Annotated in this window: 50 protein-coding genes; 36 read left to right on the top strand and 14 right to left on the bottom strand. The window is 43.7% G+C overall.

Going from position 1 to position 54,438, the window contains the following annotated elements; all coding sequences use genetic code 11:
* Positions 1 to 164 precede the first annotated feature (164 nt).
* From H515_RS0105035 to H515_RS0105025, 3 genes are read left to right on the top strand one after another with little or no spacing between them, the layout of a single operon-like run.
* A complete protein-coding gene (locus H515_RS0105035; RefSeq protein WP_036891516.1) occupies positions 165 to 1,457 on the top strand; it encodes an O-acetylhomoserine aminocarboxypropyltransferase/cysteine synthase family protein in 1,293 nt (430 codons plus the stop codon).
* On the top strand, positions 1,454 to 2,467 hold the full coding sequence (locus H515_RS0105030; RefSeq protein ID WP_025876023.1) for a homoserine O-acetyltransferase family protein: 1,014 nt from the start codon (positions 1,454 to 1,456) through the stop codon (positions 2,465 to 2,467). The genes H515_RS0105035 and H515_RS0105030 overlap by 4 nt, the downstream gene beginning before the upstream one ends.
* A 7-nt stretch (positions 2,468 to 2,474) precedes the next feature.
* Positions 2,475 to 3,662 carry a homoserine dehydrogenase gene (locus H515_RS0105025; protein WP_025876025.1) on the top strand — a complete coding sequence of 396 codons (1,188 nt, stop codon included), beginning with the start codon at positions 2,475 to 2,477 and terminating at the stop codon, positions 3,660 to 3,662.
* 560 nt (positions 3,663 to 4,222) lie between these two features.
* On the opposite strand, the gene H515_RS0105020 is transcribed toward H515_RS0105025, so the two are convergent.
* On the bottom strand, positions 4,223 to 5,119 hold the full coding sequence (locus tag H515_RS0105020) for a GYF domain-containing protein (protein ID WP_025876027.1): 897 nt from the start codon (positions 5,117 to 5,119) through the stop codon (positions 4,223 to 4,225).
* 247 nt (positions 5,120 to 5,366) lie between these two features.
* On the opposite strand from H515_RS0105020, the gene ffh reads away from it, so the two are divergent.
* The 9 genes from ffh (at position 5,367) to H515_RS0104975 (ending at position 13,092) form a co-directional block, all read left to right on the top strand.
* The gene (gene ffh / locus H515_RS0105015; protein WP_025876029.1) at positions 5,367 to 6,746 is read left to right on the top strand and encodes a signal recognition particle protein; all 1,380 of its coding nucleotides are present in this window, start codon (positions 5,367 to 5,369) and stop codon (positions 6,744 to 6,746) included.
* Positions 6,747 to 6,782: 36 nt separating this feature from the next.
* The gene (gene folD, locus H515_RS0105010; RefSeq protein WP_025876031.1) at positions 6,783 to 7,667 is read left to right on the top strand and encodes a bifunctional methylenetetrahydrofolate dehydrogenase/methenyltetrahydrofolate cyclohydrolase FolD; all 885 of its coding nucleotides are present in this window, start codon (positions 6,783 to 6,785) and stop codon (positions 7,665 to 7,667) included.
* 83 nt (positions 7,668 to 7,750) lie between these two features.
* Positions 7,751 to 7,930, top strand: a complete 180-nt coding sequence (locus tag H515_RS0105005; RefSeq protein ID WP_025876033.1) for a tetratricopeptide repeat protein — start codon at positions 7,751 to 7,753, stop codon at positions 7,928 to 7,930.
* Between the two features lie 11 nt (positions 7,931 to 7,941).
* On the top strand, positions 7,942 to 8,175 hold the full coding sequence (locus H515_RS0105000) for a 4Fe-4S dicluster domain-containing protein (RefSeq protein ID WP_025876035.1): 234 nt from the start codon (positions 7,942 to 7,944) through the stop codon (positions 8,173 to 8,175).
* 2 nt (positions 8,176 to 8,177) lie between these two features.
* On the top strand, positions 8,178 to 9,269 hold the full coding sequence (locus H515_RS0104995) for a 3-methyl-2-oxobutanoate dehydrogenase subunit VorB (protein WP_025876037.1): 1,092 nt from the start codon (positions 8,178 to 8,180) through the stop codon (positions 9,267 to 9,269).
* A gap of 13 nt (positions 9,270 to 9,282) precedes the next feature.
* On the top strand, positions 9,283 to 10,050 hold the full coding sequence (locus H515_RS0104990) for a thiamine pyrophosphate-dependent enzyme (protein WP_025876039.1): 768 nt from the start codon (positions 9,283 to 9,285) through the stop codon (positions 10,048 to 10,050).
* A gap of 22 nt (positions 10,051 to 10,072) precedes the next feature.
* Complete coding sequence (locus H515_RS0104985) at positions 10,073 to 10,615, top strand: 2-oxoacid:acceptor oxidoreductase family protein (protein WP_025876041.1); 543 nt, start codon at positions 10,073 to 10,075, stop codon at positions 10,613 to 10,615.
* A gap of 297 nt (positions 10,616 to 10,912) precedes the next feature.
* Positions 10,913 to 12,022, top strand: a complete 1,110-nt coding sequence (locus tag H515_RS0104980) for an OmpA family protein (RefSeq protein ID WP_028901663.1) — start codon at positions 10,913 to 10,915, stop codon at positions 12,020 to 12,022.
* A gap of 305 nt (positions 12,023 to 12,327) precedes the next feature.
* Positions 12,328 to 13,092 carry an acyl-[acyl-carrier-protein] thioesterase gene (locus tag H515_RS0104975; RefSeq protein WP_025876044.1) on the top strand — a complete coding sequence of 255 codons (765 nt, stop codon included), beginning with the start codon at positions 12,328 to 12,330 and terminating at the stop codon, positions 13,090 to 13,092.
* A 319-nt stretch (positions 13,093 to 13,411) separates the two neighbouring features.
* Here the strand turns inward: H515_RS0104975 and H515_RS0104970 are convergent, their stop codons facing one another.
* From H515_RS0104970 to H515_RS0104955, 4 genes are all read right to left on the bottom strand, one after another.
* Positions 13,412 to 15,343 (bottom strand): RecQ family ATP-dependent DNA helicase, encoded by a 1,932-nt coding sequence (locus H515_RS0104970; RefSeq protein ID WP_028901662.1) that lies wholly within the window; start codon positions 15,341 to 15,343, stop codon positions 13,412 to 13,414.
* A 29-nt stretch (positions 15,344 to 15,372) separates the two neighbouring features.
* Positions 15,373 to 17,097, bottom strand: coding sequence for a single-stranded-DNA-specific exonuclease RecJ (recJ, locus tag H515_RS0104965; RefSeq protein ID WP_028901661.1), 1,725 nt, complete (start codon positions 17,095 to 17,097; stop codon positions 15,373 to 15,375).
* A 135-nt stretch (positions 17,098 to 17,232) separates the two neighbouring features.
* Positions 17,233 to 18,438, bottom strand: a complete 1,206-nt coding sequence (locus H515_RS0104960; protein WP_025876045.1) for a C1 family peptidase — start codon at positions 18,436 to 18,438, stop codon at positions 17,233 to 17,235.
* Between the two features lie 112 nt (positions 18,439 to 18,550).
* Positions 18,551 to 19,948: an aminopeptidase P family protein gene (locus H515_RS0104955; RefSeq protein ID WP_025876047.1), complete on the bottom strand. Its 1,398-nt coding sequence runs from the start codon at positions 19,946 to 19,948 to the stop codon at positions 18,551 to 18,553.
* A gap of 86 nt (positions 19,949 to 20,034) precedes the next feature.
* On the opposite strand from H515_RS0104955, the gene H515_RS0104950 reads away from it, so the two are divergent.
* Entirely contained in the window at positions 20,035 to 20,892 is an 858-nt protein-coding gene (locus H515_RS0104950) for a patatin-like phospholipase family protein (protein ID WP_025876049.1), read from the top strand.
* A 34-nt stretch (positions 20,893 to 20,926) separates the two neighbouring features.
* Here the strand turns inward: H515_RS0104950 and H515_RS0104945 are convergent, their stop codons facing one another.
* Entirely contained in the window at positions 20,927 to 21,460 is a 534-nt protein-coding gene (locus H515_RS0104945; protein WP_025876051.1) for a DUF805 domain-containing protein, read from the bottom strand.
* Positions 21,461 to 21,497: 37 nt separating this feature from the next.
* Positions 21,498 to 22,172: a tRNA (guanosine(37)-N1)-methyltransferase TrmD gene (gene trmD / locus H515_RS0104940; RefSeq protein ID WP_028901660.1), complete on the bottom strand. Its 675-nt coding sequence runs from the start codon at positions 22,170 to 22,172 to the stop codon at positions 21,498 to 21,500.
* A gap of 99 nt (positions 22,173 to 22,271) precedes the next feature.
* Between trmD and H515_RS0104935 the strand changes: the two genes are divergently transcribed.
* A complete protein-coding gene (locus tag H515_RS0104935) occupies positions 22,272 to 23,021 on the top strand; it encodes a nucleoside-specific channel-forming Tsx family protein (RefSeq protein WP_025876053.1) in 750 nt (249 codons plus the stop codon).
* A 343-nt stretch (positions 23,022 to 23,364) separates the two neighbouring features.
* Here the strand turns inward: H515_RS0104935 and ligA are convergent, their stop codons facing one another.
* From ligA to H515_RS0104920, 3 genes are read right to left on the bottom strand one after another with little or no spacing between them, the layout of a single operon-like run.
* Positions 23,365 to 25,338: an NAD-dependent DNA ligase LigA gene (gene ligA, locus H515_RS0104930; protein ID WP_025876054.1), complete on the bottom strand. Its 1,974-nt coding sequence runs from the start codon at positions 25,336 to 25,338 to the stop codon at positions 23,365 to 23,367.
* 59 nt (positions 25,339 to 25,397) lie between these two features.
* On the bottom strand, positions 25,398 to 26,060 hold the full coding sequence (locus H515_RS0104925) for a B3/B4 domain-containing protein (RefSeq protein WP_025876055.1): 663 nt from the start codon (positions 26,058 to 26,060) through the stop codon (positions 25,398 to 25,400).
* On the bottom strand, positions 26,048 to 26,446 hold the full coding sequence (locus H515_RS0104920; protein WP_025876056.1) for a (deoxy)nucleoside triphosphate pyrophosphohydrolase: 399 nt from the start codon (positions 26,444 to 26,446) through the stop codon (positions 26,048 to 26,050). Before H515_RS0104920 ends, H515_RS0104925 begins: the two co-directional genes overlap by 13 nt.
* A gap of 133 nt (positions 26,447 to 26,579) precedes the next feature.
* Between H515_RS0104920 and nhaD the strand changes: the two genes are divergently transcribed.
* The 4 genes from nhaD (at position 26,580) to H515_RS0104895 (ending at position 31,186) form a co-directional block, all read left to right on the top strand.
* Entirely contained in the window at positions 26,580 to 27,959 is a 1,380-nt protein-coding gene (gene nhaD / locus H515_RS0104915; protein ID WP_025876057.1) for a sodium:proton antiporter NhaD, read from the top strand.
* Between the two features lie 387 nt (positions 27,960 to 28,346).
* Positions 28,347 to 28,901 (top strand): DNA-3-methyladenine glycosylase I, encoded by a 555-nt coding sequence (locus tag H515_RS0104905; protein ID WP_025876059.1) that lies wholly within the window; start codon positions 28,347 to 28,349, stop codon positions 28,899 to 28,901.
* A gap of 73 nt (positions 28,902 to 28,974) precedes the next feature.
* Positions 28,975 to 30,459, top strand: coding sequence for a phosphohexomutase domain-containing protein (locus tag H515_RS0104900; RefSeq protein ID WP_028901659.1), 1,485 nt, complete (start codon positions 28,975 to 28,977; stop codon positions 30,457 to 30,459).
* A gap of 154 nt (positions 30,460 to 30,613) precedes the next feature.
* Positions 30,614 to 31,186 carry a GNAT family N-acetyltransferase gene (locus H515_RS0104895; RefSeq protein ID WP_025876060.1) on the top strand — a complete coding sequence of 191 codons (573 nt, stop codon included), beginning with the start codon at positions 30,614 to 30,616 and terminating at the stop codon, positions 31,184 to 31,186.
* Between the two features lie 343 nt (positions 31,187 to 31,529).
* On the opposite strand, the gene H515_RS0104890 is transcribed toward H515_RS0104895, so the two are convergent.
* Positions 31,530 to 32,996, bottom strand: a complete 1,467-nt coding sequence (locus tag H515_RS0104890; RefSeq protein WP_025876061.1) for an SLC13 family permease — start codon at positions 32,994 to 32,996, stop codon at positions 31,530 to 31,532.
* A 135-nt stretch (positions 32,997 to 33,131) separates the two neighbouring features.
* Here H515_RS0104890 and H515_RS0104885 point away from each other — a divergent pair, with 135 nt between their 5' ends.
* Positions 33,132 to 34,247 carry an ABC transporter substrate-binding protein gene (locus tag H515_RS0104885; RefSeq protein ID WP_028901658.1) on the top strand — a complete coding sequence of 372 codons (1,116 nt, stop codon included), beginning with the start codon at positions 33,132 to 33,134 and terminating at the stop codon, positions 34,245 to 34,247.
* Between the two features lie 16 nt (positions 34,248 to 34,263).
* The gene (locus H515_RS0104880; protein ID WP_025876063.1) at positions 34,264 to 35,274 is read left to right on the top strand and encodes an iron ABC transporter permease; all 1,011 of its coding nucleotides are present in this window, start codon (positions 34,264 to 34,266) and stop codon (positions 35,272 to 35,274) included.
* A gap of 435 nt (positions 35,275 to 35,709) precedes the next feature.
* On the opposite strand, the gene H515_RS14465 is transcribed toward H515_RS0104880, so the two are convergent.
* Positions 35,710 to 35,892 carry an L-lactate permease gene (locus tag H515_RS14465; protein ID WP_161625398.1) on the bottom strand — a complete coding sequence of 61 codons (183 nt, stop codon included), beginning with the start codon at positions 35,890 to 35,892 and terminating at the stop codon, positions 35,710 to 35,712.
* 373 nt (positions 35,893 to 36,265) lie between these two features.
* Here H515_RS14465 and H515_RS0104865 point away from each other — a divergent pair, with 373 nt between their 5' ends.
* On the top strand, positions 36,266 to 37,492 hold the full coding sequence (locus tag H515_RS0104865; RefSeq protein WP_025876067.1) for a uracil-xanthine permease family protein: 1,227 nt from the start codon (positions 36,266 to 36,268) through the stop codon (positions 37,490 to 37,492).
* Between the two features lie 211 nt (positions 37,493 to 37,703).
* Here H515_RS0104865 and H515_RS0104860 read toward each other — a convergent pair whose 3' ends face one another.
* Both H515_RS0104860 and hemW read right to left on the bottom strand, forming a co-directional pair.
* Positions 37,704 to 38,027, bottom strand: coding sequence for a hypothetical protein (locus tag H515_RS0104860; RefSeq protein ID WP_025876070.1), 324 nt, complete (start codon positions 38,025 to 38,027; stop codon positions 37,704 to 37,706).
* Positions 38,028 to 38,109: 82 nt separating this feature from the next.
* A complete protein-coding gene (gene hemW / locus H515_RS0104855; protein WP_028901657.1) occupies positions 38,110 to 39,324 on the bottom strand; it encodes a radical SAM family heme chaperone HemW in 1,215 nt (404 codons plus the stop codon).
* Positions 39,325 to 39,522: 198 nt separating this feature from the next.
* On the opposite strand from hemW, the gene H515_RS0104850 reads away from it, so the two are divergent.
* The 15 genes from H515_RS0104850 (at position 39,523) to H515_RS13010 (ending at position 54,421) form a co-directional block, all read left to right on the top strand.
* Complete coding sequence (locus H515_RS0104850) at positions 39,523 to 41,685, top strand: elongation factor G (RefSeq protein ID WP_025876072.1); 2,163 nt, start codon at positions 39,523 to 39,525, stop codon at positions 41,683 to 41,685.
* Between the two features lie 290 nt (positions 41,686 to 41,975).
* Complete coding sequence (locus H515_RS0104845; RefSeq protein WP_028901656.1) at positions 41,976 to 43,520, top strand: sensor histidine kinase; 1,545 nt, start codon at positions 41,976 to 41,978, stop codon at positions 43,518 to 43,520.
* A 42-nt stretch (positions 43,521 to 43,562) separates the two neighbouring features.
* Positions 43,563 to 44,270 (top strand): response regulator transcription factor RprY, encoded by a 708-nt coding sequence (gene rprY / locus H515_RS0104840; RefSeq protein ID WP_025876074.1) that lies wholly within the window; start codon positions 43,563 to 43,565, stop codon positions 44,268 to 44,270.
* Positions 44,271 to 44,954: 684 nt separating this feature from the next.
* Positions 44,955 to 45,299 carry a 30S ribosomal protein S6 gene (rpsF, locus tag H515_RS0104830; RefSeq protein WP_025876076.1) on the top strand — a complete coding sequence of 115 codons (345 nt, stop codon included), beginning with the start codon at positions 44,955 to 44,957 and terminating at the stop codon, positions 45,297 to 45,299.
* Between the two features lie 2 nt (positions 45,300 to 45,301).
* On the top strand, positions 45,302 to 45,574 hold the full coding sequence (rpsR, locus tag H515_RS0104825) for a 30S ribosomal protein S18 (protein WP_004355224.1): 273 nt from the start codon (positions 45,302 to 45,304) through the stop codon (positions 45,572 to 45,574).
* Between the two features lie 19 nt (positions 45,575 to 45,593).
* Complete coding sequence (gene rplI / locus H515_RS0104820) at positions 45,594 to 46,142, top strand: 50S ribosomal protein L9 (RefSeq protein ID WP_028901655.1); 549 nt, start codon at positions 45,594 to 45,596, stop codon at positions 46,140 to 46,142.
* Positions 46,143 to 46,265: 123 nt separating this feature from the next.
* Complete coding sequence (locus H515_RS0104815) at positions 46,266 to 47,339, top strand: AAA family ATPase (RefSeq protein WP_025876079.1); 1,074 nt, start codon at positions 46,266 to 46,268, stop codon at positions 47,337 to 47,339.
* A 155-nt stretch (positions 47,340 to 47,494) separates the two neighbouring features.
* Positions 47,495 to 48,382 carry an ACP S-malonyltransferase gene (gene fabD / locus H515_RS0104810; RefSeq protein WP_028901654.1) on the top strand — a complete coding sequence of 296 codons (888 nt, stop codon included), beginning with the start codon at positions 47,495 to 47,497 and terminating at the stop codon, positions 48,380 to 48,382.
* A gap of 189 nt (positions 48,383 to 48,571) precedes the next feature.
* Positions 48,572 to 50,254, top strand: a complete 1,683-nt coding sequence (locus tag H515_RS0104805) for an alpha-amylase family glycosyl hydrolase (RefSeq protein WP_028901653.1) — start codon at positions 48,572 to 48,574, stop codon at positions 50,252 to 50,254.
* A gap of 3 nt (positions 50,255 to 50,257) precedes the next feature.
* Positions 50,258 to 50,731, top strand: a complete 474-nt coding sequence (locus H515_RS15025; RefSeq protein ID WP_028901652.1) for an alanyl-tRNA editing protein — start codon at positions 50,258 to 50,260, stop codon at positions 50,729 to 50,731.
* Between the two features lie 46 nt (positions 50,732 to 50,777).
* Positions 50,778 to 51,326, top strand: coding sequence for an NUDIX hydrolase (locus H515_RS0104795; RefSeq protein ID WP_306302514.1), 549 nt, complete (start codon positions 50,778 to 50,780; stop codon positions 51,324 to 51,326).
* Positions 51,323 to 51,580 (top strand): hypothetical protein, encoded by a 258-nt coding sequence (locus tag H515_RS0104790; protein WP_025876083.1) that lies wholly within the window; start codon positions 51,323 to 51,325, stop codon positions 51,578 to 51,580. The genes H515_RS0104795 and H515_RS0104790 overlap by 4 nt, the downstream gene beginning before the upstream one ends.
* Positions 51,570 to 51,707: a hypothetical protein gene (locus H515_RS14800; protein WP_169719585.1), complete on the top strand. Its 138-nt coding sequence runs from the start codon at positions 51,570 to 51,572 to the stop codon at positions 51,705 to 51,707. Before H515_RS0104790 ends, H515_RS14800 begins: the two co-directional genes overlap by 11 nt.
* A 305-nt stretch (positions 51,708 to 52,012) precedes the next feature.
* Positions 52,013 to 53,359, top strand: a complete 1,347-nt coding sequence (locus tag H515_RS0104780; protein ID WP_025876085.1) for an MATE family efflux transporter — start codon at positions 52,013 to 52,015, stop codon at positions 53,357 to 53,359.
* A gap of 15 nt (positions 53,360 to 53,374) precedes the next feature.
* Positions 53,375 to 54,421: a metallophosphoesterase gene (locus H515_RS13010; RefSeq protein WP_051274669.1), complete on the top strand. Its 1,047-nt coding sequence runs from the start codon at positions 53,375 to 53,377 to the stop codon at positions 54,419 to 54,421.
* Positions 54,422 to 54,438 lie beyond the last annotated feature (17 nt).

Below are 54,438 nucleotides of genomic sequence, written 5' to 3'. Positions count from 1 at the left end.
CCGAGCCAATCTAAGAGGAGTGGCAGACAAGAAGTTCTTTTTATTCAGAATTGCAAAACTATATGCCTATCCCCATTGATTTTCTACTGAGCCCATTTTAGAAGAAATCCAAACAATAAACTATATGCGACGCAGTCATGCGCCACATCCAATAACGAACCATTATGACAAATAATACAAACAAACTTCATTTTGCCACAAGACAAATCCATGGTGGCTATCACATTGATGAAACTTGCGCAAGGGGTATCGCTATCCACCCTACGGCAGCTTTCCATTTCAAGTCGTGCGACACCGCTGCCAACCTTTTCAGCCTGAGTGAGGCTGGGAACATCTATACCCGATTGAACAATCCCACGAATACCGATTTTGAAAACCGCGTAGCATCCCTTTATGGAGGGGTGGGGGCATTGGCTGTGTCGTCGGGGATGGCTGCCATTACGGTGATTGTCACATCCTTGGCAAGCAGGGGCGACAACATCGTGGCTTCGCCCTATCTTTATGGCGGAACATACAACTCGTTTAGAATCACATTGCGAAACCTCGGCATTGAGTGCAGAATAGCTGAAGACGACAGCAACGAATCTATAGAAAAACTGATCGACCAGAACACCAAGTTGATTTATCTTGAGAGCATGGGAAACCCAACGTGCGACGTTGTGGATATAGAAGGAATCAGTAAGATTGCCAAGCATTATGACTTACCACTCGTCGTTGACAATACCTTTGGCGGATGCGGATATTTGTGCAACCCGTTTGATTGGGGAGCGAATATCGTATTGGAATCGGCAACCAAATGGATAAACGGTCATGGCACGGCCATTGGTGGAGTGATAGTAGATGGTGGAAACTACAACTGGGGCAACGGCAAGTACCCACAGATAGACGGTCCGTCGGAAGGTTACCACGGATTAAACCTTTGGGAAGCTTTTGGCCCTTCGGCATTTATTGTCAAGGCGAGGGTAGATGGCTTGCGCGACTTGGGATGTAGTCCCTCCCCCTTCGACACGTATCTTCATCTCATTGGTTTGGAAACTCTCTCGCTCCGCATTGAGCATCAGGTGGCCGCTACGCGCCGTTTGGCGGAATACTGTCGCACAAGCCCGTTTATAAAGAAGGTGAGTTATGTGGGATTTGAAAATCACCGAAGCTATGCCAATGCCCGTAAATATTTCAAGCATGGGGCTTCAGGAGTGCTCAATATTGAGCTGAAGGGCGATGTGGAGAGTACGGTGAGGTTTGTTGAGGCTCTACAGCTTTGCGCCAACATGGTGATGATAGGCGACTCCATCACCGTGGTCACTCATCCGGCATCCACTACCCACAAGCAGTTGAGCGATGTGGACTTGAAAGCGGCAGGAGTTACTCCGACCTTGCTGAGAATTTCGCTCGGACTAGAGGATGTGGAAGATATTATAAACGATTTTGAGCAGGCGTTTAAAAGGACAGAGAAATGAAGGAATATCATTACGAACATCCATTTGAGCTGGAAAGCGGAGCATCGCTGCCCAGCCTGACAATTGCCTACGACACCTATGGCACGCTGAATGCCAATGCTGACAATGTGGTGTGGGTGTGCCATGCTCTCACCGCCAATTCAGATGTGGCGGACTGGTGGCCACACACGGTGGAGAGGGGACGCTTCCTTGATCCGGAGAAGTATTTCATCGTCTGTGCCAACTTCCTCGGATCGCATTACGGAACTACGGGACCGCTCCACATTAACCCACAGACGGGAAACCCTTGGTACAACGATTTCCCACCATTCACCATTCGTGATATGGTACAGGCACACCGCTTGTTGGCGGCGCATCTCGGCATCAGCCAAGTGGAACTGCTTGTCGGTAGCAGCATCGGGGGATTTCAGTGTATCGAATGGTGCGTCATTGACCCCACCTTTGCACGCCATGCCTCCCTCATCGCCACTGCCGAGTGCGTTTCACCGTGGGTATCGGCCTTCAATGAGTCGCAGCGTATGGCTATCAAGGCAGACAAGACGTTTGGAATGCCCTCGCCCACAGCAGGTGCAGAAGGATTGGCAGTGGCAAGAAGTATTGCCATGCTCAGCTATAGGGGCGAGGCTGCCTACAACCTCACCCAGACCGATAGCTTTTCCGACGGCGAGCTTTTCCGACGACGCGTACATTCTTACCAACAACACCAGGGAGAGAAGTTGAAAAACCGGTTCAATGCCTACTCATATTTCAGAATAACGCAGGCAATGGAATCACATCACGTGGGACGAGGTCGGGGTGGAATAGAGAAGGCTCTGGCAACCATTCGGGCAAAATGCCTCGTCGTGGCTATATCGTCCGACATTCTTTTTCCGCCAGAAAGCCATTTGGTGATGGTGGAAAATATTCCTAATGTTGAGTACAAGGTGATTGACTCTTCTTTCGGACATGATGGCTTCTTGGTGGAGAGTGACAAGTTAGACCGTATTATCCAATCTTTCCTTAATAAATAGAACAATTATGAAACAGAAAAAAATCAATATCGGACTTTTCGGCTTTGGTACAGTGGGCAAAGGACTTTATGATGTGCTGCAGCGCATACAGCCGCAGAACGTGAAAATCGTCAGCGTTTGCGTGGAGGACATCACCAAAAAGCGCGATGCCGACATTCCGTTCACCAACCGTGCCGACGATATTTTTAACAATAAGGACATCAATTTCATCGTGGAGCTCATCAACGATGCTGAAGCTGCTTACAAAATTGTCAAGCGTGCGCTTGTTGCAGGCCTACCAGTGGTAAGTGGCAACAAACGGATGCTGGCATACCACATCATGGAGCTGATAAAGCTGCAAGAGCAATACAACACACCTTTATTGTACGATGCATCGGCTTGCGGTAGTATTCCCGTCATTAGAAACTTAGAGGAATACTATGACAACGACCTGCTCATCTCCATCAAGGGAATTCTTAACGGCTCATCCAACTTCATCTTATCCAAGATTTTCAACGAGGGAATGAACTACGACGACTCTCTGCGGCTGGCACAGGAACTGGGCTTTGCCGAAAGCAATCCCACTTTTGATATTGAGGGATGGGACTCGCTTTTCAAGCTCATCATTATCACCGTTCATGCATTCGGAGTGTATGTTCCACCGAAGGATGTACTGAACGTGGGTATCGGCCACATGAACAGCTACGACATCCAGTTTGCTAACGAGAAAGGCAGGAGAATCAAATTAGTGGGGAGTGCGGAGAAAATGGACGACAAACTCGTACTCTCAGTAATGCCGCAGCTGATCTCCCGACAGAAATACATTTATAGTGTAGAGGACGAATTTAACGGTGTCGTGATAAAAGGCCTGTTCTATTACAAGCAGTTCATGTTCGGACAAGGGGCCGGAGGGCATCCAACGGGATCAGCGGTGCTGAGCGATATCACCGCCCAATTGTATGATTACAAGTACGAATATAAAAAGCTGAACAGCCGCCAACACCCGCACTATACCACCGACATAACTTTTCGCATTTATTTCCGTTTTACCAACGAAGAGGATCAGTCGCTGTTGGATTTCGAGAGCACCAGCGAGCGTTATCTCTCGGCGAATTATAAATATGTGGTGGGAGACATATCACTCGCCCAACTCATAGAAAAAGTAGATGTGTTAAGAGAAAAAGATGTGTTCATCGCTGCTTATCCCCATGACTGATACGGTTTGGAACTATCCAGCCCGCCACTTGCGGGCGGTCTCACTTCTAAATCCTGGAAGTAAGGTTTCGGGAGGTGAAAGCTCACCTTTAGCCATGCGAACGCTTAGCTTTTGAGAGGTCATAGCTCACCTATCTCGAAAGGAAGGTTTTTGCACTGATTATCAGAATGTTGCGGATGCAAATTCTAAGAACTATTTTTACTTTCAAACCCGCAGTTACGGAATATTCCGAACACTTAAGCCACTTGCACATTTCTCTTATCAGCTGCAACTGATAATTCATCCATTTAAAGTGTAGTGTGGATAGGGGCTTTTCGTTGCCTTTGCAACCTAAAGATTAAAATAAAATTGATCAGTAAAGCTTTTCTTATGCAAAAAGAAAGTAAAGAATGGCTTATGGCTGTCATTGTGGTATTTAATTGGTAACACAATATGCGGTTTTCGTTCTGTCAATGATAGGATGAAAGAAGCCCTACACTCCTTTTTTCAAGAGTACCCTTATAGTAGGAGTAAACTCTTATGAAATATTGATGAGGACGAAAACTTCCTTCTGATACCATTTAGATGGAGTCTGCGGGCATGGCATCCTCCACGCCAGAACCATTATTGTCAGGCGAGATACCAAGCTCGTCAAGCAGTCCACCAAAAGCAGTGCCAATCATATCCGTGATAGCTTTAGCCGCAGGGTCAATCACATTGTTCCTCAATGCCTGTTCTACCTTTTTCTGCAAGTCTTGTTCCACTTTTACTTCAGCATCCTTGTAATACATCTCAGCTGCGGTCTTTAGCTCATCCTTGTCAACTGTGAAGATATGCTTCAGCAATCCCACTGAAACGATGTGCTCCTTGTTGTCGTAATTCACTTTGCCAATTGAGCAGACAAAGTAGTTGTCAACCGTGATAAGATTGTCAATCGCTTCCTTAACCACTCTGCCGGTGAAAGCCTTGCTGATGGCATTGAAAGCCTTTGCCAGAAAATCGTCCTCCATGCTGGAGCTTGTCTCTTGCACTGCGTCGTTGACGGTGGCTGTCACCACATCCGACAATGCCTCTTTGTGATCCTGTGCGTTGGGACAGGTGAAGATGAGCAAGGCGATGATGGCCGCAAACATCACAAATCCACTTATGAGACATCCTGCATGGCTTTTCCTTTTTGTCGGTTGGACAACGTTATTGGTCTGTGGCATGGGACTTGCCTGAACGTAGGGTATCTCCTCGGCAGGCTGTCCAACCACTGGCTCTTCCTCCTTGTTGTTAGCCTCGGTTGCCGTTGATGAATATACTGATTCTTTCCCATTTATCAGAATCGGGCGAAGCTCATCGATTTGCCATGCTGGTGTCCAGTTGGTGCCATCAGTCGTCATCACCAGTGAAGTGGCTTCAAGCCCCCTCTCTGCAAGTTCCTTCAGGTTATAGGGTCCATGCTTCTCATTGTTAATGCTGATAAAATATTCCATTGCTTTACTTCCCCTTAAGTTAACTCCTTAAATTATTCAATAATACTTATTTATAATGGATGCGAATTTAAATATTATTTCTGAACAAGCAAAGTTTTTTCATATTTTTTAGCCGAGTAGATGTTTTATCAAAGAAACTGTAAGCGTGAAAAAGATTTTTTTTTGCAAAAAAAATCTTTTTCTTTCGTATTTATTTACCTTATTTGTTATCTTTGCATATATTTCAATAAAAGTATATTAATAGATAATGTTTGAAAATTTAAGCGATCGTCTTGACCGGTCCTTTAAGATTCTTAAGGGTGAGGGCAAGATAACTGAAATAAATGTAGCAGAGACATTAAAAGATGTCCGCAGAGCACTGTTAGATGCCGATGTTAATTATAAAGTAGCGAAATCTTTCACTGATACCGTAAAGCAGAAAGCCTTGGGTATGAACGTACTTACGGCTATTAAGCCAGGACAGTTGATGGTGAAGATAGTCCACGATGAGTTGGCCGAGCTCATGGGTGGTGAGTCTGTAGATCTGAAACTTGAGAAAAAGCCTGCCGTCATCTTGATGAGCGGTCTGCAAGGTTCAGGTAAGACTACCTTTTCAGGTAAATTAGCGAATTTTCTAAAGACAAAAGAACATAAGAATCCACTGCTTGTTGCCTGTGATGTTTATCGTCCTGCTGCCATCGAGCAGTTGAGAGTAGTCGGAGAACAGATAGGTGTGCCCGTCTATAGCGAGCCTGAGAGCAAACAGGTGAATGAGATAGCCGACAATGCCATAAAAGAGGCGAAGGCAAAGGGCAATGACGTTGTAATCGTAGATACGGCAGGCCGATTGGCTGTTGACGAGGAGATGATGAACGAAATTGAGAGCCTGAAGAATCACATCAATCCTGATGAGGTCTTGTTCGTCGTCGATTCAATGACTGGTCAGGATGCCGTGAATACGGCAAAGGAATTCAACGACCGTTTGGATTTTGACGGTGTCGTTCTGACAAAATTGGATGGTGATACGCGAGGCGGTGCGGCTCTATCAATCCGCACTGTCGTCACGAAACCAATTAAATTCATTGGTACTGGTGAGAAGATGGAGGCTATTGACGCTTTTCATCCATCACGTATGGCAGATCGTATATTGGGAATGGGCGACGTTGTCTCCCTTGTTGAGCGAGCTCAGGAGCAGTTCGACGAGGAAGAGGCCAGGAAACTTCAAAAGAAGATTCAGAAGAACAAGTTTGACTTCAACGACTTCTACAACCAAATTCAACAAATAAAGAAGATGGGTAATCTGAAAGACCTTGCCTCAATGATTCCTGGAGTGGGCAAGGCCATTCGTGATGTCGATATCGATGATAATGCGTTCAAGGGCATTGAGGCTATCATTCAGAGTATGACACCGAAGGAACGTACCAATCCCGAATTGTTGAACAACTCCCGCCGTCAGCGAATTGCCAAAGGGTCGGGAACAAACATACAGGAAGTGAACCGGCTCATCAAGCAATTCGACCAGACTCGCAAGATGATGAAAATGGTGACGGGTTCGAAAATGGCCGGAATGATGGGCAGAATGAAAAATATGCCTAACATGAAGGATATGGCGGGAATGCCGAATTTACCGAATATACCTAAACTATAAATAGTAAAAGACTAATCTAAAAACATTGGATAAATTATGGAATATCAGCTTATTGACGGAAAAGCAACCGCAACGACTATAAAAAGTGAAATCTCGGAAGAGGTACAGAGAATAGTGGCAGCTGGTGGAAAACAACCACATCTCGCAGCAATTCTTGTTGGTCATGACGGAGGAAGTGAGACTTATATGAAGAACAAGGTGCTGGCTTGCGAAAAGTGTGGATTTAAATCTACATTGATTCGCTTCGATGAGGATGTGACGGAAGAGGAACTCCTGGCCTGTGTCGATAAATTAAATAAGGATGAGGATGTTGACGGCTTCATTGTACAACTCCCACTTCCAAAACATATTGACGAGCAGAAGATCATTATGGCCATAGATTATCGAAAGGATGTTGATGGCTTTCATCCAATCAATGTTGGACGCATGTCTATTGGATTGCCATGCTTCATCTCTGCAACGCCATTGGGTATGCTAACATTGCTGAGGCACTATAATATTCCTACATCGGGAAAGAAATGTGTCATTCTTGGAAGGAGTAATATCGTGGGCAAACCTATGGCTCAGCTGATGATGCAGAAGCACTATGGCGACTCGACGGTGACGGTTTGCCATTCCCACTCAAAAACTTTAAAGGAAGAATGCCTGGAGGCAGACATTATCATAGCAGCCATTGGCAGACCGGAATTCTTGACTGCTGACATGGTGAAAGAGGGGGCTGTTGTCATTGACGTTGGTACGACACGCGTGCCAGACGCATCTCGTAAGAGCGGATTCCGCCTTTGTGGTGACGTTAAGTTCGATGAAGTAGCGCCAAAATGCTCTTACATAACTCCTGTTCCAGGAGGGGTAGGCCCAATGACCATCTGCTCTTTAATGAAGAATACGCTTGCAGCAAGCAAGAAAGAGTATTATAAGTAAAGTGGGTATTGCATTGCATTTTGGTGAATTTCTGTTTCCGAATCGATGCAATCTCACTATAAACCTACACGAACAAAAACATTATGACCGCAGACGAATATTTAAAACTTGGAAACGAGTATCGCAAGAAAGGTGATTTCCCAACTGCAATGAATAATTACATGGAGGCAATAGAACTCGATCCAGATTCACCTGCTGTAGAAGCTAAAAAGATGTTAGAGGACATCCTCAATTTCTATAATAAAGACGCATATAATCCTTAAAAACAAAAACAATGAGCAAGATGAAGGGAGCTATTGTCGTTAATACCGACAGATGCAAAGGATGCCAATTGTGTGTCGTTGCATGTCCAAAGAATGTAATTTCTTTGGCTCAGAAAAAAGTGAATGCCCATGGCTACCCATACGTGGAACCATCCAATGCAGAGCTTTGCATCGGATGTGTTTCATGTGCAATTGTGTGTCCTGACGGCTGTATTACAGTTTATCGTAAAAAAGTGGAGGAATAATCATGGCTGAAAAACAGGAAGTAACATTGATGAAAGGTAACGAGGCGATTGCTCACGCTGCCATCCGCTGTGGAACCGATGGCTATTTCGGCTATCCGATTACTCCACAAAGTGAAATTATCGAAACGCTGGCCCAGCTGAAGCCTTGGGAAACAACTGGTATGGTTGTATTGCAGGCTGAGAGCGAGGTCGCTTCTATCAACATGATATATGGTGGTGCAGGAGCTGGTAAGCGAGTATTGACCTCTTCTTCCTCACCTGGTGTGGCTTTGATGCAGGAGGGTATTAGCTATATGGCTGGTGCAGAACTTCCTGGGGTCTTTATCAACGTTCAGAGAGGCGGTCCTGGTCTTGGAACTATCCAACCAAGTCAAAGTGACTATTTCCAAGCAACACGTGGTGGTGGTAACGGAGACTACTATGTTATTGTATTGGCACCAAACTCCGTTCAGGAGATGGCTGACTTTGTTGATCTGGCTTTTGAACTCGCATTCAAGTACCGAAATCCAACAATGATTCTCTCAGATGGTGTCATCGGGCAGATGATGGAGAAGATTGTTCTTCCGCCTATGAAGCCACGCCGCACAGAAGAGGAGATTAAGAAAGAATGTCCTTGGGCTGCTTTTGGGCGAGCAGGTAAGCGCGCGCCAAACATCATCACATCCCTGGAGTTGAAACCTGAGGTTATGGAGGCTCGTAACATCCATTTACAGGAGAAATACAAAGAAATCTGTGAGAAGGAAGTCCGCTATGAGACGACCAATTGCGAAGATGCTGAATACATTATCGTAAGTTTCGGTAGTGCTGCACGTATCGGTGATAAGGCGGTTGAGCTTGCAAGAGAGCAAGGGATCAAAGCTGGCCTTTTCCGTCCGATTACTCTTTGGCCATTCCCAAGCACACAATTGCGCGAAGAAGCTAGGGGAAAGAAGGGTATTCTTGTAAGTGAGATCAATGCAGGGCAGATGGTTGAGGACGTTCGCTTGGCCATCAACGGTGCATTGCCAGTAGAACACTTTGGACGTTTGGGAGGTATCGTTCCCGATCCAGAGGAGATAGTGGAGGCATTAAAAGAAAAACTGATTAATAAATAAGGAGGAAAGCCTTATGGCTAACAATATAATTTCACCAGAAAATCTGGTGTATTCAAAGCCAAAGTTGATGAATGACACGACAATGCATTATTGTCCCGGTTGTTCACATGGCGTAGTACATAAGCTCGTGGCAGAAGTAATTGCTGACATGGAGATGGAAGAAAAAAGCGTTGGAGTATGTCCTGTGGGATGTGCTGTCTTTGCTTATCGATATCTTGACATCGATTGGGAAGAGGCTGCTCATGGCCGTGCACCAGCGGTTGCAACAGGCATCAAGCGTTTGTGGCCCGATCGCCTTGTATTCACTTATCAGGGTGATGGCGACTTGGCTTGTATTGGTACCGCCGAGACTATCCATGCATTGAACCGAGGTGAGAATATCACCATTATTTTCATCAACAATGCTATTTATGGTATGACTGGTGGACAGATGGCACCCACGACTTTGATAGGTCAGAAGACCGCAACATGTCCTTATGGTCGTGATCCTGAAATCCATGGTTACCCTCTCAATATGACAGACTTGGCAAGCCGTTTGCAAGGAACTTGTTACGTGACTCGCCAAAGTGTGGATAATGTCGCTTCTATAACTAAGGCTAAAAAGGCAATTCGTAAGGCTTTCGAGGCAAGTATGCAGGGTAAGGGTAGCTCATTGGTGGAAATTGTTGCAACTTGCAATAGCGGTTGGAAGCTAACTCCTCCAAAGGCCAATGAGTGGATGCGTGAGAATATGTTCCCTCAGTATGTCAAGGGCGACTTGAAGGATACAACCGGAATTTAGTCATCAAAAATGATTTTGACACATGAAAAAGGAAATTATTATTAGTGGCTTTGGTGGTCAGGGGGTACTCTCTATGGGTAAGATTCTGGCTTATTCAGGCCTCATGGAAAATAAGGAAGTTAGTTGGATGCCAGCTTATGGCCCTGAACAGCGAGGTGGAACAGCCAATGTCACTGTTATTGTGAGCGACGACCGTATATCCTCACCTATTTTAAGTAAGTATGATGTGGCTATTGTGCTCAATCAGCCTTCATTAGACAAGTTTGAACCCAAAGTAAAGCCAGGCGGTATTCTTATCTATGACGGATATGGCGTTATGACTCCACCGCAGCGCAAGGATATCGAAGTTTATCGCATTGATGCCATGGATAAGGCAGCAGAAATGAAAAACGCAAAAGTCTTCAATATGATTGTGTTGGGTGGTCTGCTGAAAGTTTGTTCTGTTGTTAGTACAGATGGCTTGAACAAAGCCTTATACAAAACACTTCCTGAACGTCATCATCACATGATCCCCTTGAACATGGAAGCCGTTGAAGAGGGGCAAAAAATTATTACAAAAGTATGAGAAATGTGTGATATAATTTAATATATTTTTTATAACTCTCTAATTTGTTTTGGAGGATTCAAAGCAGTGAATGCTATGGAGTCCTCCTTTTCTATTTTGGACTAATAAAACCTTCTAAGACTTTATTATATAGGAATTATTCTCGCTATTTTTATCTTAAATTGCTCAAAAAAGCTCTTTTTGTATGATTTGACTGCACTTTTTGTGAAATTTATTTGGTGGTGTGAGTATTTTTTTATTACTTTGCACTCGTAAATAGATTGAAATTCATTTAAATATTAATTAATTCAGAGAGACATGAAAAAGTTAGTTTTATTGTTTGCTGCCGCTACATTGGCAGTTTCTGCCTCAGCACAGACTGTGTCAGAAAGCAAGACCTTTGATAACATCTACATTGGCATTAATGGAGGTGTTGCAACAAAGACAACTGGTCATAAGTGGTTGAGCGATCTCAATCCTAATGCAGGACTTCGTATCGGTCGTTACTTTACTCCAGTTTTCGGTATGGCTATCGAAGGTAATGCATATTTCTCAAACAAGCCTTGGGCTTCTACAGGTACTGTAGTTCGTGCTATCAACACTCAGTTGTTGGGAACAGTTAATTTGAGCAACTGGTTTGGTGGTTACAAGGGCGAGCCACGTGTATTTGAAGTAAGTGCTCTCTACGGTCTCGGATGGGGTCATGTATTCAACAACAAGAAAAACATGGAACCAATCAACCGCATGACATCGAAGGCTGCTCTTGACTTCACATTCAACTTTGGTTCTGCAAAAGAGTGGCAGTTCTACATCGAGCCATCAATCAACTTCGCATTCCTTGGTCAGAGCCGTAACCGCGCAGAGGCTGATGGTAAACCACTTGCTTCAGGTGCTCAGTATGGTTTCAAGACAACTACAAACGGTGATCAGCCTACTTACAACATCAATAACTCAATGGTTCAGTTGAATGCAGGTTTCATTTACAAGTTCGCGAATTCCAACGGTACACATAACTTCACTATCGTTGTTCCACGCGACCAGGCTGAAATCGATGCTTTGAATGCACAGATCAACGAACTTCGCAACCGCAAGCCAGAGGTTATCACTAAGGAAGTCATTAAGGAAGTTCCAGCTGTTAAGGAACTCACTGTATGTGACTTGGTATTCGTAACATTCGCTCAGGCTAAGTACAACTTGACAAACGAGGCTAAGAACGCTCTTGATAAGATCAAGGAAGGCAGCCACGTTCAGATTGTTGGTACTGCATCTCCAGAAGGAAATCCACAGTTCAACCAGACATTGTCTGAGAATCGTGCTAAGGTTGTTGCTGATTACCTTACAAACCGTGGCGTTGTTGTTGACGAGGCTACTGGTAAGGGTGTACAGGGTACAACATCTAACCGCTTGGCTGTTGTTTACGTAAAGTAATACAAGACAAGTTTCCAAAGTTAGTAAATTAAATTACTATACTTCGCCTCTGGTGCAATTAGCATCAGAGGCTTTTTTATAAGAATGGTATTAGTCTCATGTTCTGTTCTATTGAATTACTTGTGGTTGTCCAGTGTAAGGTTAGTTGAATATTATGATGCTTTCTTCAGCTTGTTCTACGTCCATTGTTGGAAAATGCAAACGTCATTATTTCAAAGTCGTGCTATTTCATCGTTCTTTTCTTATAAAATTCGTACCTTTGTAATTGTTAGTTTCCTTACAAATAATATTATATACTATTTATTATGAAAAAATTCCCCAATGTTGGATGTTATTCTTACGTAGCAGAACCGTTTCATTGCGATTTCTCAAAACGTTTGTTTATAGGGCACCTGGGGAACCACATGCTCAATGCCGCCGATTATCACAGTAGTGATCGTGGTTATGGCATGCACTTTCTTAACTCCATCAATAGGACATGGGTGTTGAGTCGTCTTGTCATTGAAATGGACGAATTACCATCCATGTATGATAAATTCAATGTAGAGACCTGGGTTGATGGTGTTATCCGAAGCTTTACCAGTAGAAATTTCAAAGTGGTAGGTACCGACGGACGTGTGTTTGGCTACGGTAAGAGCATCTGGGCGATGATAGATACTGAGTCGAGACAACCTACAGAAGTCCAGAAGGTAAGCAACGGCATAATAATGGATTATATAGAAACTGACTATCCGTGCCCCATAGAAAAATCATCGAGGATAAAAATTGGAGCAACCGCCCCGCTTGTGGCTTCGATTGATACTCATTATTGCGACGTAGATATCAACGGGCACATAAATTCAGTCAAGTATATTGAGCATGTGCTGGATATCTGGGATGTGGAATGGTATCGTAAGCACCACGTCAGACGGTTTGAGATCGCTTATATTGCCGAGGCTCATCAAGGTGACCAATTGAAGTTTTATCGTGAGAAGCTGGCCAACTCTGATCAGAAAGAGTACTGTGTGCGAATTACAAAATGCAATTCCGACGGTGAGTCGGAGGTCTGTAGATCGAAAATCTTTTTTTAGAGATTTTTTCCCTGTGTAAATCTTTGCTCTTATTTTGAGTGTCTCATCTAATCAAATCAGCTTCAAAAGCTTGTTAGCAATAGGTTGATAATCAATGGAATGTGATTCTCATTGCAAAAGGTGAGCTATTACGTCGTAATAGGCCAGCTTTTGTGACTCAAAAGGTCATCTTTCGTAGGACAATAGTTGAGATGCTCTTCTCCAAAGAGGCTCGAGATATTGGAGAGAGGTTATCATGTAATGCTAACCAATGCCTGATTACCTGGAAATAAGGAAATGACTGCAGCGAGAATAAACTCGTTACATGAGAATTTCCTTGTCAGTTGTTAATGTTTCCCTTGCCGTTCAGTTGAATGTAGCTGCCATCCATATAGACCTCCTCTTCATCTAACAGTGTCTTCAGTGTTTTTCCAACAATCTTATCATCGTCAATCGGTTGGTCTGTCCTGATGTTCTTGAGTTCAGTAATCATGTGTCTTTCTCCGTCAGCCAACAAATTCAGTATCTTTTCCCTGATTTCTTGTTGTGTATCGCCTTGTTCTTCTTGTTTATGAGCAAGGCACACATCGCACTGCCCACAATCTTCTGTCCTGCTTTCTCCGAAATATCTGAGTAGTTGCCGGCTTCGGCATACATAATCGTTTTCAGCATATTTGATGACAGATGTGATTCGTTCGGTAAATTTCTTCTTGCGTGCCTCATAAATTTCTTTCCCAAGTACCACATTCTCACCATCTTCCCGGTCTCTTGCATATCTGATGATAGGGATGTTTTTTCTTGGTATGAAGTCGAGTATTCGTTTCTTGCTTAGATTTTGCAATATATGATAGGTTTGGTTGCGGTCGAATCCAGCCTCCTGAGCTACATAGCTCTCGTCGATGTAGCAATAGTCTGAGAACAATCCACCGTAGTTCCGCAATAGGGCAGTGATGACTTCGTTCTCGTCTTTAGAAAGAGAGTCAAGTCTGTAGAGGTCGTCACGGTTTAGAAGGAAATGAATCCTTGCTTTCATGTCTGGATCAGTCTCATATTCAATGTAACCCGCTCTGCTCAGGAGATGGAGTGCGGCGTTTACCTGAATGGGAAAGTGCTTGAAGGCAACGCAGAATTTGTCAATTGGAAACTCATAGGTGACATCTTGCCCGCTACCGACTCCCAGTTGATAGAAGTAGGCCAGGTGGTCATATACTGATCGAATATAATCCTTTGGAGGGAATGTGTCTTCTATTCTTTTCCGGAGGTTGCGCTCATCGTAATTTCTTGTATGGAGAAGTATGGCATACGACTTTCTCCCATCTCGTCCGGCGCGTCCTGCTTCTTGGAAGTAGGCCTCAAGCGAACTTGGGAAGTCTGCATGGATGACAAGTCTGACATCGGGTTTGTCTATACCCATACCGAAAGCATTGGTAGCTACCATCACCCTGATTTTATCGTTCTGCCAGTCGTTTTGTCGCTGCTCTTTTACTGTGGGCTCTAAGCCCGCATGATACCATGTTGCTGATATATTAGCTTTTGAGAGTAGGTTTGCGATTTGTTGTGTGCGTTTCCGGCTCCTGCAATAGACGATGGCCGCACCGTTCACCGCTTGGAGTATGTGTAAAGTTTCTTCAAATTTATTTTCGGTCTGCCGCAATACGTATGCTAAATTTTTGCGCTCGAAGCTCATCGTAAAGGCATTCTCTTCTTTGAAAGCCAGCCGTAGTTGTATGTCTTTGATGACTTCTGGAGTGGCCGTAGCCGTCAGCGCAAGTATTGGGGCATCGGGAATTAGTTTTCTGATGTTTGCAATTTCGAGATAGGAGGGCCTGAAGTCATAGCCCCATTGACTGATGCAGTGGGCTTCATCAACTGTGATGAAACTCACTTTCATGTGTTTTAGCTTGATTTGAAAAAGCTCTGATGATAGTCTTTCAGGCGAGACATAGAGGAGTTTCAGTCCTCCGAAGATGCAGTTTTCTAATGTGGTGACGATCTCATCGCGCGACATTCCTGAGTAGATGGCTGCCGAGCGGATGCCTTGATGCTTCAGGTGGTCCACTTGGTCCTTCATCAAGGATATAAGGGGAGTTATGACAATGCAGACGCCTTCTTTACTTATAGCCGGCACTTGGAAAGTAATCGATTTTCCACCGCCAGTAGGCATCAGTCCAAGAGTATCCTTTCCTGCTCCGATGCTTTCAATCACTTCTTTCTGGATGCCTCGGAAGTCAGGATATCCCCAATACTTATGAAGGATTTCCTTGTATGTCATTTGTTGCTGTAATGTCAGGGCCAGTTTGGCTATTCATCTTCAGACGGTCGAATGCCTTCAATCTGAAGTTGGACAGCTCCACGCTTGAAAATGTTGTCTTCAATAGTGTAGGCAATGTCGAACGAGCGCTTTGACTTGATATAACGTGCCGAATCGCTCTGTCCAAATGCAATGCCGTTCATTACGTTGTTTGATTTGGAATCGACGAGTTCTAATTTGATATGCTCTTGTTCGCGTCCGACAACTTTACTCGTACCAAAGTCAAAGACGTTCTTCGTGCAGAAGAGAGGCTTTTGGTTTCCGGGGCCGAAAGGGGCAAACCGCTTGAGGTCGTTGTGGAGCTTCTTCGTGATATCCTTGAAATCAATGAGCGCATCAATGTTGAGAATTGCTTCTGTCTGTTCCGGCTGGATATGTTCGTCAACGTATTGCTGGAGTCTGATGCGAAATTCCTTGACGTCCTTCCATTTAAGTGTCAATCCAGCAGCATAGGTGTGTCCGCCAAAGTTGAGTAGCAAGTCGCTGCAACTCTTGATGGCAGAATAGATATCGAATCCTGCGACACTGCGAGCTGACCCCGTGGCCAACTCTCCGTCTTGAGTGATGACGATAGTAGGGCGATAATAAATTTCCGTGAGCCGTGAGGCCACAATTCCTATGATACCTTTTTTCCAGTGTTCGTCGTACAACACGATACTGTTCTGATGTTTCTGACTTTCCAATCGCTCAACAATTTGGTTCGCCTCATCGGTCATCTGCCGGTCAACATCCTTCCGTTTCTCGTTGTATTCGTCAATGTGTTTGGCTTCGAGAAGTGCAGTGGGAAGATCGCGCTCGACAAGCAGGTTGACGCTTTCACGACCGTTCTCCATGCGTCCGCTGGCATTGATGCGTGGTCCTATCTTGAAAATAATGTCGCTCATCGAAAGCTCGCGTCCGTTCAGTCCGCAGATGTCAATGATGGCCTTTAGACCAATACTCGGGTTCTGGTTAAGTTGTTTGAGACCGTGAAACGCAAGAATACGGTTTTCTTCAACGACAGGTACTAAGTCGGCTGCAATGCTCACTGCGCAAAAGTCGAGTAGGGGAATAAGACGAGAGAATGGAATGTTGTTGTTCTTCGCAAAGGCTTGCATGAACTTGAATCCCACGCCGCAACCGCACAGATTCTTGAAAGGATATGTGTCGTCTGGTCGTTTGGGATTTAAGATTGCTACTGCAGGAGGCATTTTCTCGTCTGGCACATGGTGGTCGCATATAATGAAATCAATGCCCAACTCTTTGGCATACGAGATTTCATCATTGGCCTTTATGCCACAATCAAGTATGATAATGAGCTTCACCTCAGTATCCTTTGCATGGTCTATTGCCTTTTTGCTGACTCCATATCCTTCTTCGTATCGGTCTGGGATATAATAGTCAATGTTGGAATAGAATTGCCGAAGAAATTTATACACCAATGCTACAGCCGTGCATCCGTCAACATCATAGTCGCCATAGACCATAATACGCTCTTTTCTGCCCATGGCATCGTTCAGCCTATCGACTGCAATGTCCATGTCTTTCATAAGAAATGGATTAATGAGGTCGGATAGCTGAGGCCGGAAAAACCTTTTGGCCGCACTCTCTGTGGTAATCCCACGGTGTATCAGTAATGATGCGAGTGTTGGGCTCATGTTGAGTTTCTCCCCTAATTCCTTAGCTGCATTTGTCTGTTCGGTTGTAGATGGTGTGTAGTTCCATTTAAAATGCATTTTAATTGTTTTTTATTCTGACCGTAAAGGTACAAAAAAAAAGCGTAAGTCTATGTAGATTTACGCTTTTTTAATTACTGTCCTTTTATCTGTTTTCAGATTGTAAAATAAGGACGGATTTATTTGGATTGAGGTTTAGAGACCCATTTTCTGACGTATGTTTGCTGGGATGGCATTCTTGTTGACCATGTAGTCCATGGTGTTTGCTGCAATGAAATTCTTGCTCATATACCAAACGCCCTTGTATGCGCCTGTCTCACCCCATGAGTTCTTAACCATGTAGTATTCCTTACCGTTTTGGTCTTTGGCAATACCGAAGATCAGCATACCGTGGTCGTCAGTGAGTTCCCAGTTGTCGTAACGATTCTGGCGCTGCTCCTGTGTTGGAGTAATTTCAGGTACGTTAACACCAAGTTCGTCGATGATGTCACGTTTCTTTGAAGCTGAAAGGCCAAGCCATTTAGCCATATCGCTGCCATGCAAACTTTCAACCTTCTTACCATCAACCATGTATGCGAGTCCGTCGCGTGTGAAGCCTGGCTCACTAACATCGCCACCCCAAGCAATGCAGTAACCGTTCATAACGGCATTGTCGATGATTTCCATCATTTCGTTCATTGGAAGGTTGTGAGACTGTGGCATACGCCAGTTATCTTGTACCTCAACAGCGAATTTTGTATAGAATGGGTGGTGTGTGTAAGAAGTCACAGTGACATAGTCGTTCCAATCCAAACCAAGGCTTGAAGCGAAAGACTTCGGAGTATATTGCTTTCCTTCGTAAGTAAAGGTCTCTGGGCACTTTCCGAGATAAGCATCGAGGATTCCCTGGAGACCATGCTTCCACTGATTAGAAATCTTACTTGCCTTGTTTGTTGCAACAGCGTTCACGTATGGTTCCATCACTGAGAAGAACTCGTTGAAGTTGTACAAAGAATCACCTGTGAGTGAGCCTGGGAAAGGCATAGCGTTTTCAGGGCAAATACCATAGTTTATCATGCAATACAATGGGTCATAGCAAGAACCACCCTGAGCAAATTGGGCATCGCCGTGCATGCGAACGACGGTTATTGCTCTGTCCATGTATGTCTTGTTGGCAACGAAGCTTTCGCAAAGGTCATAAGTCTTGCCAGTTTTTCTCAGGATTTCAGCTTCAAAGTAAGCTAATGTAGAGTAGTCCCAGCACGTACCTGAGCGATTTTGGTTCTTGATGCTTGTGATAGGATTTTCCTTCACTACAGTGAATACGGGCTTGTTACTTTTCTTTGTCCCCTTCTTAGGAGCAGCAGCGTTCATGCTTGTCGTAAAAACAGCGAGCAATGCGAATACTAAAACTTTTCTCATAATTTTTGAATTTACCAGGCTATCATCGGTTAATGATGTACGTCTGGTTTGTTTAAATTGTAGTTTGTTTAATTATTATGGTTTATTTATAAATCTATTTCTGAATCTCTGATTAGGCATTCATGTAAGCTTCGACGTCTTTTGGAAGATAAGGGATACGGTCTTTACCGATGAAACGACATCCATCCTTTGTTATCAGTATGTCATCTTCAAGGCGAATACCTCCAAAGTCTTTGTAAGCATCAAGCTTATCAAAGTTGAGGTACTCCGAACAGTGCTTCTTCTCTCGCCATTCGTCGATGAGAGCTGGAATAAAATAGATTCCCGGCTCATCAGTTACAACGAAACCTTCCTGAAGTCGTCTGCCCATACGCAAGCAATTTGTTCCAAATTGTTCAAGGTTTGGGCGTGTCTCTTCATCGAAACCAACGTAGATTTGTCCGAGCGCTTCCATGTCGTGGACGTCCATTCCCATCATGTGACCAAGTCCATGAGGCAGGAACATGGCATGCGCGCCTGCTGCTATGGCTGCATCTGTGTCTCCCTTGGCTAAACCAAGTTCTTTCATTCGGTTAAAGATGATTCGGCAGATAGCGAAGTGAACATCAGCATATTTTATCCCAGGCTTAGCCAGTTCTAAAACTGCGTCGTGAGCTTCTACCACCACATTGTAAATGTCTAATTGCCTTTGTGTGTACTTCCCATTTACAGGGAATGTGCGAGTGTTGTCCGAACAATAGTGATTGATGGTCTCTCCTCCACAGTCGCAAAGCACCAATCGGCCATCTTTCAACTCTGCCATTGACGGATTTCCATGCATGATTTCCCCGTGCTGTGAGAAGATTGTTGGGAATGAAACCATTGAGCCGTGGGAGTTGGCCACTCCGTCAACATTTCCAGCTACAAACTTCTCTGTCAGTCCTGGCTTTGTCAGTCGCATGGCAGTCGTGTGCATCTTGTACCCAATGATAGCTGCGCGTTCCAATTCTTCTATTTCCTCGGCTGTCTTGACCGAACGCATCTTCACGATCGCATTGATGAGTTCGAGACTGGCAGATTCCTTTTGCTGATTGGGATGAATTCCTATCAGATCGAATATCTGGATTTTAATGTCTGAACGATAAGGGGGAAGAAAATGAATCTTTCTTCCGCTGCGCATAGCATTGCTACAGATAGTCTTCAGCTCTTTCATAGGGGCTGAGTGCATCACTCCGACTTGCTCTCCAAGTTCTTTTACTGTGTCAACACTTCCAAACCAGACAATGTCTTCTATGTCAATATCATTGCCTATCAGTGTTTCTTTGTTTTCATCAATATCGATGACACCAACGAGTCCTTCTCTTTTCTGTCCGAAATAGTACAGGAATGATGAATCCTGACGGAATGGAGAGTATCCATTCGCTGGTGAATTTACTGGCGACTCGTTGTTGCCAAAAATAATGATAATGCCGTCTTTCACAAGCTTCTTTAGCTCAGCACGACGGTCTATGTACGTTTCTTTGCTAAACATATTGGCTTTTTTTCGTTGTTTAGCTGCAAAGATAATGAAATTTCTACTAATTTCCTTAACTTTGTACTCAAATTAATCAGTTTTTTATGCTTATCAACAAAAATACGGGTTTGGTGTTGGAAGGCGGTGGCATGCGTGGTGTTTTTACGGCCGGCGTTCTCGATGCGTTCATGAAGTATAATTTTTATTTTCATTATGTCGTGGGAGTGTCGGCGGGTGCATGTAATGGCTTGTCCTACATGAGCCGTCAGCCCGGCCGTGCTCGTGTTTCCAACATTGATTTATTGGCTAAATATGATTACATCGGGTTGCGCCACCTCGTTACCCAAGGTTGTATATTCGATCCTGAACTTCTCTACAAACGCTTTCCCTATGAAATTATCCCCTATGACTACTCATCGTATTTCAAGAATGTACAAAGGGGCGATGTCTATGAGATGGTTACAACAAATTGCCTTACTGGTCGATGTGAGTATCTTCAGGAACGAAGTGGTGACAGCCGCCGGCTGAACGAGCTGGCCAGAGCATCGAGCAGTCTTCCCTACGTCAGCAAGATTGTCAACATTGACGGGATTCCCATGCTTGACGGAGGTATAATCGATTCTATACCCGTGTTGCGTGCAATTTCAGCAGGGCATGAGACGAATGTTGTCATCTGTACGAGGAATAAAGGATGGAGAGACCAGGGTAAGGACCACAAGTTGCCGAGATTCATCTATCGGAACTATCCCAGACTAAGGGTGGTGTTGAGCCATAGGCTGAATGCCTACAACCAGCAATTGGATTTGGTTGAGGACTTGGAAGCAAGTGGAAGGATTGCGGTTATCCGCCCCGAGAGTCCGATTGTGGTAGGAAGGATGGAGAAGGACATTCAGAAACTGGAAACTCTCTATGACGAAGGATTCCGATTGGGTGAACGATTTCTTGTCGAGCATGGAGCTTAATTGCTATGTATGGCGATTAAGCTCCAAGTATTTTTTATACTTCTTCAATATATTTGGGAGATGGCCCGTACTTGTTGGCCTCTGGCTTGCTGTCCAACAATGTGAAAATAAAGGTGGCAACACCGACAATAAATACCAGAAGGTACAATATCAGCACGCTGATTCCTGCGGTAGGATTTTTGCTGAATCCATCGGCGATTACCTTTGAGATGGCCATGGGATCGTTGTCCTGTGCCGCATCCATAATTTCTTCAAGAGGTACGGTTCCGAAGATGAGGAATCCAATTCCTATCATCAGTAGTGCGGCAATACCCCACCACCAACCACTTCTACCAGTGTCGTGCAGACGGCGGAACAGCATGGAAATGCAAGCAATCATGATGAAGCAAGCAGCTATTTGTCCGATGATGGGAATCAGATTTACAACAAAATAGCAAATCATCAGTACCAGATAGCCCCACCAATACTCCGAACGGCGGATGCGTCCTTTGAACTGAAACATTTTCTTGAAAGCGTTGATTGCAGCTTCTTTGAAACCTACTTGAGGTAATTCTTTAATTTGTACCATAGTCTGTGATTATTTGGTGAATAATTTTAGATTATACTCATTTCAGCAAGTCGGGGCGCAGGCATTTTGTCCGCTCCATGGCTTGGTCAAATTCCCATTGTTTGATTTTCGCTTCGTTTCCGCTAAGAAGTATTTCGGGAACCTCCCATCCTTTGTAGTTCCTGGGGCGTGTATAGATTGGAGCCGAGAGAATGTTGTCTTGGAAACAGTCGGAGAGTGCACTTTGTTCGTCGCCGATAACTCCTGGGACTATTCTGACAACAGCGTCTGCGATGATGGCCGCTGGCAGCTCGCCTCCCGTCAGTACATAGTCGCCGACGGATATTTCTCTGGTGATGAGGTGGTCGCGTACTCGTTGGTCGATGCCTTTGTAGTGTCCCGCCAATATAATAAGGTTGCCACCCAGTGACAGTTCGTTGGCTATCTTTTGGTTGAAAGGCTCGCCATCGGGTGATGTGAAAATCACCTCGTCATAGTTGCGTTCTTCTTTCAGTGCGCTGATGCATCGGTCGATGGGCTCAATCTGCATCACCATGCCTGCTTGTCCTCCGAATGGATAGTCATCCACACGCCTCCATTTGTCTTTAGTGTAGTCTCGTAGATTGTGCAAGCGAATCTCTGCAAGGCCTTTCTTTTCAGCTCTTGCCAATATGCTCTCATGGACAAAGCCTTCAAGCATTTCTGGTAAAACAGTGATGATATCTATTCTCATATACAGCTACAAAGTTAACAAATATTTCATTAGAGACATTAATGATTAGGATTTTTTTGTAACTTTGCAGCCAAATTTTAATACCAAACATGTAAACCTATGAAAAGAATCTTTTCCCTCGCCATTGTTTTGATGGCAGCTTTTGCCTCGGTACAGGCTCAAAACGTACAATTACACTATGACCTTGGTCGCACCCTCTATGATGATTTGGACAGTCGTCCATCTGTCACCACTACGGTAGAGATGTTCAAGCCAGACAAATGGGGCTCGACTTTTCTCTTCACTGATATTGATTATAAGAACGATGGTGACGTGGGGGCTTATTGGGAGATTGCCCGTGAGTTCAATCTGTCAAAGAATAGGCGCTGGGCAGCGCACGTGGAGTATAATGGTGGTCTTGCCTCTGGAGAAGTGCCAGCTGGCTATTATGCCAACCGATTTCAGCATGCATTCCTCGCTGGTGGGGCATGGAACTGGGCGAACAAGGATTTCTCGAAAACTTTCAGTGTGCAACTGATGTATAAATATTATTTCAAGAATGCGCATACGGGTGTCAGTCCTTTCAGCGGTTTCCAGTTGACCGAAGTGTGGGGAGTGAATTTTGCCAAAGGGTTCTGTACGTTCTCCGGCTTCTGCGACCTGTGGTACGACCCGACGGTAAATGGCAAGCTCATTGTGCTTTCCGAACCGCAGTTCTGGTTCAATATGAACACCTTGAAAGGATGGGATAAAGTCAACTTGTCTCTCGGTTCTGAGATTGAAATCAGCAACAACTTCGTGTGGAACGACAAGGGTAGGAATAATAAGTTTTATGCCATCCCGACGATAGCGGCTAAGTGGACTTTCTAATTATTGTTGGGTCTACAGGTACTGTCTTGTAAAAGTGTGTAAGCTCCTTTTTTTATCTTTGTATTTTAAGGACACGACCTACCTCTTTTGTTTATGACATCTCACTTGTCAGATTGAGATGTCATATTTGTCCGATTGAGATGTCTCAATTTGAACTTTACCACGAGAAAGGGCTATCCTACATTTCATTTTTATGTCTTTTTGAGCTTTACTGGACAGCAATATATTTACTTAAGCCCAAACCTGTCAGCATTGTTTCTGATAACGGTTTGGGTCTGTTCTTTCTCCTCTGATAGAATGTGTGGCTTAGGAGATTTCTGCATTTTCTATTGCTTCAGTAATTTCAGGTGAATCGCTCTATAAACTGTTCCTCTGAGATAATCTCAATGCCGAGTTGCTTTGCTTTTTGATTCTTTCCGGAGGAACTGTTCGTGTTGTTGTTGATGAGGAAACTGGTGGATTTTGATACGCTGCCAGTTACTTTTCCTCCTTGGCTCTCAATATAAGCTTTCAGTTCGTTGCGGTTTTTGTAGTGTTCCACATCTCCCGTCACAACAAACGTGAGTCCTTGGCAGAGCGTGCCTTTGTGTTTCGTAGAAGTTTGCGAGACTTCGAGCTGCGTAAGCAAGTCGTCAAGCTGTTTTTGATAGTTGGTATCTTGCATCCAGCCCACGAAACTTGAGCTTTTCTCAGGCCCGATGCCGTCGATTGTTGAAAGAAGGGTAGGGTCTTTTGCCGTTCTGGCTTTGTCAATGAGCTCAGATAGGGGATAGGTGGCGAGCAGACGGGTGCAGACATCTTGTCCGATGAGTGGTATGTTGAGAGCGAAAAGTAACTGTCGGGCTTCCACTTTACGTGCCTTCTCAATGGCTTTCAGCAAGTTGGCCACGCTCTTTGCTCCGAATCCATCCATAAGACGCAACTCATTGGCATGCTCTTGGAGCTGGAAAAGGTCGGAATATTCGCTCACCCAGCCAAGATTAATGAACTTCTGTACGGTCTGTTCTGACAATCCGTCTATGTTGACACCTTCTTTTGATACGAAACGGGCGAATTTTTTCAGTTGTTTGGCAGGGCAGTCGGTGTTGGTGCAGTGAAGCGTCTTGGTGCCACTGCTCTCGCTTTCGACGACTTCCGTCCGTGCTTTGCAGACAGGACATGAGTCTGGGACGGCGAAAGTTCCCATCTTTTCCACTACATTGATAACCTTCGGGATAATCTTGTTGGCTTTAATCACATCAATGCGTGTGCCTTTGTCGCCGATGCCTAACCGTTCGCACTCTGAGATGTTGCAAAGGCTCGCACGTCTGACGGTCGTTCCCTCCAATTCTACTGGCCTGAACACGGCGACGGGTGAGATAGTGGAGGCTGCGCATGACCATTCAATATAATCAAGCTCAGTCTCTGCGCTCTCATCCTGCCATTTGAAGGCATATCCGGCCCGCGTTGCGTGGTGACCCGTCACCGAACCGCTTGCCGCATATGCGGTATCATCATACGAAATGACAAGTCCGTCAACAGGATAGGGATTGGTACGGTTGATGACAAGTTCAGACCATTTGCCTATTACCTTATCTATATTGTCGAGAGTAGGAATCGCAATCAACTCGTGCTCTACGGTTTTAAAGCCGTTTGACTCAAGAAATTCCATCTGTTTCCCCCACGAATTGATGTCCTCCTCGCTATAAACGAGTGTGAAAGGTATCCAGCGGATGTGCCGTGCCTTAACTTCGTTCACGTCTTTCAGCGTCAACGAACCAGAGGCAAGGTTGCGGGGATTGGCATACTCCTCATCGGCCTCCATATTAAATTGCTCGAAATCAGCATAGCTTATCACCGCCTCTCCTCGTATTACCAGATGACCCTTGTTGTTGATGGTGGGCAGAATGCCATCAATGGCTTTGCTGAGGTGGGTGATATTGGTGCCAACATGTCCATTTCCACGTGTCACCACCTTTGTTAGCGTACCATTGTCATAAGTGACAACAAGCGTCAGTCCATCGAGTTTCCATGAAAGCCAGATCGGACGATGTTCCGCCCACTTCACAAGGTCTTCTATCTTTTTGGTTTTTGCGAGCGAAAGGGTGGCAAACTCATGCTCTTCCTTTGCGCCGGCTACGTCATCGGCGCTGACATTTATGGTCGGGGAATCCGGAAGGATAGTGCCAGTCTCTTCTTCCAGCTTCTTAAGCTCGTCGAAGGTAGCATCCCATTCATGGTCGGACATGAGCTCGCCCTGTCCATTGTAATAAGCGTCGGACGCTTGGTTGAGCCTTTCGACGAGAGCCTGCATGACTTTGAGTTGATTTTCTTGCATAACTATTTGTGATTGTTAATCAAAAATGAGGTAGAATTTCATGGCTTGTTTTTGGAAGTCTAATACATTGAGTAGCTTCCTCCGTCACTCTCACAATATTTCCGCAGCAGTTCTTGGATGAATTCAGCATTCTTGCGAACCGTTGCCTCATTGCCATCGTAGCCGTTGATGAGTACTACGAGATGCGTGGTGTTGATATCTATCTTCGTGCGCTCGTTGTCAGAAGTGGGCGTTCCTACGCCTCCTTGAGCGTCACGATATACTGGGAGTCCATGAATGTTGATGTAGCCGCGTCCGATACCTTCGTATGGCTCTCCTTCCTTGCCAATACCGAGGGTGAGTTTGTTGCCTACAAACTTGCCAGCATCAAAACCGCCGATACTGTATCCGTAGGCAATGGAGGCGAGATTGATAAGATCTACCAGCGTGTTGATTTGGTAAAGTTCCTTGCCTTGTAACATACGGCGGATCAGTGACTCCGAAGCTGGCCTATAACGCGAGGGATCTTTGCCGCAAGCACGATATACTTTGCGTGTCGCCGCTATCCCAGAAAGTTCTTTCAGACTTTCTGTTGTCAGTTCTTTCCTAAACTTTTCGCCAAGGGAGTTGATTTCCTCCCATAAGACTTGGCAGTATTTAGAGTTTTTCACCTGTGCATCGACGCATGCGCCAACGAAGTTTGGACATACGGTTTCTATCTCTTTGCTAACTATAACCTCCATAACATGTCGATTAATTTCTTATCTGCCTCAGTCCATTCCAGGGAAGAAAATTCCTCTGTTGTGAGCCATTTTGAGTCCAAATGTGCAAGTAACTTGAAGTTATTGTTGCGTGCCATACATTCGTATGCTGTTAGATTGATGATGAAATCTGGGTACTCATGTTTGATAGTTCCAAGTCGGCGCCCTACAAAGATATCCCAATCCATTTCCTCTCTTATCTCCCGTCGCAGAGCCTCGTAGTCATTTTCGTTGTCTTCTACCTTTCCGCCTGGAAATTCCCAGTGTTCCGAGGTGTAAGAAGGGCCTTTACGCAATCTCTGTGTGCAGAGATATTTGTCTCCATCACGCATGATGGCGCACACAACATTCATTCTTTTCTTTTCCATGTCACATTGATTTTGCTACAAATTTACTATAATTTATGGAAAATGCCATTCAATTTCAGAAAATTCCCTCAACAATTCGTTATGACTGATAACTTTTGATTATCTTTGCGTTTGTTTTAAATTTATATGAAAAATGTCAACTCTAACAATTACAATTATTGTCGTCTTCGTTTTGGGCTACGCACTGATAGCTACAGAAAGCTTGACGAAAATCAACAAGGCCGCTATTGCATTGTTGATGTTTGTATGCTGCTGGACCCTCTATGTGTTTGAGCCAGCTCCTTTTGTGCAGTTGATGCACCCTGACTTCAAAGGTGTGGGTGAGGAGGTTACACAGTTTGTGAACGACGTGATAACCCATCATTTGGGTGATACGGCAACGACCTTGTTTTTCCTGATGGGAGCCATGACCATCGTCGAGATAGTCGATCAGAATGGTGGTTTCAATTGGGTGAAAAATGTGATGAAAACCAAGTCCAAGAGGGGATTTATGTGGCGAATTGCCTTCATGACGTTCATTCTTTCCGCAATTCTTGACAACCTTACTACAAGTATTGTGATGATTATGATTTTGCGCAAGCTCATTCACGACCACAACGACCGTATGATATACGCCTCGTTGATAATCATCGCTGCCAATTCAGGTGGCGCATTCTCGCCAATTGGCGACGTAACGACCATTATGCTTTGGAATGCAGGTATGATTACAGCTGCTGGTGTCATCAGTGAGATTTTCATTCCTTCGCTGGTGTCTATGGTAATTCCGGCTTTGATTCTCCAATATATGTTGAAGGGAGATATTGCCGGGAGCGTTGACACACACGAGGCTGCCAATGACGAGGCGGAATTTGATAACAAGCAGCGTAAGTCAATCTTCGTTATCGGTGTGGGCGGACTCTGTTTTGTGCCAATCTTCAAATCAATCACCCACCTTCCCCCATTTATTGGCATCTTACTCGTACTGGGTGTGTTGTGGACCGTGACAGAACTGTTCTGTCGCCACCAGCATCGTAAGAAGGGAGGTGGTGAGGACTTTGCCAAACGTGTAACCAACATCTTGAGCAGAATAGACATGTCAACTATTCTGTTCTTCCTCGGCATATTGATGGCCGTGGCTTGTTTGCAAGAAATCGGAGTTCTGACCCAGCTGGGAGGCTCTTTGAATACTGTGTTCAATGAAAATCACTATGCCGTTACGGGCATTATCGGTGTGCTTTCGTCAATTGTCGATAACGTTCCGTTGGTAGCCGGTTGCATGGGCATGTATCCTATTCAGGCCATGGGCGATATGTCAGTAGATGGTATCTTTTGGCAGCTTCTCGCTTATTGTGCCGGCGTTGGTGGCTCTATGCTCATCATCGGTAGTGCGGCGGGTGTTGTCGTTATGGGATTGGAGAAAATCACTTTCGGATGGTATATGAAGAAAATCTCATGGATAGCTTTTGTTGGATATATTGCTGGTATTTTCTGTTATTGGCTTATCCGTACTTATATCATGACAACCCCAATCTAATTCATTTTAAAGTATCATTACCGAGGGCATCTTTCCATCTGTGGGAGATGCCCTCATGTCGTTCATGACTCTTTTTCGGGATATTTTTTATTCGAAGAAAATCGATAAGTATCTTTATTCTGATTGTTGTGCTGGTGTTTTGCAATCGATTGGAAATCAGAGTTGTATGAGTCGTTTGTTGAAAGCTCATCTTCCGCTTTGCAAAAGGTGAGCTTTGGTGTTTCAAAAGCTCACCTTTCAATTAGTGATAGATGAGCTATTGGAATGTCAGAGAAAAATCGTCACCAGATGATAGCTGATTTTTTTTATTTATAATACTAAATATCCTTGCAGAATAACTCTGAAATCGGTAAGTTTGCAGCGACAATTCAATTCAAGAATAAAGATATGAACAGATGCGAATGGGCAACAACCGACCCACTGCTGCAGAAATATCACGACGAAGAGTGGGGTATCCCTGTACATGATGATCGTGAACATTACATGTATATGCTCATGGAGAGTATGTCATGTGGGCTCTCATGGTTGTTGATGCTGAAGAAACGTGAGGTTTTCAGAGCGTGCTTTGCCAATTTCAACTATGAGAAGGTGGCACGATTCACCTCCAACGACGTGGAGCGGATAATGAATACGGAAAACATGATACGGAGTCGACGCAAGATTGAGGGCATGATTGCCAATGCGAGAGCCTTCATCAAGGTGAGAGAGGAGTTCGGAACATTCGACAATTACATTTGGCGCTTTTCCAAAGGCGAGACCAAGGTCTATTCTTCGCATAAGAATAAAACATGTGTGAGTAACGGCTTGAGCGACAAGGTGTCGAGCGACTTGAGGAAAAGGGGATTCAAGTACATCGGGACGGTAATCACCTACAGTCATTTGCAAGCCATCGGAATGATTGACGATCATCAGGAAAATTGCTTTAAGTACCACGGCAAGTAACTTATTCTCAAAACTTTTTACTAACTTTGCAACTGTTATAGCGCAAACAATATTAGAAAAGTAACATAATACAATGGATTGGAAGAAATTGCAGAATGGTTCAGACATTCGGGGCATTGCACTTGAGGGAATAGAGGGTGAGCATGTTAACCTTACCGACGGCGTAACGAGGGCTATAGCCAAGGCTTTCGTGGCCTGGCTCAATGAGAGAAAAGGCGAGAGGAAACAGACCGTAGCCGTGGGAAGCGACTCACGTCTCTCAAGTCCTGCCCTTCGCCAGGCATTTGCTGAGGGTGCATCGGGCATTGGTGCGAAAGTAATGGATTTTGGCATGGCATCGACTCCAGCAATGTTCATGTCAACGATAGACAAAAACCTGCAAGTGGATGGTGCGGTGATGGTGACGGCGAGCCATTTGCCATGGAATCGCAATGGATTGAAGTTCTTTACCGCTGATGGAGGTCTCGACAAGGCTGACATAGCACGTATATTGGAGTTGGCACCACAGTATTTTGAAACAGGAGACGACGTTAAGGGCGATGTGGAGCAAGTTGAATTTATGGATATTTACAGTCAGATGCTTGTCGATTATATCCGAAACGGTGTCGGAATGGGCGAACAGCCGTTGAAAGGCATGAAGATAATTGTCGATGCCGGCAATGGTGCGGGAGGTTTCTTTGCCCACAAGGTACTTGATTGCCTTGGTGCCGACACTACAGGTAGTCAGTTTCTCGACCCCGATGGGCACTTCCCCAACCATGTTCCTAATCCAGAGGATAAGCAAGCCATGGCCTCAATCTGCAAGGCGGTGACGGATAACAAAGCCGATCTTGGCATTATTTTTGACACTGATGTGGATCGCTCGGCCATCGTTGACAGAACGGGTGAGCCAATCAACCGAAATGCGCTCATTGCGCTCATCGCAACGGTGATTCTTCGTGAACATCCAGGCAGCACTATCGTCACCGACTCTGTCACTTCCGACGGACTCGCAGAATTTATTGCCAACCGCAAGGGCATCCATCATCGTTTCCGCCGTGGATATAAGAACGTCATCAACGAGTCGTTGCGTTTGAATAAGGCTGGGAAGGAATCGTGGCTCGCCATCGAGACATCAGGGCATGCTGCTCTTCGAGAGAATTATTTTTTGGATGACGGTGCCTATCTCGTGGCAAAACTCATCATTGAGGCCGCCCGACTCAGGACTGAGGGGAAAGAGCTCCAAGACCTCATTTCCGACTTACGACAACCAGAAGAGAGCAAAGAAATAAGATTCAAGATTACAAATGCCGATTTCAAGGCCTACGGGCAGAGAGTTCTTGAGGATTTGCAGACAGCTGCCTCCAGTCAGGAGGGATGGGAAATCGTTGCTCCCAATCATGAGGGCATACGCGTTGCCTGTACGTCAGCTGGTGAAAGAGGATGGTTTCTGCTCCGTCAGTCGCTCCACGATCCCGTGCTTCCGCTGAATATAGAATCGGATGTTGAAGGGGGAGTTACGCATATCGAAAATAGATTGATGAGGTTGCTCTCTTCTTATACCGACTTGAAAAAGTAGAAAGACAATGTTTCATTCATCACACCTGTTTCATTAATAAGGAATATTCTATAAAAGGAGTAAAATCTCAGATAGTCACGTTGTCAACCTATTGGTAAAAGAATATAAACGGGGCTATTGCCTTTAAATGATTAAAAATCCGTACCTTTGCATTATGAGAATAACAATCGAAAACGCACGGATAGAACAATCAACAACCATTGCCCGCATGACAATGGAAGCCATGAATCACGAGTGTTGTCAATGGTTTGCTGGTAAGGAACACTCTTTGGATGACTTCTTTGACCTGATGAAAGAGCTCGTAGAGAGTGAAAAGACTCAATATTCATATCGTAACACTTTGGTAGCTAAAAACGATAGGAATGAAATTGTAGGCATGTGTATAAGCTATGATGGAGGAATGCTTCGTGACTTACGAAAGGCCTTTGTAGATGGGGTAAGACAATCATTTGGAAGAGATTTCTCGGAAATTCCAGATGAGACTCAGGCAGGGGAACTCTATATCGATTCGCTTTGTGTTGATAAGGACTGTCGTGGGCTGGGTATTGCAAGCCAACTTCTCAAGGCAACCATAGAAAAGGGTAGGAATTTGAATCTTCCTACTGGCTTGCTGGTGGACAAGAATAACCCGAAAGCCGAAAAACTATACAAAAGAGTAGGCTTCGAGTATGTTAACGACAATGAATGGGGAGGGCATGCCATGAAACATCTGGTCTTTCCGCTGTAGGTGTCAAACCATTGGCGACCTGCAGTCCACGTCTAAATAATAGAGGATAATTATTTATCTCTTTATAAACTTTGCATTATCTTTGCCATTGTAAATGGTTAACAAAATTATGCGATAAAAGGGACAGTAGTGTGAGTCTGGTACTGTCCCGCAGTAGCTATTTGGGCTGATGGATATTACAACAATATCTGGCGTAATGGACAATTAGAACTTTTTCAGCCTACCAAATGTCCATTACACCAAATTTACTTTTGTCCAATATTATCCCCTTCTTAGGTATAGTATCACACTTTTATCATATTGGCTTTCATTGCTCTATAATTCTGAATTTGAATTTCTTGCATTATCCAAGGAAATGAATTTGACCAATGAGGAAGAGCAGTGCATAGCCCAATACCAGTGAAATGATTCCGCAAGTGAGACCTGTCTTCAACATGTCTTTCTGTTCTACCAAACCAGTAGAGTATGCAATGGCATTTGGTGGAGTAGAAATAGGCAAGCACATAGCTGTAGATGCAGCAACAGCAATACCAATGATGATGGTACTTGTTCCACCGATAGAGTCAAGTTTGTCGCCCATACCACGGCAAACAACAGCGAGGATAGGTACCAACAATGCAGCTGTGGCGGTATTTGAAATGAAGTTTGAGAGGAAATAACAGATGAGTCCTGAGATGATGAGGATGATTACAGGGCTCCATTTGCCGAATGGAATACTTTCTATGGCTGCATCGGCAAGTCCTGTCCCATTCATTCCCAGTCCAATGGCAAATCCTCCGGCCACCATCCAGATGACACTCCAGTCAATTTTCTGCAAGTCCTTGGCTGTGATGACACCCGTTACAGCAAATACTCCCATTGGAATCATGGAAACAGTGTTGGTGTCGATACCAGTCACGCTCTTTGGAATGACCCAGAGAAGAATTGTGGCGATGAATGTTGCCATAACCACCCACATACGCCAACCTCGGTGAATCTCACCTGTGATTTCCAAATGTATGGTCTTTTGGGTGAACGGGAAGTATTTAACAAGTACTCTCCAGCAGATAAACAGAAGCACGATCACCAATGGGAACATAAAGACCATCCAATGGAGGAAATCCACATTCATGTTCAGACCAGCGGGGTCGTTGAGGTATTTTTGTGCGATGAGGTTAGGAGGCGTACCTATCGGTGTTCCCATACCTCCGAGATTGGCTGCCAATGGAATTGACATGGTGAGTGCCACCCGTCCTCGCTCGTTGCTTGGAAGAGCCGCAAATACTGGAGCAAGGAAGGTTAGCATCAATGCAGCTGTGGCGGTGTTTGAAATGAACATTGAGAATAGACCTGTAATCATGAGGAATCCCAACAATACATTTTCGCTCTTGTTGCCAAATGGTCGAATAAGGTTCTTTGCGAGCAAAGTGTCCAGTCCCGACTTTGATGCTGCGATGGCGAGAATGAATCCAGCGAGGAAGAGCATAATGATAGGATCAGCAAATGAGGCCATAATCTCTTCTGAGTCCAATAGCTCACCTATGTCATCACCCTTGAAGAGTTTGAAAGAGTTTTGAGACACAGTAGTACACATGATTGTAATGATGGAGAGCGATGTTGCCCATGCTGGGATACATTCTGTCAACCAAGATAATGTTGCAAACACAAAAGTTGCAATGATGCGCTGTTGAACTACTGTCAAGCCATCAATTCCGAATGCTGATGTCGGCAAATTCCATACGATGGCCGTGACGATGATAATAGCAATTAACTCCCAAACCTTTTTCTTCTCAATTTGGTTGGTGAGTCCCGTTAATTTTTTTTCTGACATGGTATAAATAATATTGTGTTTAAATTAATTAGTCCCAGTGTTTCTTCAAAGTGGTTGCTAAATTACTAAAAAAAAAACTAAAAGTGCAAAAATTAATTCTTTTTTTGTACTTTTGCATAAAATTTTTTTTACGCTATGCTTAAACAACTCTTTACGTATCTCTTTTTATTGTTGGTGTTTTGTGGTTGCAATAATAACAGGAAAGGCACATCTTCAACCCAGAACACTTCGAGTGCAGTCACTTTCAAGTATGCCAAGAATATCAGTGTGGAACAACAAGCTGATTATATCAAGGTCAGTTTGGCAGACCCATGGAAAGCGGGTAATGTGTTGCATACTTATTATCTTGTACAGAAAGGGTCAGATGCGAAGGTACCTGATGATGGAACCGTGATTCAGATTCCGATGGAGCGGGGCGTCTTTTTTGGTACGGCACATGCCAATCTGATGGAAATGCTGGGGAATCAAAAGGTGATAGCAGGTGTTGCTGATGCTAAATACATGCTCATCCCCGATGTGCAAGCTCGTTTAAGGTCGAAGAAAATTGTGGATTGTGGTGATGGCATGAAGCCCGATATCGAAAAGATTATTGATATGAAACCCGATGCACTCTTGCTCTCTCCCTTTGAGAATAGCGGAGGTTATGGAAAACTCGATGAGGTCAAGATACCGATTATTGAGTGCGCTGATTACATGGAGACTTCCGCACTCGGCCGAGCTGAGTGGATGAAGTTCTATGGACTCCTCTTTGGTTGCGAAGCTGCTGCCGACTCGTTGTTTAATGAGGTTGAGGAGAATTACCTGGCTTTGAAGAAAAAGGCCGTTAAATCGAAGCAGACACTTTCTGTGCTTCCTGACCGCAAAACAGGTTCTGTTTGGTATGTTCCAGGTGGGATGAGCAGTGTGGGACTACTCTATAAGGATGCAAATGGCAAGTATGCTTTTTCGGCTGATACTCATAGCGGAAGTCTGGCATTACCGTTCGAGACGGTACTGGATAAGGTTGGTGACAGCGACTTTTGGATAATGAGTTATAATGGAACGATGAATCGCAACTTGCTGTTGGCTGAATATCAAGGATATAGTGCCTTGAAACCAATGAAAACAGGAGAGATATACGGTTGCCCAGTTGATAAAACTCCTTATTTTGAGGAGGTGAGTTGGCGCCCAGACTGGCTGCTGAACGACCTGATTCAGCTTTTCCATCCAGACTTGAACGAGGGAAAGCTGCGGTATTACCATAAACTGTAATTCAGAATTATAGGGAATGACAAAGGGAATACAAATCTGCTCTGCCCTCATTCTGGGCATTTTTCTCTTATTTGTCCTGAATCTTTACATTGGTTCGGTGAGGATTCCCTTTGCCGATGTCGTGAATATATTCCGTGGTAGTTTTGCAGGCAAGGAGAGTTGGAGGTTCATTGTCATGGAAAACCGTCTCCCCCAGGCTTTGACAGCTATCTTTTGTGGGGGAGCACTGGCTGTTAGTGGTTTAATGTTGCAGACTGCGTTCCGTAATCCGCTTGCAGGTCCTGATGTTTTCGGTATTAATTCAGGGGCGGGTTTAGGCGTTGCTTTGGTCATGCTGCTCCTCGGAGGCAAGGTCTCTACGGTGTTGTTTTCCGTTTCAGGCTTCTTGGCCATACTTGTCGCAGCCTTTGTCGGTGCCATGGCCGTGACTGCATTGATTTTCTTTTTCTCCATGATAGTCAAAAACAGCGTTTTATTGCTGATAATAGGTATCATGGTCGGATATGTGTCTTCGTCCGTCGTCTCGCTGCTCAATTTTTTTGCCACTGAAGAAGGAGTGAAAAGCTATATGATTTGGGGCTTAGGCAACTTCGGTGGTGTCTCAATGGATCACATACCCTTGTTTGTTTCAATTGTCTCTTTAGGGCTGTTGTGCTCTTTGCTGCTCATTAAGCCCTTGAATGCCTTGCTTCTTGGGCCTCAATATGCCGAAAGTTTGGGTATCGACACACGTAGGGTGCGCAACTATTTATTGGTCGTGACAGGATTGCTGGCTGCCATCACGACGGCTTTTTGCGGTCCGATAGCCTTTATTGGACTTGCCGTCCCCCATATTTCACGTCTTATTCTCACAACAGAGAACCATCGGCTGCTATTGCCGGCCACAATACTTTGCGGCTCATTAATAGCACTTCTTTGCAACCTTATTTGTTATTTGCCAGGCGATGGTGGAATAATTCCGCTTAATGCCGTGACACCATTGATTGGCGCACCTGTCATCATCTATGTTTTGCTGAAGGGCAAATAACAGATTGCCCAACTCTATTTCTATTTTGCGCCTGATAAAGGAAATCCATGCCTGATAGATGTTCCTCTGGCGACTGTAATTAAATGGTCATTCCCTTCTGCTCTATATTATAATGTGATGTCTGCCTGACGATATTCCTCTGTCGCCAGACAGTCATTATCTACTTGCCGACAATAAGTTGAGCTTTCGCATTTCAAAAGGTGACCTATTGCGCTGCAAAAGGTGACCTATTGCAGAGTGAATGCTTACCTTTTGATTGAAGGTAGCTTTTGCGCTGTTTTTAAACCCAATAGGACATAGTGTCGCAAGTCGGCCATTCCATATTAACAACATCACTTCCCGTTATCTATTATCTACTGATCGGCGTACTCTTAGACTTTATGTCCTAAAATTTTCCGTCTTGTCTTTGACAGAAATGGGAGACAATTCGCTTGACTATCGAACAAAACCAGTACAGGCATTGATGTCTTTATCGTTCGATATGTAGGTGAATTGGTGCTTTATCACATCAATTTGCTTGATTTTCACCAGTACGTTGTAGCTGTAGAAAGCCATCAAAATGATGAGGAGTATCGGGGAAATGGGCTTCGGTATGTCTTCAGCAATGCTCCAGTCCACCAACCTGACAATGCTGGCTTGGTGCCAATGGTTGTGGAAAGAGATGCAAGGGTGGGGCAATGAAAAGGACCTGTAAAATCGTTATGAAGAGATTGATTAACGCACTTTTATGACTGGTAAGGTTGAAGCCCCGCATAAGGACAAACAACAGCACGGTAGTGATGTTGGAAGCCAATGCTGACATAGTTGTAATCAAATTAGAACATGGTTCAAAGATATGAAAAAAAGGCAGATTAACTCATCTGATCATTTCTCAATTTTATCGTTTTAGTAATATTTCTGGTTGATAATTGACAACTTTATGATGAATTTTCACTAATTTTGCAGCCAGAACCGATAGATTCAACCAGCCGTTTTATAATCTTAATCTAAAATGAATACAACCAAATTATCTCCATTAAGACGAACCGTAGTGGGTGTTCAGTTCCTATTCGTGGCCTTTGGCGCCACAGTTCTCGTACCATTGCTCGTTGGTCTCGACCCGGCTACGGCTTTGTTTACCGCTGGCTTGGGTACTTTCATTTTCCATTTGGTCACCAAAGGTAAAGTTCCAATCTTCCTTGGCTCTTCTTTTGCATTCATAGCGCCCATTATCGCAGCTACAAAGCAGTGGGGGCAAGCAGGTGCTTTGGCGGGAATTATTGGCGTTTCGCTCGTTTATTTCATTATGTCCGCACTGATTAAGTGGCAAGGCAAAAAACTGTTGGACAAGCTTTTCCCACCCATTGTCATCGGACCAGTCATTATTCTCATCGGACTTTCGCTCTCGACATCGGCTGTAGATATGGCAAAGACCAACTGGCTGCTGGCTGCCATTTCGCTGACGGTGGCAATTCTCGTGTTGTCGTTAGGGAGAGGACTCATAAAACTTGTGCCGGTAGTTTGCGGAATTGTGGCTGGCTACATTGTGGCGGTCTGTATGGGCGATGTTGATTTCTCACAGGTGGCAGCTGCTCCGTGGATTGCTTTGCCGCCGGCACTGTCTGATTTCCATCTGCCGCAGTTTGCTTGGGAACCGTTTCTCTATATGATACCTGTCGCTATCGCACCAGTCATTGAGCATATTGGCGATGTTTATGTCGTGGGAGCTGTGGCTGACAAGGATTTTGTGAAAGAACCTGGACTTCATCGCACCATGTTGGGCGATGGACTGGCATGTCTGGCTGCTTGCATCTTCGGCGGCCCTCCTGTAACAACTTATAGTGAGGTGACGGGAGCCATGAGTATTACTAAGATAACTCATCCGCAGGTCATCCGCATAGCTGCCGCCACGGCCATTGTCTTCTCTGTCATAGGCAAACTGAGTGCACTTTTGCAGAGCATTCCATCTGCTGTGTTGGGAGGAATTATGCTGCTGCTTTTCGGCACAATCGCCTCGGTGGGTATTCAGAACCTGATACAGCATAAGGTGAATTTGAACATAACACGCAACACTATCATTATTTCCGTAACGCTAACAATGGGTATCGGTGGTGCAGTTCTCAGTTGGGGCGACTTTGCCATCAGCGGTATCGGCTTGTCTGCGATGGTGGGTATGGTGCTCAATCTGCTTCTTCCGAAGGAAAAGGAGAACGACGGCAATGCCAAAGCCGACGAATAGTGGTCCTTATCTTGTTCGTTTTAAACCCAAATCGGTCATTAGAAAAAAGTTTTGTATATGCCTTATTCATAAAATTATAGGATTCCTCTTTGTCGTTCGACACTGAGAAATCCTAATGACCGATTTAGTTTAAAACAAAAACAACTCCTGTCGTTGATAAGACGGAAGTAGTTTGTCAAAATAATGGTAGGAATGTCGCTTCAACTGATTATCAATGAAGGGTGTTCCGATAGCGTTCTTTGACTCTTTTTTCCACCTCTTCGAGGGTGTTTTTCCCTCCAAGTCTGCCTTTTATGATCCTGAAGCCCAACCATACGAGAATCATTCCGGCAATAGCGAGAAGGTATTGCAAGATGATATTCATCCCCAGACTCTTCGTGAAGTTCTCACACATTACGAAACCCAATATTAAGATGAGGTAATCAGTCCATCCCCAATTGGTGTAGCTTTTGCTGATGCGCTGGTATTCATCATCATTGGCAAGAACTCGATTGCGGTTCTCTTGCCATATTCTTTCAAATTCTTCGTTTGTCATAGGTGCAAAGATAATATTTGTTAGTCAATTTTAATCATGTCCGTAACCTTTTTAGCTTTAGAGCTTGTATGGTAAATGATGGTTACACAAACATCAAGTCGCTCATAATGGAGTCGCTGACAAAGATGCCATTTCGAGTGAGATGTAGATGGTTATCGTCTATCTTTAGAAGGTTGGCCTCGATGTGCGGTTGGGCAACTTTTAGAATATACTTCCTGAGTTTAGAAGGGAGGATACTTGTGTCGATGCCTTCTGTTGTTCGGAGTGCTGTGGTGATCAAGTCGTTGTAATGTGTGTTCTCGTCTATGATTTCCTTTTCAGCTGGTAGCTTACCTTTCTCAATGGCATCGATATAGACTTTCAAATCTGAAACGTTCCACTGTCGTGATATCCTGTTATAGGAATGCGCTGATGCTCCGATGCCAAGATAAGCTGTATCGTTCCAATACGAACTATTATGTCGGGAACGGTAAGGGGAGATAGAACGGCCTTCAATGATTCTGGCAAAATTGCTAATTTCGTATTGCTCAAAGCCGGCATTTGTGAGCCTGTTGGTGAGCTCTTCGTACATCTTTCGATACGACTCCTCGTCAATCTCTTTGACTTTCCCACATTCGAGTAGATGAAAGAGTGGAGTCCCCTCCTCATACATCAGGCTGTAGGCGGAGATATGTTCGATGTTGAGAGCAAGAGCTTTGTCAATGTCTTTTTTCCAATCATCTAAGTTCTCTTGAGGGAAACCAAACATCAGGTCAATGGAGATGTTTTGGATTCCAATGTTGCGTAATCGTCTGACGGCCATTCCTATTTCCTCGGCGTTATGTCTTCGTTTGATGAATCGTAAACGGTCGTTCGAGAAAGTTTGCACACCCATTGATATGCGATTGATGGGAAGTCTAGAGATTTCTGAAGCGAAATCATCGGTCACATCGTCAGGGTTGCACTCTAAAGTGACCTCCATTGAGTTGTAGTCGTCAAGAATTTCGCTATAGACGGTCGTAATCTGATGAAAGATTTGCTGAAGATTTCTGAAGGATAGTTGAGAGGGTGTGCCTCCACCGAGATATATGGTTTTTAATTTGCTGTTCTCTTCTTTTACGATCGCTTTGTTGACGATATACCCTTTTTGCAATTCCATTTCTTTGCAAATAGCATCCGTGTATCTGTCGATAAGATAGGGTGCGCCATTGCCAACTTCTCCTGTTCCGATTGCTTTTTTCGGAGTGATGGTTGAGTAGAATCCGCAATAAATACATCTGCTTGCACAAAAAGGAATATGTATGTAAAGTCCCGACATATATAATAGGTGAGGAAATAAATCGCTAATAATCTTCTTGCAAAAGTACTAATTTCTTTTAATGCTTTCGCTTTTTCTTGCAAAATGTTTTGGCTGTTTGCATTAAAATGTATAACTTAGACCGCTGAAAGTATGGTAAGTTTGACTTACCACCATGAAACAGAAAAAATATTACTAACAACTTAAATCTACAGTGATATGAGAGTATATCAGACAAACGAAATCAAGAACATTGCCTTGCTTGGCAGTGCGGGTAGCGGCAAGACAACTCTTGCCGAAAGTATGTTGTTCGAAGCAGGTATCATCAAACGTCGTGGTACAATTGAAGCAAAGAACACGGTTAGTGACTATTTCCCAGTAGAGCAAGAATATGGCTACTCAGTATTCCCTACTGTTTTTCATGTTGAGTGGAACAATAAGAAGTTGAATATCATTGATTGCCCAGGAAGTGATGATTTCGTGGGTGGAGCGATAACCGCTTTGAACGTAACCGACCAAGCTGTTATACTAATCAATGGTCAGTACGGCCCAGAAGTAGGAACCCAAAATAACTTCCGTTACACTGAAAAATTGAAGAAGCCAGTCATTTTCTTGGTTAATCAGTTGGATTCCGACAAGTGTGACTTCGACAATCTGATTAATAGCATGAAGGAAATTTATGGTTCGAAATGCGTTCAGATTCAATATCCAATCCAAACTGGAGCTGGCTTCAATAGCTTGATTGATGTTCTTCTGATGAAGAAATACAGTTGGAAGCCTGAGGGCGGAGCTCCCATTGTCGAAGATATACCTGCTGAGGAGATGGGCAAAGCAATGGAACTTCATAAGGTTCTCGTTGAGGCTGCTGCAGAGAATGATGAAGGCCTGATGGAAAAGTTCTTTGAGTCCGAATCACTGACAGAGGACGAGCTTCGTGAAGGTATCCGTAAAGGTTTGGTATCCCGTAGCATCTTCCCTGTATTCTGTGTGTGTGCCGGTAAGGACATGGGAGTACGCAGATTGATGGAATTCCTTGGAAATGTGGTGCCATTTGTAGATGAGATGGATAAGGTTCACAATACGCGCGGTGAGGAAGTTGCGCCAGATGCCAATGGTCCCGAGTCTGTATATTTCTTCAAGACTGGTATGGAGCCTCACATCGGCGAAGTCAGCTACTTTAAGGTGATGAGTGGCAGTATTAAAGTGGGTGATGATTTGACCAATGCCGACCGAGGCTCTAAGGAGCGTATCGGCCAACTCTATGCTTGTGCTGGAGCAAATCGCATTGCCGTTGAACAGCTGAATGCTGGTGATATTGGTTGTACAGTCAAATTGAAGGATGTAAAAACTGGTAATACTCTCAACGGAAAAGGTGTTGAAAATCATTTTGACTTCATCAAGTATCCAAATTCAAAATACACCCGTGCTATTGAGGCTGTTAATTCTCAAGACACTGAAAAGTTGATGGCTGCATTGTTGAAGATGCGTCAGGAGGACCCGACATGGGTTGTTGAGCAGAGCAAAGAATTGCGTCAGACGATTGTAAGTGGTCAAGGAGAGTTCCATTTACGCACATTGAAGTGGCGTTTGGAGAACAACGAGAAGATTCAGACTATCTTCAAGGAGGCAAAGATACCTTATCGTGAAACGTTGACTAAGCAAGCCAAAGCGGAATATCGCCATAAGAAACAAAGTGGTGGTGCGGGGCAGTTCGGTGAGGTACATCTTATCGTTGAGCCGTATGCAGAAGGTATGCCTGATCCAACGGTTTACAAATTCAATGGTCAGGAATTCAAGATGAATATTAAGGGTAAGGAAGAGAAAGATTTGCCTTGGGGTGGCAAACTCGTATTCATCAATTCTGTTGTTGGTGGTGCTATTGACACTCGCTTCATGCCTGCCATCTTAAAAGGTGTGATGGACTGCATGGAACGTGGTCCACTGACAGGCAGCTATGCGCGCGATGTACGTGTTATAGTCTTTGATGGCAAGATGCATCCAGTAGATTCAAATGAACTTTCATTTACATTGGCTGCCCGTCATGCTTTCTCGGATGCCTTTAAGAATGCAGGACCGAAGATTCTTGAACCAATTTATGACCTTGAAGTCTATGTCCCAGGTGATTACATGGGCGATGTCATGAGCGATTTGCAAGGCCGTCGGGCCATGATTATGGGCATGGATTCAGAGGCCGGATATCAGAAATTGCAGGCAAAGATTCCATTGAAGGAACTTTCCAACTATAGTATTTCTTTGAGTTCGCTCACGGGTGGCCGTGCAAGTTTCAACACAAAGTTTGCAAGTTACGAGTTAGTACCGAATGATTTGCAGCAGAGTCTCATTGCAGAGCATGAAGCCGAAATTAAGGAGGAGGAAGACTAACTCGCTGCTTGTCGTTCCTTAATATAGGAAGGTTTCTGAAAACTATAGCTTTTGCTTATGGGGATGTCATCAAGAATGACATCCCTTTTTTGGGTAATGTTTTCTTTTTGTATAGTTGATAAATATTAATTATGTTTTCTTTATATTCTTAAAATAATTAAATACATTGCGATTTGTTAACTTTTAGTTGTTAATATTTTAATGTTTTCGTTATCTTTGCTCACGTAATCAGAAAGTAACATACAGATGAATTATCAATAATCATTTGTGTCACCATAAATATGGCTTAAATGAAGAAAAGGACGATTTGGACAATTGCGGTAATCATGGGGCTCTCATTCCTTGCATTGCTTCTTTTGCAACTCAACTACATCGAAGAGATGGCTGAGATGAAAAAAGAACAGTTCGACGAGTCGGTGAACCGTGCTCTATATCAGGCAGCTAGAAATATGGAACTTAACGAGACGCTTCGTTATTTGGAGAAAGACGTAAACAAGAATGAAGACAAATCGTCTAAGAATAATGTGCCCAAAGACAAGGAGAAAAGCAGCACCCATCAGTCCTTACCATCAGATGATCAAGACGGTGCATTTACGTCTTTTGAGTCGAAACTTGTACAGAGCAATCCGTCGCTGACCCCAAAGGCATTGGTTGTAAGAAGCGATAGTGGCTCACTCTCAGCAACGAAAAAAAGGATGCAGGAGATGGTTCGTAACCGTTATGTCTATCAAAAGGCACTTTTAGAAGAAGTGGTTTACAACATCTTGTATTCTGCATCGGACAAGCCGTTGAACCAACGAATCAATTTTAAACTGCTCGATCAGGACTTGAAGGCCGAGATGATGAACAACGGAATCAACATTCCCTACCATTTTACAGTCTCAACACAAGACGGGCGAGAAATCTATCGTTGCCCTGACTATGTTGGCGATGGGCAGGAGAATGGTTACTCGCAGGTGTTGTTCCGTAACGACCCCCCGAACAGAATGGGTGTGGTGAAGGTTCATTTCCCCGACATGACCAACTACATTTTCTCCAGCGTACGCTTCATGATTCCGTCGATTATCTTTACCATCGTGCTATTGGTGACATTCATTTTCACGATAGTGATTATCTTCCGTCAGAAACGATATACGGAGATTAAGAACGACTTTATCAACAATATGACCCATGAACTCAAGACGCCGATAGCCAGTATTTCGCTTGCTGCACAGATGTTGAACGACAAGAGTCTCACAAAGTCGCCAAAGATGATCGACCACCTCGGAGGAGTTGTCAACGACGAGACTAAACGTTTGCGGTTTTTGGTTGAGAAAGTGTTGCAGATGAGTATGTATGATCAGAAAAAAGCCGTGCTGAAAAAGAAATACACCGATCTCAATGAGATGGTTGAGACCATTGCGCATTCTTTCACTCTCAGAGTGGAGCATACCGGCGGAAAGGTATATACGGATATCGAGGCTGTTGAGTCGAAAGTTTATGTCGATGAGATGCATTTTCAGAATGTAATCTTCAACCTGCTGGACAATGCCGTCAAATATGCCAAGCCCGACAAGCCGTTGAACGTCTATCTCAAAACATGGAACACCAATGAGCACCTCTATCTCACCATTAGGGACACAGGGCAAGGCATCAAAAGAGAGAATTTGAAGAAGATATTTGAAAAGTTCTATCGCGTACACACTGGAAACCGACACGATGTGAAAGGATTCGGATTAGGGCTGGCTTATGTCAAGCGTATGGTTGACCTTCACGAAGGCGAGATAAAGGTTGAAAGTGAATACGGCAAGGGTACGAAGTTTACCATTATTTTGCCAGTATTGATTGATGAATAAATTTTAAGAACAAGAATAAATAATAACCAAAAATTGATGGATATGGAAGAAAATTTCAAAATTCTATTGTGTGAAGACGATGAGAATCTCGGAACACTGTTGAGTGAATATTTGCAGGCAAAAGGCTATCAAGCCGATCTCTGTCCTGATGGTGAAGCTGGTTATAAAGCTTTTTTGAAAAATAAGTATGACATTTGCGTGCTTGACGTGATGATGCCAAAGAAAGATGGCTTTACACTTGCGCAGGAAATCCGTCAGACCAACATGGAAATCCCTATTATTTTCTTGACTGCCAAGCAGTTGAAGGAAGATATTCTGGCTGGATTCAAGATTGGTGCAGACGATTATATTACCAAACCCTTCTCAATGGAAGAACTCGTATTCCGTATTGAGGCCATCCTCCGTCGTGTACGTGGTAAGAAGAATAAGGAATCAACACTCTATCAGATTGGTAGGTTTACCTTTGACACTCAGAAGCAGTTGCTGACGCTCGACAACAATCCCGATAAGGCAACCAAGCTCACGACGAAGGAAAATGAATTGCTCGCCCTGCTTTGCTCTCACTCAAACGAAATACTGCAGCGCGATTATGCCTTGAAGACTATCTGGATTGATGACAACTATTTCAATGCCCGCTCCATGGATGTTTATATCACAAAGTTGCGTAAGCATCTGAAGGCCGATGATCAGATAGAAATCATCAACATCCACGGCAAGGGCTACAAGCTCATCGTCCCAGAGGAAGAATAAGAGAGCCTTCTTTCAGCCTTGTTCATCAGGGACGGAAGACCTCAGGTCGCTTAGTAATAATTGATAATTGATGTCGGCTTCGTAAGTCAAAATCTTATGGAGCTGGCATTTTTTTGATTTAGCTCAATCATCAAACACCGTTCCTCTTATTAAAAACAGTTAAGCCACAGTCCCAAATAAGTAATTTTTATTGACAAATTGATTTTTGTCTGCCTGTTAGCAAATGGTTGAGTGTTAGAGCGTTATGATATTGCTGATAAAAGCTTAGGTTTCACAAGACAAAAGCTTAGGTTTTGCATTCCGAAAACTGGCCTTTTGAGCGTCGGAAGCATACCTGTTGATTAACCGTAGCGAAATAGTTTTACAACCGTCTCTTTCAAGAAGAAACCATCAGCTTTGAATTGATGGCTTATTTTTGTAGTCTGACATGTGCGATAGTCCCGCCAATAACCATTGCCAGTCCTGTTAACAACAGAGCGTTTCCCTTTACACTTGCCAGAATATGAACTGCAAATAACACGAGGCCTAAAGCAACAGAGAAAAGTCCTAAATACTTGATATATCCCTTCATAGAGTGCAAAATTACAAAAAAGATTTGGTTGATTGGCAAAAAATTAGTAATTTTGCACCGCATTTTGCGTAAGCAGGTGTATATGTTTTATAAATTATTTATTTAAAAGTAGTATGAATCAATACGAAACCGTTTTCATTTTGACTCCCGTTTTGTCTGATGAACAGATGAAGGAAGCGGTCGCTAAATTCAAGAAGCTGCTCACCGACAACGGTGCTGAGATCTTGAACGAAGAGGCTTGGGGTTTGAAGAAGCTCGCCTACAACATTCAGAAGAAGTCGTCAGGCTTCTACGCTTTGTTGGAGTTTAAAGCTGAGCCAACAGTTGTCAACACTCTCGAAACAGCATTCCGCCGCGACGAGAAAGTTATTCGTTTCATTACCGTTAAGCAGGATAAGTATTCAGCAGCTTATGCAGAGAAGCGTCGTGCTAAATGGGCATCTAAAAAGGAGGCTTAATCATGGCAGAGCAGAAAAAATCAGAAATCCGTTATTTGACCGCACCTTCAATCGACACCAAGAAGAAAAAGTACTGTCGTTTCAAGAAGAGCGGAATTAAGTACATCGACTATAAGGATGGAGAATTCCTTAAGAAGTTCCTGAACGAACAAGGAAAGATTCTTCCACGTCGTATCACTGGAACATCTTTGAAGTATCAGCGTCGAGTAGCACAGGCTGTTAAGCGTGCTCGTCAGATAGCATTGCTTCCATACGTAACCGATTTAATGAAATAATAATAAGGAGGCTAAGGATATGGAAATAATACTTAAAGAAGATATTATCGGACTTGGTTACAAGAACGATATTGTGAATGTTAAGAACGGCTACGGTCGTAACTATCTCATACCTACAGGCAAGGGCGTTATCGCTTCTCCGGCTGCAAAGAAGCAGTTGGCTGAAAACCTCAAGCAGCAGGCTGCAAAGATTGCTGCCAAGAAGGCTGAGGCTGAAAAGCGTGCCGCACAGTTCGACGGTGTTGAAGTCGTTATCCCAGCTAAGGTTTCTGCCACAGGCGTGACCTATGGTTCTGTGAATGCAGCCATTGTTGCTGAAGAACTGGCAAAGAAGGGTCTCGAGGTTGACCGTAAGATCATCACCATGCGTGATATCAAGAAGGTTGGTACATACGAGGCTACTATCCACTTCTTCAAGGAAGTAGAAGTTAAGCTCCCTGTAACTGTCGTTGCAGAGAACCAGCCAGAGCCAAAGGCAGAGGAAGTTGCTGAAACTCCAGCGGAAGCTCCCGTAGCAGAAGCTGAGGAAACACCAGTAGCTGAGGAAGAAGCTCCAGCAGCTGAATAATCTTGGTTCTCTCTTTCTTGAGAGTTTTATGAGAGTTGAATTTTGCACTGTAAAGCATTATTATAACGATAAATCCCTTTCATCTTTCAGATGATTGGGATTTTTTAGTTAACAATTGGATAAATGAAAAGAATCGTACTGACCGGTGGTCCTTGCGCAGGCAAGACAACTGCATTGGTAAAGATAATTGAACACTTTTCGAGTCTGGGCTACAAAGTTTTTATCATTCCGGAAGTGCCCACGCTTTTCAGTCAGGCTGGTATGGACTACCTTACTGATAATAAGGATTTTTTCTACGAAGGCGAAAAGGCAACTTTGGAAATGCAGCTGGCACTTGAGGAAAAGTTTATGCGTATGGCCGAAACCCTGAATGTTCCCACCATCATAGTATGTGACCGCGGAACAATGGATATCTCTGCCTACATGAAACCAGAGATGTGGCAGGAAATAACCTTAAAGATGAACACCAGTTCCGAGACACTGCGCCAGCGGTATGATGCCGTACTTCATTTGGTGAGTGCTGCCGATGGAGCGGAACAGTTCTATACAACGGCCAACAACAGTGAGCGCACCGAAGGTCTGGAGTTGGCAAGAGAATTGGATAAGAAGATTATTCAGGCATGGATGGGACACCCACACCTACGGGTAATAAACAACCATGAGGACTTCGATAATAAAATTAACCATGTGCTGCAGGAAATTTCCAATGTGCTGGAACTACCACAGCCCATCGTCGAGGAACGGAAGTATATAGTTCGCGTGTTTGGGGATATTCCGGGAGCAATTGAAAGTCACATCTACCAAACCTATCTCACATCAGAACCGCGAAGCGAGGTGCGTCTTCGTCGCAGAACACTGAATGGAATATCGGTAAACGTCAGGACAACAAAGAAAACCCTACCATCGAATGAGCAGGTTGAGACAGAGCGCCAGATAGACAATAATCTCTACAAATCGTTGCTTCGACAGGCCGATCCTTATCGTCAGACTATTCATAAGAAGCGTCAAACCTTTATTTGGAAAGGGCAGTTCTTTGAGTTGGATACGTATATTCAGCCCAATGAAGGTCTCCAAATTCTTGAAACGAAGGGAATTGTCGAGCATGAGGATGTTAATTTTCCTCCTTTTCTTGAGGTGTGCGAGGATATAACGGGTAAGACTGAATACTATAATTATAATCTGGCATTGCGGAAATAGCAATAGATTCTCAAATTTATAATGCATGTTTACTGGTTGGCAAATGTGCATTTGCATATTTAAATAATATGAAATCAGGTAGTTTTAACCTGTTTCTCCCGATTTTTCTGTATCTTTGTAACCTTAAGTATTATTAATTACACATTTAAGAAAATATGAAAGCATTTGTATTCCCTGGACAGGGTTCACAATTCGTAGGCATGGGGAAGGACCTCTACGACAATAATCCATTAGCAAAAGAACTTTTCGATAAAGCAGACAAGACCCTTGGGTTTAAGATAACTGACATAATGTTTGCTGGTACTGATGAACAGCTTAAGGAAACAAAGGTAACACAGCCAGCTGTTTACCTTCATAGTGTAATTTCAGCACTTTGCTTGGGCGATGAGTTTAAACCCGAAATGACTGCCGGACATTCTCTGGGCGAGTTTTCAGCCCTTGTAGCTGCTGGCGCATTGAGTTTCGAGGACGGACTGAAGTTGGTTGCTGCCCGTGCCAATGCCATGCAAAAGGCATGCGAGAAGAATCCTGGTACGATGGCCGCCATCATCGGTCTGCCTGATGAGAAGGTGGTTGAGATTTGTGATTCAGTTTCCAAAGATGGCGAGGTGGTTGTGGCAGCAAACTTTAATTGTCCTGGTCAGTTGGTTATCTCTGGCTCGAAGAATGGCATTGACAAGGCTTGCGAGCTGTTGAAAGAGGCTGGTGCAAAACGTGCTTTGCCATTGAAGGTGGGTGGCGCTTTCCATTCACCATTGATGCAATCAGCAAAGGACGAGTTACAGGCTGCAATTGAAGCTACGAACATCAATACTCCCAAGTGTCCTGTTTATCAGAATGTTGATGGGAAGGCACACACAGACGCAGCTGAAATAAAGACCAACCTGATTGCTCAACTTACCTCAAGTGTTCGTTGGACTACCAGTGTTCAGAATATGATTGCCGCAGGTGCCACAGAATTTGTAGAATGTGGACCTGGCAAGGCATTGCAGGGCATGATAGGGCGTATCGACAAGAATGTAAATGCTCACGGAATAGGTTAAACCGTCGTGCTTTTCTCTTGTTGGAAGAGAATCGATATGCCCGATAGGGTAGTTGTCGATTACTAAAAAAATGTTGTTCATAATAATCCTTGATATCATTAATTATTATTTTGAATGAAATAGGGAAGTTATAAACAACATTTTTTTAATTTAAACTGAACTCACTTCTTGTAAAAGAAATTTGAGGATATGCAGAAACTAATTATCTATCAGGTTTTTACTCGTACATTTGGGAATAGAATACAAACTCGACAGGTGAATGGAACGATGTCTGAGAATGGTGTGGGGAAGATGAATGACTTCAATGCTCCGGTGTTGCGGCAAATCAAAAACTTTGGCGCCACGGCGGTTTGGTACACAGGTGTCATACGTCATGCTACTTGTTCGGATTATTCTGCGTTTGGTATTCCAAAGCAATCATCCCGTATTGTTAAGGGAAAGGCAGGCTCTCCCTATGCGATAACAGACTATTATGATATTGATCCTGATATCGCAGAGAACGTGACAGGCAGGATGGAAGAGTTTGATGCTCTTGTTTCGAGAACTCACAAAGCAGGGTTGAAGGTCATTATAGATTTCGTTCCCAATCATGTTGCTCGCCAATACAAGAGCATTGCGAAACCTTTTGGGATTAGTGACTTGGGCGAGGATGACGATACGGGGAAGCATTTTGACGCGCAGAATAATTTCTATTATTGTCCGAATGAGCATTTGGATTTGTCTGCTGTTGCTTTTCCTGACGAAATAGATTCTGTTCCCTATGAGGAATTTCCGGCAAAGTGTACGGGTAACGATCGATTTGATGCCCATCCCCAGCAAAATGATTGGTATGAGACAATCAAATTGAATTATGGTATTGATTATTGTGATGCAGGAGGGCGTAGCTATCACTTTTCTCCATTGCCATCTACTTGGCTAAAGATGGCTGATATTTTGCTCTTTTGGGCAAGTAAGGGTATTGATGGTTTTAGATGTGACATGGCTGAGATGGTCCCTCGTGAGTTTTGGTCTTACATTACTGGGCGAATCAAAAATTTTTATCCACACATTGTCTTCATTGGTGAGGTGTATGAGCCTTCAAAATACCGGGATTATATATCTGCTGGCTTTGATTATCTATATGATAAGGTAGGGATGTACGACTGTATTCGTGACGTTATGTGTGGCAGACGACCAGCAAGTTCCATTACAAATGCGTGGCAGAATACAGATGATATTCAAGAACACATGCTCTATTTCCTTGAAAATCATGATGAGCAGCGTATCGCATCCGATTTCTTTTGTGGCAATCCACAAAAAGGAATCCCCGGAATGATTGTCTCATCATTATTGCGGGCTAATCCTCTCATGGTCTATGCTGGACAAGAGTTCGGAGAACGTGGTATGGATCGTGAAGGATTCTCAGGAGTTGATGGTCGTTCAACGATATTTGACTATTGGTGTACCGATAGTGTGTTCAAAGGATTCTTCTCTCGCAGTGAACTTACACTGGAGCAACTGTATTTGGAGGGTATTTATGCCAAATTAATGAATATTTGTAACGAGGAAAAAGCGGTTCAGTTTGGTAAATCCTTCGACCTTATGTATGCAAATATGGACAACGAATGGTTCAATCCCGATAAACAGTTCGCATTCATGCGTAAGGATGGAGGCGAGGCCTTATTGATTGTAGCCAACTTCGATGATAAGGATGTGGATGTGGAAGTTAGAATCCCAGCGCATGCTTTCGATTACATGCAATTAGTGGAGGGTAAGGTTATGATGACCGATCTTATGACTGGTGAGTCCCTGACCTCTGTCCTTTCAAAAGATACCACTTGCCGAATCCATATCAAAGCCCTAAGGGGGAGAATATATAAGTTTATGAATTAGTTTATGGCGTTATACGATAACGAGCTGAATCCTCATAATAAGGATGAATTTCCACCTGCTCATACATCCGAACACCTTCTTAATCAGTTAATGATAAGAATGTTTGGGACTGCGAGGAGCAACAATGCACATATTGAACGTAAGAAAAGTAAGATGACTTTTGTTCTCGACCATAAGCCTGATCGCAAGATCGTGAGGGCTATCGAAGATGAAATGAATCGGCTCATTGAACTCGATATGCCCGTGACTTATGAGTTGGTGGACAGAGAGCATATTCCCGAAGGGGTCAGTCTTGACAAGTTGCCTGAGGAAGCGACTGAAAAGATACAACTTGTGAGAATTGGAGACTACGATGTTTGTCCCTGTATCGGGAAGCATGTGCGCTCAACTGCTCAGATTGGTCGCTTTGAAATGCTCGGTACCAACTGGGATGAGCATGCAAAGACATTTAGAATACGTTTCAAGGTCATACCATAGTTTAATATTTAAAGTTTAGTTTATCATGATTCGTTCTGATAAAGATATGTTATGGAAAGTGATTGATGAGGAGTACATCTTCAAACGACCATGGCTTACTGCGCGTAAAGATAAAGTTAAACTGCCCAACGGTAAGGTTTACGATGAATATTATGTGCTTTCTTATCCCACATGGGTGAATGTCATTGCAGAGACAACAGATGGATTGTTGATTCTTGAACGACAATATAGGCATGCTGTTCGGGAGGTTTCCATAGAAATATGTGCAGGTTGTGTTGAAGAAGGTGAGAATCCGCTCGAAGGTGCAAAGAGAGAGCTAAAAGAAGAAACTGGATATGGTGGCGGTGAGTGGACTGAACTGCTGAAGATAGCTCCCAACTCAAGTACAATGGATAATTTCTGTCATTGCTATTATGCAAAAGGTGTTGCGCGAATATCGGATACAAATTTTGATGATACTGAGGATATAGAGTTGCTTTTGAAAACCAAGGAAGAGGTATTTGAAATGTTGAAGCGAGGCGATTTTCATCAAGCGATGATGGTTGCCCCACTTTGGAAATACTTTGCAACATATTGTCGAACAATGATATTATGATAACAAGACACAGTATAGAGACCGCCCATGCGTTTTTGCATCAAAAATCAAGAGTGTATCAATTCTCAACGATGGAGAAGCAGAAAGAGGACATCGAATATGCAGTTGGTTGCTATGCGGAAGAGATGAACAAAGAATTGTACATGATAATGTCGAAAGGAAGAGAAGGCTTTTTGCTGAATCATGCTTCTTTTGCCAAGGATATTCAAGAAGCTATAGAATTTTTGGAAGGGAGGTTAGAAAATGAATTTTGATACAACGCAAGACGAGATGCGGACAGCAGAATTAATTAGTATCATAGAACATTCTGTTGAGCGATTGTCGCTGGCAGAACTTGAAGCGCTTTATTATGACATGGTGGCTAAGGATTATATAAAATAGTTATAAAAACAGCGCGGATACAAACTGTGTTGCATCCGCGCGTTAAGTTAAACTTAAACCATAAAATCGTCATTCCGTACAATCTTCTTCCCTAACTAATACTTATTCTTTCCTGAAACTTTCTTTACCTAAACTATTTAAATACTATTATGATTGAATGACATCACAAAATTAATTAAACAATGCGATGAGGCTATTACAATAATTGCGTTTTTTATTATAATTACTACGGTATAATATATTTTCGATGTGGTTTGGTAATAATTTTGCTATTTTTATGCGATTGAATATGTAAACTTGTAAGTATGAGTCGAGAGAATAATGAGATTTTGCGTTTGGCGATTCCGTCAATAATTAGCAATATCACGGTTCCTTTGCTGGGATTAGTTGATTTAACGATTGTCGGACATATAGGCAATGAGAGTTATATCAGTGCCATTGCAATAGGAGCTATGATTTTCAATATCATCTATTGGGTTTTAGGTTTTTTGCGTATGGGGACAAGCGGCATGACATCTCAGGGATACGGTAGTGAAAATTGGGAAGACACATTGAGAATCTTATTACGCGCATTGATGATAGGACTTGGTATAGGTGTGTTGTTCATTGTTTTTCAGCGGTTGATAGAGTGGGGGCTGATTCGCATCATGAACACTCCGGCCTCATCACTTCATCTCGTGAGCGATTATTTTCGAATCACCATTTGGGGAGCTCCAGCCATGTTAGGGCTATACGGACTGACTGGTTGGTTCATAGGAATGCAGAATACTAAAGTTCCCATGTTAATTGCTATTGTGCAGAATTTAGTCAATATTGCCGCTTCACTATTTTTCATTTTTATTCTTGGGTGGAAGATCGAAGGAGTGGCTACTGGCACTTTAGTAGCTCAATGGAGCGGCTTTTTGATGGGTATTGTTATTTTGCGTAATGGTTTGAAGCATGATTATTTCTTTGCCAGTGAGCGAAACGAACGCATTACTCTGCAATTATTTCGTTCCACGTTTCGGAACTTGGGCGCATGGAAACAGTTTTTTATTGTAAACAGGGATATTTTCCTACGGACCTTGTGCCTTATAGCCGTCAATCTCTTCTTTACAAGTGCCGGAGGCAGTCAAGGCGCCATGATGCTTGCCGTGAACACTTTGCTCATGACGATGTTTACGTTATTCTCTTATGTGATGGATGGTTTCGCTTTTGCCGGTGAGGCTTTGAGTGGCAAGTATTATGGGGCGCGTGATTTGGATGGTTTCAGAAAAATGGTCAGACGTCTGTTTGGCTTTGGTGGTGTCATGGTAGTTGCATTCACGCTTGTTTATGCTCTCGGTGGATTGGGATTTCTGCGACTGTTGACCGATGACGAATCTGTTATTATGGCATCAAGACCCTATTTGCCTTGGGTATATTTAATACCGCTGACGGGAGTTGCTGCCTTTATCTACGATGGGGTATTCATCGGCTTGACGGAGACAAAGGGAATGCTGGTGACATCGGTCGGAGCAATGACGTTTTTTTTCTTGTTTTACTATCTCGCATGGAGTTCTATTGGGAACAATGCTCTGTGGATATCGTTCCTACTGTTTCTCGGTTTAAGGGGTTTGTTCCAATATTTCTGGGCTAAGAGCTTTCTATTGAAGAGGTTTATCAACAAATAAAATATTGAATAGGTTATGAATATCATTTGGGCAGTAATTTTCTTTCTCCTACTGTCGTTAGGTATAACTTATGTTTCTTGGCATATCTGGCAAATATTGCCCATTGGCATTCTTGCCAAATGGGTTGTAGTTAGTTTGCTGCTTGCGTGTATTGTTTGCTTTTTTACAAACTTCTTTGTAGGATTAGACCATTATCCCATGGCTGTCTCCAAGTTTCTTTATGAACTGGGAAACTCATCTATATTCATCACTCTATATCTGGCGATGGTATTCATTATCTTGGATATCGGGAGAATTGCCCACCTTATTCCCAAAAGTTTCATGTTCGGTAGTCGGTTGGGCACAGCCTCTATTTTAATACTGGTCGTTGCGATTTTCATCTATGGCTATTTCAATTATGAAAGAAAGGAAAGAGTGCAGCTGAATGTTGAAACAGCGAAACCCTTAAAGCGACCCCTTCGTGTTGTAATGATGAGCGATTTGCATTTGGGCTATCATAATACGCGTGCGGATTTTCATAAATGGGTGAGCGACATCATGGCCGAAAATGCTGATTTGATACTTATTGCTGGCGACGTTATTGATGGGAGCATTCGCGCGTTGCTTGAACAGGACATGGTGACTGAGTTCAGGCGTCTCAAAGTTCCTGTTTATGCCTGTTTGGGCAATCACGAATATTATAGCGGACGAAAAGAAGCCATACAGTTCTATAAAGATGCTGGTATCCACTTGTTGGTGGATGAGGCAGAAGAAGTGGAGTTGAGGGGCGATACTATTTTACTTATAGGTAGGGATGATCGAGTGAACGAGAATCGTAAATCGGTAAAAGAGCTTCTATCAGGTTTCTCTAACAATCGATACGTCATCCTGTTAGACCACCAACCCTATCACCTTGAAGAGGCAGAACAGGCTGGAGTAGATTTTCAACTGTCAGGCCATACTCACTATGGGCAGGTCTGGCCAATTAGCTGGATAGAGGAAGCCATTTATGAGAAAGCTTTTGGCGCTCTTAAAAAGGGTGACACACAATATTATATTGGTAGTGTCCTTAAAAGTGTGTAATTCATCTTTCCTTTCTC

This window comes from Prevotella corporis DSM 18810 = JCM 8529 (assembly GCF_000430525.1).
Classification (GTDB): Bacteria; Bacteroidota; Bacteroidia; order Bacteroidales; family Bacteroidaceae; genus Prevotella; species Prevotella corporis.
Note: the sequence above shows the minus strand (reverse complement) of the source record. Positions and strands in the feature narration are given on the sequence as shown.

Bases quoted from the DNA above. Each gene is read 5' to 3' on its own strand.
- H515_RS0105035 (WP_036891516.1), top strand. From the start codon at position 165: ATGACAAATAATACAAACAAACTTCATTTTGCCACAAGACAAATCCAT.
- H515_RS0105030 (WP_025876023.1), top strand. From the start codon at position 1,454: ATGAAGGAATATCATTACGAACATCCATTTGAGCTGGAAAGCGGAGCA.
- H515_RS0105025 (WP_025876025.1), top strand. From the start codon at position 2,475: ATGAAACAGAAAAAAATCAATATCGGACTTTTCGGCTTTGGTACAGTG.
- H515_RS0105020 (WP_025876027.1), bottom strand. From the start codon at position 5,119: ATGGAATATTTTATCAGCATTAACAATGAGAAGCATGGACCCTATAAC.
- ffh (WP_025876029.1), top strand. From the start codon at position 5,367: ATGTTTGAAAATTTAAGCGATCGTCTTGACCGGTCCTTTAAGATTCTT.
- folD (WP_025876031.1), top strand. From the start codon at position 6,783: ATGGAATATCAGCTTATTGACGGAAAAGCAACCGCAACGACTATAAAA.
- H515_RS0105005 (WP_025876033.1), top strand. From the start codon at position 7,751: ATGACCGCAGACGAATATTTAAAACTTGGAAACGAGTATCGCAAGAAA.
- H515_RS0105000 (WP_025876035.1), top strand. From the start codon at position 7,942: ATGAGCAAGATGAAGGGAGCTATTGTCGTTAATACCGACAGATGCAAA.
- H515_RS0104995 (WP_025876037.1), top strand. From the start codon at position 8,178: ATGGCTGAAAAACAGGAAGTAACATTGATGAAAGGTAACGAGGCGATT.
- H515_RS0104990 (WP_025876039.1), top strand. From the start codon at position 9,283: ATGGCTAACAATATAATTTCACCAGAAAATCTGGTGTATTCAAAGCCA.
- H515_RS0104985 (WP_025876041.1), top strand. From the start codon at position 10,073: ATGAAAAAGGAAATTATTATTAGTGGCTTTGGTGGTCAGGGGGTACTC.
- H515_RS0104980 (WP_028901663.1), top strand. From the start codon at position 10,913: ATGAAAAAGTTAGTTTTATTGTTTGCTGCCGCTACATTGGCAGTTTCT.
- H515_RS0104975 (WP_025876044.1), top strand. From the start codon at position 12,328: ATGAAAAAATTCCCCAATGTTGGATGTTATTCTTACGTAGCAGAACCG.
- H515_RS0104970 (WP_028901662.1), bottom strand. From the start codon at position 15,343: ATGACATACAAGGAAATCCTTCATAAGTATTGGGGATATCCTGACTTC.
- recJ (WP_028901661.1), bottom strand. From the start codon at position 17,097: ATGCATTTTAAATGGAACTACACACCATCTACAACCGAACAGACAAAT.
- H515_RS0104960 (WP_025876045.1), bottom strand. From the start codon at position 18,438: ATGAGAAAAGTTTTAGTATTCGCATTGCTCGCTGTTTTTACGACAAGC.
- H515_RS0104955 (WP_025876047.1), bottom strand. From the start codon at position 19,948: ATGTTTAGCAAAGAAACGTACATAGACCGTCGTGCTGAGCTAAAGAAG.
- H515_RS0104950 (WP_025876049.1), top strand. From the start codon at position 20,035: ATGCTTATCAACAAAAATACGGGTTTGGTGTTGGAAGGCGGTGGCATG.
- H515_RS0104945 (WP_025876051.1), bottom strand. From the start codon at position 21,460: ATGGTACAAATTAAAGAATTACCTCAAGTAGGTTTCAAAGAAGCTGCA.
- trmD (WP_028901660.1), bottom strand. From the start codon at position 22,172: ATGAGAATAGATATCATCACTGTTTTACCAGAAATGCTTGAAGGCTTT.
- H515_RS0104935 (WP_025876053.1), top strand. From the start codon at position 22,272: ATGAAAAGAATCTTTTCCCTCGCCATTGTTTTGATGGCAGCTTTTGCC.
- ligA (WP_025876054.1), bottom strand. From the start codon at position 25,338: ATGCAAGAAAATCAACTCAAAGTCATGCAGGCTCTCGTCGAAAGGCTC.
- H515_RS0104925 (WP_025876055.1), bottom strand. From the start codon at position 26,060: ATGGAGGTTATAGTTAGCAAAGAGATAGAAACCGTATGTCCAAACTTC.
- H515_RS0104920 (WP_025876056.1), bottom strand. From the start codon at position 26,446: ATGGAAAAGAAAAGAATGAATGTTGTGTGCGCCATCATGCGTGATGGA.
- nhaD (WP_025876057.1), top strand. From the start codon at position 26,580: ATGTCAACTCTAACAATTACAATTATTGTCGTCTTCGTTTTGGGCTAC.
- H515_RS0104905 (WP_025876059.1), top strand. From the start codon at position 28,347: ATGAACAGATGCGAATGGGCAACAACCGACCCACTGCTGCAGAAATAT.
- H515_RS0104900 (WP_028901659.1), top strand. From the start codon at position 28,975: ATGGATTGGAAGAAATTGCAGAATGGTTCAGACATTCGGGGCATTGCA.
- H515_RS0104895 (WP_025876060.1), top strand. From the start codon at position 30,614: ATGAGAATAACAATCGAAAACGCACGGATAGAACAATCAACAACCATT.
- H515_RS0104890 (WP_025876061.1), bottom strand. From the start codon at position 32,996: ATGTCAGAAAAAAAATTAACGGGACTCACCAACCAAATTGAGAAGAAA.
- H515_RS0104885 (WP_028901658.1), top strand. From the start codon at position 33,132: ATGCTTAAACAACTCTTTACGTATCTCTTTTTATTGTTGGTGTTTTGT.
- H515_RS0104880 (WP_025876063.1), top strand. From the start codon at position 34,264: ATGACAAAGGGAATACAAATCTGCTCTGCCCTCATTCTGGGCATTTTT.
- H515_RS0104865 (WP_025876067.1), top strand. From the start codon at position 36,266: ATGAATACAACCAAATTATCTCCATTAAGACGAACCGTAGTGGGTGTT.
- H515_RS0104860 (WP_025876070.1), bottom strand. From the start codon at position 38,027: ATGACAAACGAAGAATTTGAAAGAATATGGCAAGAGAACCGCAATCGA.
- hemW (WP_028901657.1), bottom strand. From the start codon at position 39,324: ATGTCGGGACTTTACATACATATTCCTTTTTGTGCAAGCAGATGTATT.
- H515_RS0104850 (WP_025876072.1), top strand. From the start codon at position 39,523: ATGAGAGTATATCAGACAAACGAAATCAAGAACATTGCCTTGCTTGGC.
- H515_RS0104845 (WP_028901656.1), top strand. From the start codon at position 41,976: ATGAAGAAAAGGACGATTTGGACAATTGCGGTAATCATGGGGCTCTCA.
- rprY (WP_025876074.1), top strand. From the start codon at position 43,563: ATGGAAGAAAATTTCAAAATTCTATTGTGTGAAGACGATGAGAATCTC.
- rpsF (WP_025876076.1), top strand. From the start codon at position 44,955: ATGAATCAATACGAAACCGTTTTCATTTTGACTCCCGTTTTGTCTGAT.
- rpsR (WP_004355224.1), top strand. From the start codon at position 45,302: ATGGCAGAGCAGAAAAAATCAGAAATCCGTTATTTGACCGCACCTTCA.
- rplI (WP_028901655.1), top strand. From the start codon at position 45,594: ATGGAAATAATACTTAAAGAAGATATTATCGGACTTGGTTACAAGAAC.
- H515_RS0104815 (WP_025876079.1), top strand. From the start codon at position 46,266: ATGAAAAGAATCGTACTGACCGGTGGTCCTTGCGCAGGCAAGACAACT.
- fabD (WP_028901654.1), top strand. From the start codon at position 47,495: ATGAAAGCATTTGTATTCCCTGGACAGGGTTCACAATTCGTAGGCATG.
- H515_RS0104805 (WP_028901653.1), top strand. From the start codon at position 48,572: ATGCAGAAACTAATTATCTATCAGGTTTTTACTCGTACATTTGGGAAT.
- H515_RS15025 (WP_028901652.1), top strand. From the start codon at position 50,258: ATGGCGTTATACGATAACGAGCTGAATCCTCATAATAAGGATGAATTT.
- H515_RS0104795 (WP_306302514.1), top strand. From the start codon at position 50,778: ATGTTATGGAAAGTGATTGATGAGGAGTACATCTTCAAACGACCATGG.
- H515_RS0104790 (WP_025876083.1), top strand. From the start codon at position 51,323: ATGATAACAAGACACAGTATAGAGACCGCCCATGCGTTTTTGCATCAA.
- H515_RS14800 (WP_169719585.1), top strand. From the start codon at position 51,570: ATGAATTTTGATACAACGCAAGACGAGATGCGGACAGCAGAATTAATT.
- H515_RS0104780 (WP_025876085.1), top strand. From the start codon at position 52,013: ATGAGTCGAGAGAATAATGAGATTTTGCGTTTGGCGATTCCGTCAATA.
- H515_RS13010 (WP_051274669.1), top strand. From the start codon at position 53,375: ATGAATATCATTTGGGCAGTAATTTTCTTTCTCCTACTGTCGTTAGGT.